Annotated in this window: 53 protein-coding genes and 1 riboswitch (2 of these 54 cut by a window edge); of the genes, 38 read left to right on the forward strand and 15 right to left on the reverse strand. The window is 44.2% G+C overall.

Going from position 1 to position 57,671, the window contains the following annotated elements; translation table 11 throughout:
• On the forward strand, positions 1 to 1,502 hold the 3' portion of the coding sequence (locus tag DWW91_RS08600) for an alpha-galactosidase (protein WP_122327473.1). The gene continues 655 nt to the left of window position 1, outside the view; 1,502 of the gene's 2,157 nt are visible here — the last part of the coding sequence; the start codon falls outside the window, past its left edge; it ends in the stop codon at positions 1,500 to 1,502.
• Positions 1,503 to 1,587: 85 nt separating this feature from the next.
• On the opposite strand, the gene DWW91_RS08605 is transcribed toward DWW91_RS08600, so the two are convergent.
• Positions 1,588 to 2,769, reverse strand: a complete 1,182-nt coding sequence (locus DWW91_RS08605; RefSeq protein ID WP_010803088.1) for an MFS transporter — start codon at positions 2,767 to 2,769, stop codon at positions 1,588 to 1,590.
• 139 nt (positions 2,770 to 2,908) lie between these two features.
• Here DWW91_RS08605 and DWW91_RS08610 point away from each other — a divergent pair, with 139 nt between their 5' ends.
• A complete protein-coding gene (locus DWW91_RS08610; protein ID WP_007656826.1) occupies positions 2,909 to 3,613 on the forward strand; it encodes an MgtC/SapB family protein in 705 nt (234 codons plus the stop codon).
• 4 nt (positions 3,614 to 3,617) lie between these two features.
• Here DWW91_RS08610 and DWW91_RS08615 read toward each other — a convergent pair whose 3' ends face one another.
• Genes DWW91_RS08615 through serB form a run of 3 tightly spaced genes read right to left on the reverse strand, consistent with a single transcriptional unit; the run spans position 3,618 to position 5,652 of the window.
• Complete coding sequence (locus DWW91_RS08615) at positions 3,618 to 4,091, reverse strand: C-GCAxxG-C-C family protein (protein WP_122327474.1); 474 nt, start codon at positions 4,089 to 4,091, stop codon at positions 3,618 to 3,620.
• A 16-nt stretch (positions 4,092 to 4,107) separates the two neighbouring features.
• Positions 4,108 to 4,410 (reverse strand): Dabb family protein, encoded by a 303-nt coding sequence (locus DWW91_RS08620; protein WP_007656822.1) that lies wholly within the window; start codon positions 4,408 to 4,410, stop codon positions 4,108 to 4,110.
• 15 nt (positions 4,411 to 4,425) lie between these two features.
• A complete protein-coding gene (gene serB, locus DWW91_RS08625; RefSeq protein ID WP_044246285.1) occupies positions 4,426 to 5,652 on the reverse strand; it encodes a phosphoserine phosphatase SerB in 1,227 nt (408 codons plus the stop codon).
• Positions 5,653 to 5,807: 155 nt separating this feature from the next.
• Between serB and DWW91_RS08630 the strand changes: the two genes are divergently transcribed.
• Positions 5,808 to 6,329, forward strand: coding sequence for a hypothetical protein (locus tag DWW91_RS08630; RefSeq protein ID WP_007656815.1), 522 nt, complete (start codon positions 5,808 to 5,810; stop codon positions 6,327 to 6,329).
• Between the two features lie 420 nt (positions 6,330 to 6,749).
• Complete coding sequence (locus tag DWW91_RS08635; RefSeq protein WP_007656814.1) at positions 6,750 to 7,250, forward strand: thioredoxin-like domain-containing protein; 501 nt, start codon at positions 6,750 to 6,752, stop codon at positions 7,248 to 7,250.
• Between the two features lie 61 nt (positions 7,251 to 7,311).
• Here DWW91_RS08635 and DWW91_RS08640 read toward each other — a convergent pair whose 3' ends face one another.
• A complete protein-coding gene (locus DWW91_RS08640) occupies positions 7,312 to 8,610 on the reverse strand; it encodes a 6-bladed beta-propeller (protein WP_122327475.1) in 1,299 nt (432 codons plus the stop codon).
• A 190-nt stretch (positions 8,611 to 8,800) separates the two neighbouring features.
• Here DWW91_RS08640 and DWW91_RS08645 point away from each other — a divergent pair, with 190 nt between their 5' ends.
• Positions 8,801 to 11,104 (forward strand): family 20 glycosylhydrolase, encoded by a 2,304-nt coding sequence (locus DWW91_RS08645; RefSeq protein WP_122327476.1) that lies wholly within the window; start codon positions 8,801 to 8,803, stop codon positions 11,102 to 11,104.
• Between the two features lie 86 nt (positions 11,105 to 11,190).
• Here the strand turns inward: DWW91_RS08645 and DWW91_RS08650 are convergent, their stop codons facing one another.
• Positions 11,191 to 12,564 (reverse strand): aminopeptidase P family protein, encoded by a 1,374-nt coding sequence (locus tag DWW91_RS08650; RefSeq protein ID WP_007656811.1) that lies wholly within the window; start codon positions 12,562 to 12,564, stop codon positions 11,191 to 11,193.
• Between the two features lie 196 nt (positions 12,565 to 12,760).
• On the opposite strand from DWW91_RS08650, the gene DWW91_RS08655 reads away from it, so the two are divergent.
• From DWW91_RS08655 to DWW91_RS08680, 6 genes are all read left to right on the forward strand, one after another.
• On the forward strand, positions 12,761 to 13,105 hold the full coding sequence (locus DWW91_RS08655) for a hypothetical protein (RefSeq protein WP_007656807.1): 345 nt from the start codon (positions 12,761 to 12,763) through the stop codon (positions 13,103 to 13,105).
• A 14-nt stretch (positions 13,106 to 13,119) separates the two neighbouring features.
• Positions 13,120 to 13,542, forward strand: coding sequence for an anti-sigma regulatory factor (locus DWW91_RS08660; protein ID WP_007656804.1), 423 nt, complete (start codon positions 13,120 to 13,122; stop codon positions 13,540 to 13,542).
• A gap of 6 nt (positions 13,543 to 13,548) precedes the next feature.
• Entirely contained in the window at positions 13,549 to 14,928 is a 1,380-nt protein-coding gene (locus DWW91_RS08665; RefSeq protein ID WP_048315698.1) for a [Fe-Fe] hydrogenase large subunit C-terminal domain-containing protein, read from the forward strand.
• Entirely contained in the window at positions 14,915 to 15,253 is a 339-nt protein-coding gene (locus tag DWW91_RS08670) for a DRTGG domain-containing protein (protein WP_007656800.1), read from the forward strand. Before DWW91_RS08665 ends, DWW91_RS08670 begins: the two co-directional genes overlap by 14 nt.
• Positions 15,250 to 15,993 carry a PHP domain-containing protein gene (locus DWW91_RS08675; RefSeq protein ID WP_122327477.1) on the forward strand — a complete coding sequence of 248 codons (744 nt, stop codon included), beginning with the start codon at positions 15,250 to 15,252 and terminating at the stop codon, positions 15,991 to 15,993. Before DWW91_RS08670 ends, DWW91_RS08675 begins: the two co-directional genes overlap by 4 nt.
• Positions 15,994 to 16,143: 150 nt before the next feature.
• Entirely contained in the window at positions 16,144 to 16,668 is a 525-nt protein-coding gene (locus DWW91_RS08680; RefSeq protein ID WP_122327478.1) for a HAMP domain-containing sensor histidine kinase, read from the forward strand.
• Between the two features lies 1 nt (position 16,669).
• On the opposite strand, the gene DWW91_RS08685 is transcribed toward DWW91_RS08680, so the two are convergent.
• Positions 16,670 to 18,064, reverse strand: coding sequence for a transglycosylase SLT domain-containing protein (locus DWW91_RS08685; protein ID WP_122327479.1), 1,395 nt, complete (start codon positions 18,062 to 18,064; stop codon positions 16,670 to 16,672).
• An 11-nt stretch (positions 18,065 to 18,075) separates the two neighbouring features.
• The gene (rlmD, locus tag DWW91_RS08690) at positions 18,076 to 19,491 is read right to left on the reverse strand and encodes a 23S rRNA (uracil(1939)-C(5))-methyltransferase RlmD (RefSeq protein ID WP_122327480.1); all 1,416 of its coding nucleotides are present in this window, start codon (positions 19,489 to 19,491) and stop codon (positions 18,076 to 18,078) included.
• 193 nt (positions 19,492 to 19,684) lie between these two features.
• Here rlmD and ppdK point away from each other — a divergent pair, with 193 nt between their 5' ends.
• The 16 genes from ppdK (at position 19,685) to DWW91_RS08770 (ending at position 37,542) form a co-directional block, all read left to right on the forward strand.
• Positions 19,685 to 22,405, forward strand: a complete 2,721-nt coding sequence (gene ppdK, locus DWW91_RS08695) for a pyruvate, phosphate dikinase (RefSeq protein WP_122327481.1) — start codon at positions 19,685 to 19,687, stop codon at positions 22,403 to 22,405.
• A gap of 167 nt (positions 22,406 to 22,572) precedes the next feature.
• On the forward strand, positions 22,573 to 22,797 hold the full coding sequence (locus tag DWW91_RS08700) for a hypothetical protein (protein WP_007656790.1): 225 nt from the start codon (positions 22,573 to 22,575) through the stop codon (positions 22,795 to 22,797).
• Between the two features lie 157 nt (positions 22,798 to 22,954).
• On the forward strand, positions 22,955 to 23,911 hold the full coding sequence (locus DWW91_RS08705; protein WP_122327482.1) for a fimbrillin family protein: 957 nt from the start codon (positions 22,955 to 22,957) through the stop codon (positions 23,909 to 23,911).
• A gap of 214 nt (positions 23,912 to 24,125) precedes the next feature.
• The gene (locus DWW91_RS08710; protein ID WP_007656787.1) at positions 24,126 to 24,524 is read left to right on the forward strand and encodes a LytTR family DNA-binding domain-containing protein; all 399 of its coding nucleotides are present in this window, start codon (positions 24,126 to 24,128) and stop codon (positions 24,522 to 24,524) included.
• Entirely contained in the window at positions 24,514 to 25,167 is a 654-nt protein-coding gene (locus tag DWW91_RS08715; protein ID WP_122327483.1) for an FHA domain-containing protein, read from the forward strand. Before DWW91_RS08710 ends, DWW91_RS08715 begins: the two co-directional genes overlap by 11 nt.
• 137 nt (positions 25,168 to 25,304) lie before the next feature.
• The gene (locus DWW91_RS08720) at positions 25,305 to 25,547 is read left to right on the forward strand and encodes a hypothetical protein (RefSeq protein WP_007656785.1); all 243 of its coding nucleotides are present in this window, start codon (positions 25,305 to 25,307) and stop codon (positions 25,545 to 25,547) included.
• Positions 25,544 to 26,059: an FHA domain-containing protein gene (locus DWW91_RS08725; RefSeq protein WP_122327484.1), complete on the forward strand. Its 516-nt coding sequence runs from the start codon at positions 25,544 to 25,546 to the stop codon at positions 26,057 to 26,059. Before DWW91_RS08720 ends, DWW91_RS08725 begins: the two co-directional genes overlap by 4 nt.
• Before the next feature lie 14 nt (positions 26,060 to 26,073).
• A complete protein-coding gene (locus DWW91_RS08730; protein ID WP_007656780.1) occupies positions 26,074 to 26,877 on the forward strand; it encodes a PP2C family serine/threonine-protein phosphatase in 804 nt (267 codons plus the stop codon).
• 44 nt (positions 26,878 to 26,921) lie between these two features.
• Complete coding sequence (locus DWW91_RS08735; protein WP_122327485.1) at positions 26,922 to 28,823, forward strand: serine/threonine-protein kinase; 1,902 nt, start codon at positions 26,922 to 26,924, stop codon at positions 28,821 to 28,823.
• A gap of 8 nt (positions 28,824 to 28,831) precedes the next feature.
• The gene (locus DWW91_RS08740; RefSeq protein ID WP_122327486.1) at positions 28,832 to 29,776 is read left to right on the forward strand and encodes a hypothetical protein; all 945 of its coding nucleotides are present in this window, start codon (positions 28,832 to 28,834) and stop codon (positions 29,774 to 29,776) included.
• An 11-nt stretch (positions 29,777 to 29,787) separates the two neighbouring features.
• Complete coding sequence (locus tag DWW91_RS08745) at positions 29,788 to 32,007, forward strand: hypothetical protein (RefSeq protein ID WP_122327487.1); 2,220 nt, start codon at positions 29,788 to 29,790, stop codon at positions 32,005 to 32,007.
• A gap of 7 nt (positions 32,008 to 32,014) precedes the next feature.
• The gene (locus DWW91_RS08750; RefSeq protein WP_010803101.1) at positions 32,015 to 32,902 is read left to right on the forward strand and encodes a serine O-acetyltransferase; all 888 of its coding nucleotides are present in this window, start codon (positions 32,015 to 32,017) and stop codon (positions 32,900 to 32,902) included.
• 101 nt (positions 32,903 to 33,003) lie between these two features.
• A complete protein-coding gene (locus tag DWW91_RS08755; RefSeq protein WP_007656771.1) occupies positions 33,004 to 33,402 on the forward strand; it encodes a ferredoxin in 399 nt (132 codons plus the stop codon).
• Between the two features lie 24 nt (positions 33,403 to 33,426).
• Positions 33,427 to 35,220, forward strand: a complete 1,794-nt coding sequence (locus DWW91_RS08760; protein ID WP_122327488.1) for an NADH-ubiquinone oxidoreductase-F iron-sulfur binding region domain-containing protein — start codon at positions 33,427 to 33,429, stop codon at positions 35,218 to 35,220.
• Between the two features lie 39 nt (positions 35,221 to 35,259).
• Positions 35,260 to 37,050 carry an NADH-dependent [FeFe] hydrogenase, group A6 gene (locus tag DWW91_RS08765; RefSeq protein ID WP_010803103.1) on the forward strand — a complete coding sequence of 597 codons (1,791 nt, stop codon included), beginning with the start codon at positions 35,260 to 35,262 and terminating at the stop codon, positions 37,048 to 37,050.
• Between the two features lie 3 nt (positions 37,051 to 37,053).
• On the forward strand, positions 37,054 to 37,542 hold the full coding sequence (locus tag DWW91_RS08770) for an NAD(P)H-dependent oxidoreductase subunit E (protein WP_007656762.1): 489 nt from the start codon (positions 37,054 to 37,056) through the stop codon (positions 37,540 to 37,542).
• Between the two features lie 495 nt (positions 37,543 to 38,037).
• Here the strand turns inward: DWW91_RS08770 and DWW91_RS08775 are convergent, their stop codons facing one another.
• Together DWW91_RS08775 and DWW91_RS08780 are read right to left on the reverse strand one after the other, a co-directional pair.
• Positions 38,038 to 39,033, reverse strand: coding sequence for a TPM domain-containing protein (locus DWW91_RS08775; protein ID WP_122327489.1), 996 nt, complete (start codon positions 39,031 to 39,033; stop codon positions 38,038 to 38,040).
• A 21-nt stretch (positions 39,034 to 39,054) separates the two neighbouring features.
• Positions 39,055 to 39,654 (reverse strand): LemA family protein, encoded by a 600-nt coding sequence (locus DWW91_RS08780; RefSeq protein WP_010803106.1) that lies wholly within the window; start codon positions 39,652 to 39,654, stop codon positions 39,055 to 39,057.
• Between the two features lie 251 nt (positions 39,655 to 39,905).
• Between DWW91_RS08780 and DWW91_RS08785 the strand changes: the two genes are divergently transcribed.
• From DWW91_RS08785 to DWW91_RS08815, 7 genes are all read left to right on the forward strand, one after another.
• Positions 39,906 to 41,279, forward strand: coding sequence for a cytochrome c peroxidase (locus DWW91_RS08785; protein WP_046147103.1), 1,374 nt, complete (start codon positions 39,906 to 39,908; stop codon positions 41,277 to 41,279).
• Between the two features lie 23 nt (positions 41,280 to 41,302).
• On the forward strand, positions 41,303 to 41,767 hold the full coding sequence (locus DWW91_RS08790; protein ID WP_010803108.1) for a septal ring lytic transglycosylase RlpA family protein: 465 nt from the start codon (positions 41,303 to 41,305) through the stop codon (positions 41,765 to 41,767).
• A 107-nt stretch (positions 41,768 to 41,874) separates the two neighbouring features.
• Positions 41,875 to 43,143 carry a TolC family protein gene (locus DWW91_RS08795; protein ID WP_010803109.1) on the forward strand — a complete coding sequence of 423 codons (1,269 nt, stop codon included), beginning with the start codon at positions 41,875 to 41,877 and terminating at the stop codon, positions 43,141 to 43,143.
• A 39-nt stretch (positions 43,144 to 43,182) separates the two neighbouring features.
• Entirely contained in the window at positions 43,183 to 44,268 is a 1,086-nt protein-coding gene (locus DWW91_RS08800) for an efflux RND transporter periplasmic adaptor subunit (RefSeq protein ID WP_370449567.1), read from the forward strand.
• Between the two features lie 10 nt (positions 44,269 to 44,278).
• Entirely contained in the window at positions 44,279 to 47,404 is a 3,126-nt protein-coding gene (locus DWW91_RS08805) for an efflux RND transporter permease subunit (RefSeq protein ID WP_122327490.1), read from the forward strand.
• Between the two features lie 41 nt (positions 47,405 to 47,445).
• Positions 47,446 to 48,123, forward strand: coding sequence for a response regulator transcription factor (locus tag DWW91_RS08810; RefSeq protein ID WP_048317258.1), 678 nt, complete (start codon positions 47,446 to 47,448; stop codon positions 48,121 to 48,123).
• Positions 48,120 to 49,298 (forward strand): HAMP domain-containing sensor histidine kinase, encoded by a 1,179-nt coding sequence (locus DWW91_RS08815; protein WP_007656742.1) that lies wholly within the window; start codon positions 48,120 to 48,122, stop codon positions 49,296 to 49,298. Before DWW91_RS08810 ends, DWW91_RS08815 begins: the two co-directional genes overlap by 4 nt.
• 188 nt (positions 49,299 to 49,486) lie before the next feature.
• Here DWW91_RS08815 and DWW91_RS08820 read toward each other — a convergent pair whose 3' ends face one another.
• Positions 49,487 to 49,729: a hypothetical protein gene (locus DWW91_RS08820; RefSeq protein ID WP_010803114.1), complete on the reverse strand. Its 243-nt coding sequence runs from the start codon at positions 49,727 to 49,729 to the stop codon at positions 49,487 to 49,489.
• An 85-nt stretch (positions 49,730 to 49,814) separates the two neighbouring features.
• Here DWW91_RS08820 and DWW91_RS08825 point away from each other — a divergent pair, with 85 nt between their 5' ends.
• Both DWW91_RS08825 and DWW91_RS08830 read left to right on the forward strand, forming a co-directional pair.
• Positions 49,815 to 50,813: a 2-hydroxyacid dehydrogenase gene (locus tag DWW91_RS08825; protein WP_122327491.1), complete on the forward strand. Its 999-nt coding sequence runs from the start codon at positions 49,815 to 49,817 to the stop codon at positions 50,811 to 50,813.
• 88 nt (positions 50,814 to 50,901) lie between these two features.
• On the forward strand, positions 50,902 to 51,756 hold the full coding sequence (locus tag DWW91_RS08830; protein WP_007656737.1) for a patatin family protein: 855 nt from the start codon (positions 50,902 to 50,904) through the stop codon (positions 51,754 to 51,756).
• Between the two features lie 5 nt (positions 51,757 to 51,761).
• Here the strand turns inward: DWW91_RS08830 and thiC are convergent, their stop codons facing one another.
• Genes thiC through thiD form a run of 4 tightly spaced genes read right to left on the reverse strand, consistent with a single transcriptional unit; the run spans position 51,762 to position 55,614 of the window.
• A complete protein-coding gene (gene thiC, locus DWW91_RS08835; protein ID WP_122327492.1) occupies positions 51,762 to 53,465 on the reverse strand; it encodes a phosphomethylpyrimidine synthase ThiC in 1,704 nt (567 codons plus the stop codon).
• 10 nt (positions 53,466 to 53,475) lie between these two features.
• Positions 53,476 to 54,180: a thiamine phosphate synthase gene (locus DWW91_RS08840; RefSeq protein ID WP_122327493.1), complete on the reverse strand. Its 705-nt coding sequence runs from the start codon at positions 54,178 to 54,180 to the stop codon at positions 53,476 to 53,478.
• Positions 54,171 to 54,767 (reverse strand): thiamine phosphate synthase, encoded by a 597-nt coding sequence (locus DWW91_RS08845; protein ID WP_007656733.1) that lies wholly within the window; start codon positions 54,765 to 54,767, stop codon positions 54,171 to 54,173. Before DWW91_RS08845 ends, DWW91_RS08840 begins: the two co-directional genes overlap by 10 nt.
• Position 54,768: 1 nt before the next feature.
• Positions 54,769 to 55,614: a bifunctional hydroxymethylpyrimidine kinase/phosphomethylpyrimidine kinase gene (gene thiD / locus DWW91_RS08850; protein ID WP_122327494.1), complete on the reverse strand. Its 846-nt coding sequence runs from the start codon at positions 55,612 to 55,614 to the stop codon at positions 54,769 to 54,771.
• Positions 55,615 to 55,634: 20 nt separating this feature from the next.
• Positions 55,635 to 55,732, reverse strand: a riboswitch (TPP riboswitch).
• A 169-nt stretch (positions 55,733 to 55,901) separates the two neighbouring features.
• Between thiD and DWW91_RS08855 the strand changes: the two genes are divergently transcribed.
• Entirely contained in the window at positions 55,902 to 56,450 is a 549-nt protein-coding gene (locus tag DWW91_RS08855) for an AAA family ATPase (RefSeq protein WP_007656730.1), read from the forward strand.
• 127 nt (positions 56,451 to 56,577) lie between these two features.
• Positions 56,578 to 57,671, forward strand: partial view of a DUF5686 family protein gene (locus DWW91_RS08860; RefSeq protein WP_122327495.1) — the start only. 1,459 nt of this gene lie beyond the right edge of the window; the window shows 1,094 of its 2,553 coding nt (coding positions 1-1,094); it begins with the start codon at positions 56,578 to 56,580; its stop codon lies beyond the right edge, outside the window.

A 57,671-nucleotide genomic window follows, 5' to 3' on the forward strand; every position in this document is an offset into this window, starting at 1 on the left:
AGGAATCAAAGGAAAATGAAGGAGAAGTCCTTTTCGGAACCATTGGTTGGACGGGGAATTTCCGTTTTACTTTTGAGGTGGATAATTTGAATAATTTGCGTATCCTTTCCGGCATAAACAACTATGCTTCAGAATATTCGTTGAAGCCACAGGATATATTCCGGACTCCTGAGTTTATCTTTACTTTCAGTGCGGAAGGGAAAGGAAAAGCAAGCCGCGACTTCCATAAATGGGCCCGTAAATATCAGGTAAAAGACGGCGATAAACCGCGTATGACTTTGCTGAATAACTGGGAAGCCACTTATTTCGATTTTAATGAAGACAAGCTGGTCGATATTATGGACGAAGCCAAATCGCTGGGAGTTGATATGTTCCTGTTGGACGACGGATGGTTTGCCAATAAATATCCCCGTAGCAGTGACCGTCAGGGCTTGGGTGACTGGGATGAAACAGTGACGAAGTTGCCGAACGGCATCGGTAAACTGGTGAAAGAGGCAACCGACAAAGGTATAAAATTCGGATTATGGATTGAGCCGGAGATGGTGAATCCTAAAAGCGAACTCTATGAAAAACATAAGGATTGGGTAATTCATCTGCCGAACAGAGATGAATATTACTTCAGAAATCAAATGGTATTGGACCTTAGTAATCCGAAAGTTCAGGATTATGTATTTGGAATTGTAGACAATCTGATGACGAAATATCCGGGTATCGCTTATTTTAAATGGGATTGCAACAGTCCGATTACCAATATTTATTCTCCTTATCTGAAAGATCAGCAGTCTCATTTATATATTGAACATGTAAAAGGATTGTATAATGTTTTGGAACGTGTAAAAGCCAAATATCCGAACCTGCCGATGATGCTTTGCTCCGGTGGCGGCGGACGTTCTGATTATGAAGCGTTGAAATACTTCACCGAGTTTTGGCCAAGCGATAATACGGATCCGATAGAACGTATCTTCATCCAGTGGGGGTATTCTCATTTCTTCCCTTCCAAGACAATGGCTGCCCATGTGACAAGCTGGAATAAGAATGCAAGCGTGAAATTCCGTACGGATGTTGCGATGATGGGTAAATTGGGTTTTGATATCCGTATTCATGATATGACTCCGGCAGAACAGGAATATTGCAAAGGGGCGGTGAAGAATTTCAATCGTTTGGGTAGCGCTATTCTGGATGGCGACCTGTATCGTCTAGTGTCTCCTTACGAAGGAAATCATTCTGCTGTGATGTATGTGAATGAAGCGACGGATAAGGCTGTTCTTTTCGCTTTTGATATCCATCCCCGATATGCGGAAACGTTACAACCTGTACGTTTGCAAGGGTTGGCTCCAGAAGCTCAGTATGAGATAAAAGAGATCAATTTGCTTCCGGATACCAAATCTATATTAAAATGTAACGGAAAGACGTATTCCGGTGAATATCTGATGAAAGTCGGTATTCCGGTATTTTCCGGTAGGCAATTAGCTAGCCGGGTGATTGAAATATCGAAAAAATAAAAGGATATATTCATTAATAGAAAACGGAGAGGCTTGATAAATAAGTCTCTCCGTTTTTTATTATTGGATATGGATAAGCGTATTTTTATATCTTCTTTGCGGATAATAAAGTAACCAATAGAGAAGCACAGCAAAGAAAGACTCCTACACCGGCAGTCCCGGCCCAGCCAAACAACTGCCAGGCGGTTCCGGAAAGAAAAGTACCCAACGAACCTCCGACAAAATAGGTTGTCATAAATATGGTATTGACCCGGTTGGAGGCGGCCGGGCATAATTCGAAAATACTGGATTGATTACTTAACTGGATGCATTGCATGCCAATATCTATAATAATTATGCCGGCTATGATAGAGGTATAAAAGTTTCCTCCGAAATAAAGTAATAACCAGGCTAGCAGTATCAAACCACATCCCCAGAAATTAAAAGCTCTGACTCCCACTTTCCTGACATATTTTCCAACCAACGAGGCCGACATGGCCCCGGCTACGCCGCAAAGTCCCAACATACCAACCACATCGCTGTTTGCAAAGAAAGGTGCTTGTCCCATTTTGAATGCCAGACACGACCACATAGCCAGAAAAGAGCCGAAAGCCAATCCTGACCGGACTGCATAAATCCGTAAAGCCGGATAATCCTTTACTAAGGATAGAAGAGATTTCATGAGGTCGGCGTATTTCCCTTTAAAAGTAGGGCGTATATCCGGCAAAACGGTAACCACTACGATGCTGCACACAACCATCAGCACGGCAGCAATATAATACATTTCACGCCAGCCGAACAATTCTCCGACCACTCCGCTAATGACCCGTGAAACCAATATTCCGGATAGTAATCCTGAAACGACCAGCCCTACGTTACGTCCTTTGTTTTCCGGTTTTGAATAAATGGCGGCGATGGGTATGAATATCTGTGGTATTACCGAACAAATGCCTGTAAATAATGAAGCAGTCAGGATTATATGAATGTTGGGCGCTGTGGCAATGCATAAAAGTGAAAGTACCAAAAGAGCAAAATTGGTGACGATTATCTTTTTACGTTTATACATATCGGCCAGTGGCACAACGAATAACAATCCTAAAGCATAACCAATCTGTGTAACCATAGCGATCAGGTTGGTCGTAAATTCAGATACGTCGAGATCATGCCGTATCATATTTAAAAGAGGCTGGTTGTAATATAGATTGGCGACCGAAATACCGGCAACAATGGATAATGTCCAGAGGATCAAAGGTGGAAGTCCACCGTTTTCTTTCAATGTTTGTTTCATAAGCTGTCTTTTAAGCCGGCAAATTTACCCTAAATAATTGAAACGATAAAGCCTTTTTCTAAAGGGATACAGCTTGTGAAAAGTATATAGGGATATTCAAATAAATAGTTATATTTGCCAATAAATAAAGAAGAAAAATATGATTGACCAAATTAATGATATATTACAGAATACAACTATAACTCCGACTACTGCGGCTGTGAAATTATTAGTCAGTTTCTTTTTAGGTGCGATTATTGGTGTGGAGCGCCAGTTTCGCCGTCGGGAAGCCGGAATGCGAACCTTTACATTGATCTGTATGGGATCGGCAGCAGCCATGCTGATATCTATCTGGATACCGCAATGTTATCCTAACTTCCTGAACGGTGATCCCGGACGTATTGCTGCCCAGGTACTTACCGGTATCGGTTTTTTAGGTGCCGGGGCTATTATGCAAAGCCATGGGAGTATTCATGGATTGACAACAGCGGCTTGTATCTGGGTTGTTGCCGTAATCGGTCTGGCCGTGGGAGCGGGGATGTATGTTCCGGCATTGATTGGGACAGGCCTTACATTAGTTATATTGGTTAGCCTTGAAAGACTTGAAAAAAGAATGTTCCTGAATGGGGTAAATAAGATCCTGACGATTATTTGTACGACCGCAACTCCTGATTTGAAAGCTGTCCGCAAAATTCTTGAATCAAAGAACATTTATATTGTAAGTGTTTCCTTTGAATCTATTTATGAACAGAACAAGTCTATCATAACCTATAAAGTGAATGTGAAAGCCCAGTCGTCTTATATGAATTTATTCAGTGAGATCAGGACATTGGGATATGTTTCTCAAATAAGATTGATGGCCTGAGCCATCAATCCAATTCGTTTTTCAGCATTCGGCCTGCTATACGGGCTGCATCTTCCACATATTTACTACAAGGACGTTTTGCATAATATTCAGCCGTTCTTGCAGAAGGTTCCGGAGCAGTCTGGCTGGCTTCTGCGGCAGGCAAAAGGCTGCGGCAAATGATCGTACCATGCTTTTCCTTGAACAGGTCGGACATCTTTTGAACCATTGCATAGTTCTTTGCCCGGGCTTCCTGATCCTGTTGGTCCAATACCGGATATTTGAATCCGGCCAGCATAGCCATGGCACTGACCGTTCCGCATATCTCCCGCATCCGGCCAACGCCACCGCCAAAAGATACGGACATCTTTTTTGCCATATCCAGGTTCAGTTCAAAAACATCCGAATAAGCCAGGAATACCGACTGCGCACAGTTGTATCCCGACTCAAAATTTTGAACGGCAATTTTTACACGTTCTTCAATATCAAACTCCTTCATAAAAGAGAAGTGTTATTTAGAATTCATAATCAACACACGCTCTGTCGGCTTTTACCGGGCCGATAATCCCTTTTGAAACAGCTACGTGTTCAGGGTGGTTGGCATATGTCTTTACATCTTCGAGCGAATCGAGTTCTGTAGTCAGGATAACATCCCAGGTTTCTTCGGGGTTAATATTGAAATCGACACGGATCAAACGTAAAACATCGATCTTGTCGATCAACGCTTCCAGACCTGTTTTGATTTCCTGCATTTTTGCCAGTTTATCGGCAGGAGTTGCAAACTCCGTCAGCTTAAACATTACAATGTGTCTTACCATAAACGCTTTAATTAATTACATTTGTTCGTCCAAATAGGAATCTTTGTATCCCAGGAAATATAAAATACCATCCAGACCGATCGTGGAGATGGACTGCTTGGCTGTTTCTTTTACTTTTGGTTTGGCATGGAAAGCGATACCTAACCCGGCAATGCTGATCATAGGCAGGTCGTTTGCCCCGTCACCAACAGCTACGGTCTGACGGATATCGACGTTCTCAACTTGAGCGATCAGGCGGAGTAGTTCTGCTTTCCGCTTGCCATCTACGATATCTCCGACATAACGTCCTGTCAGCTTTCCGTCTTCAACTTCAAGCTCATTTGCATATACATAATCAATATTGTATTTCTGTTTCAAGTAGTTGCCGAAATAAGTGAATCCACCGGAGAGGATAGCGATCTTGAAACCTACCTTTTTAAGGATACGCATCAAACGGTCGACACCTTCCGTAATGGGCAAGTTTTCGGCAATCTCTTGCATAACAGAGACATCCAATCCTTTTAATAAGGCACAACGTTGGCGGAAGCTCTCGCTGAAATCAATTTCTCCCCGCATGGCGGATTCGGTAATCGCTTTGACCTGATCGCCGACACCGGCACGAACAGCCAACTCATCGATTACTTCAGTTTCAATAAGAGTTGAGTCCATATCGAAACAGATAAGGCGACGCATACGGCGATACATGCTGTCTTCCTGAAAAGAAATATCCATTACCTGTTCGGCCGAGAGCTTCATGAACTCTGCCTTCATCAACTCTTTGTCGCGAGGAGTTCCACGCACAGAGAATTCGACGCTGGCTTTGGGGGTACGGGCATCTTCATCCAAAGGAATACGGCCGGTCAGACGTTTGATGTCGTCTATATTCATTCCCTGTTCGGCAACGACACGGGTTACGCCCGCTATCTGTCTGGCAGTTAACTTTCTTCCCAGAATAGTGATGATATAACGGTTCTTTCCCTGCATATCAACCCATTTCCTGTATTTTTGCTCCGTGATCGGATTAAAACGGATATTTACATCCAGTTCATAGCTTTTAAAAAGTAACTCTTTCAGGATATCTCCGGAATTGCCTTCGCAACTCTGGAAAAGAATTCCCAGTGATAAGTTGTCATGGATATCAGCCTGGCCGATATCGAGAATCACCGCATTATTCTTTGCCAGTATCTCTGTCAGGGCGGCAGTAACCCCCGGACGGTCGGCTCCGTTTATATTTATCAGTATAATTTCGTCTTTTTGTCCCATGTTTTTTGTTTTATAAGGCAAAGGTAAATAAGTTATATGCAAATAATGGCATTTAGATAAACAAAAATTCAAATGGAATTGTTATTTTTACAGAGACGTTATATTTAATTTAGAACCTGGCAACCTTAATAAGTCCTGACTGGCAGGCAAATGAGATGAAGATTCAGTTTGAAATTAAGGAAAAGCTGCCTGAGATTATTGCCGAAGTACGGCATTCAGACAAATGGCAAACAACAGTAGTGGAAAAAACGCATGGACTGGAGAGGGTTACTATCAAAGACCCTAATTATGATTCAGAAGCTTGTATCGAGATCTGGGAACATGAGATTCACGTCCGTACGGCATGGTCAAATTACACCTACCGTGTTTTTAAACGGGGTGATTCTTGCTGGTGCGAGTATATCGGAGCCTACAGAGGACTGCTGGAGCAGACCTTACTCCCTACATTGACTCCTAAAATGAACATTCTTGATTCGGTAGTTATTGAAAGTTCGTTGACAGGTAATAAAAAAGAAACATTGCGAACCTACAGTTCGGAAAACCTCAAACTGAAGAACTTCCGTCGCGATAATTTCAAAGAAGAGTATAACAGAACATCATTACAGGACCATCCAACAATTGTTTATGATGAATATATCAAGGAAGGGATGCCGATGCCTTCGCCGTATGATGATTAGTAAAATAAAAAAGCCCGGTTTCAAGCCGGGTTTATTATTTTCGGATTCTCTTTACCGGAAAGCGGCTGAATTAGGTTTAATTTGAAGAAAAGTGAAAGATTATTCGTATTTATCCTTGTGCCTAATCCTAAATTTATGTTATAAAGCAACCATTTTAGTGGATTTTCATGCGATAAAACATATAAAAAATCTTGCTTTTTAGTCGATTTATGTTATATCGTTTGGAGGTAAAGGTATTTTGCGCTTATCTTTGCCAGCGTTAAGAACAAGAAAGTAGCTCCTTAGCGAAGGAGAAACGCTTGTTTACTTCCTGAAAATCAGGAGTCGGACATAAAGGATGGCAGACGAAAACCGCCCGCAGACCGGTAAGTAAGCTGTAGAAGAGTATCGTCCGATTAAGTTTAACGTAAATAATAAATTATGAAGGTAAGAGCTTATGTTCTCATTGTAACGGTTGCGTTGGCAACAATGTCATCCGGTACAAAAGAAGCAAGACCTACCGTGGGTACTAATCCTGGTGATCTGGCTCCGAGAATAGAGTCTTTGGGAGGCGAAAGTGATTTCAGTTTCCAAAATCATTCCGGACGTTACACATTGCTGAATTTCTGGGCAGCTTACGATGCTGAATCGCGGGTCCGTAACGTTCAATTATGGAATGAAGTAAACAAACTAAGTTCAGACAAAATTGCCATGTATTCTGTTTCTCTCGACGAGAAAGAATCAATCTTTACCGAGACGGTAAAGGCAGATAGGCTTAGCGGCACAAAGCAATTTCATGAAGGACTTGGAAAAAAGTCAGCGTTGTATGGAAAGTTTAACCTACAGAAAGGTTTGAAGAACTTCCTGATTGACGACAAAGGAGTTATTATTGCAGCAAATGTTACTCCGGATAAACTGACTGACATTTTGAATAGAATTTAATCAGTAGATTATTATTTTAAAAAAGAGTTGTTCCGCCCAACGAGGAACAGCTCTTTTTTTGTTATTTCAAGTGGGCTATCATAAAGATCGGGTTATCTTCATCATCTACTTTTCCGGATAAATCGAGTAATGCTTGGTCTACTTTATTACCAGCCGCCTGTTTTTCCTCTATGTACTCATGTAATTCGTATGGCCAGAAATAGGCAAACAATTGATTATCGTAAACTCCGAAACGAGGGAAGAATGTTTCTTTATGATGAATATCATCAATAAAACCTCGACCTTTTACTGCAACGGTTTCGCCTGTTCGTTTATCGTAATAAGCGATTTGTGGGTAAGCTTGATCTTCCATATCCCGGAGAACCGGACTGACAATATTCTCATTCCAGATAATGAATATATAATGATCTGTGTCATAAACAGCATTGATCCATTTTTTCCCTTTTGTCAGGCGGGTAAGTTCGCAATTATCGAGATAGCTTTTAAGAGCAGCTTTTCGGTCTACGCTATTTCTGGTTTTGTGGACAGACATCATCAACTCGTCGAAAAGTTCGTTTTGCCGCGTCAGTGAAATTTCATTCGGTATTTTATATTCTCCTAAATCAATGATCCATCGGGGAGACAGACCGTTTTCTTTTACCCTGTAAATGGTATCATTATAATAGTTGTAAAAAAGAGCACTGTCCGAGTTGCAGGTGTAAGCTCGTTTAATACCTGAATAACTGACATTATTAAGTCTTATTTTAGGTATGGAAGAAGGGATGACACGTTCTGCATGTATGATTTTGAAGTTATGATCTACAGTGTAGACTGTGTCCGGAAGATTGTATATTGAAAGAGAGTTTCCTGCCGGAGCCCAATCGTTGATCCATCCAATTCTACCTAATTGTCCAGGTGCTTCAAATTCTGATTTTGTATTCGATAATAACTGTATTTCATTGCCGGTAAATTTACCGTTTTCATCATACTCGATCAGTTTATGACCGTAAGAATAGAAATGGCCTTTTGTAAAAAGCGATCCCATATAGAGAGCGGGATCTTCTCCGGGACCTTGCCCGATACGACCTATGGTCCGGACAAATTTTCCATTCAAATCAAAAACAGTGCGGCTACATATAATATACGGAGGAGAATAATTGAACCAACTTGTATTTCTAAGCAAACATTCTTTCCGGGTTTCAAGTGGGAGGTAAGTAATACTATCTACCAATTCCGATAAATTAACTTCGCGTATCTGATTAATAGCATCTCCCAAACGGATGATATTGTCGATTGTTTTCTCTTCTGTCGCAGTTTGTTTCGTTTCTCCGGAACAGGAAAATAAAATACTGGCTAACAGGATATAGGTTAATTTTTTCATGGCTTATCTATTATGGAGTGACTAATAACAAAGTATGAACAAAGATACAATATTCTACGAACGATTCGTAATATTGGCGTTAAACTGTCTTAATAAAACAAGTCTGCATTCTCTTAAAAATGGACTGTAAACCGGATTTTTATTGTATTTTTGTTTCCTAATTTATTACCAAACAAATAAACACATTAAAATGTACAAACAGTTTATCGCAGCATGTTCCCTGACCGGAGCTTTAATGCTGAGTTCATGTTCACCCACGACCCCTGTGGCACATGATGTTTCTATTATTCCTATTCCCAAAGAGATTAAGAATGCCAATGGGCAGTTTACTTTGAAAGATGGCATGACAATCGGTGTTGCCGATAAGCAGTTATTGCCGGCTGCAAACTATCTTTCCGGCCTTTTATCCCGTTCAACCGGCTATATATATAATGTACGCGAGGGAGACGGTGATATATCTTTGGCTGTAAGTGATATTGCCGGTCAAAATGAAGGTGCCTATTCTTTAGACGTTACTTCCGGTAAAGTTCAGATCAAGGGAAATACCTATGGCGGTGTTATTTCCGGTATTGAATCCCTTCGCCAGCTTTTGCCGGCAGAGATAGAGTCGCCAGCGATGGTAAAGGATATTAATTGGAGTGTTCCGGCTGTTCAGATCACTGATGCACCCCGTTTCGGTTGGAGAGGGTTGATGTTGGATGTTTCCCGTCATTTCTCTACTAAAGAAGAAGTGAAGGAACTGTTGGATATGATGGCTCTTTACAAACTGAACAAATTCCACTGGCATCTGACCGACGACCAGGGATGGCGTATCGAAATAAAGAAATACCCGTTGCTGACAGAGAAAGGGGCTTGGCGTACCTTTAACAATCATGACCGGGAGTGTATGAGATTAACAAAAGAGCAGGATAATCCCGATTATGAAATTCCGGCTGAAAAGTTACGTATCACTCAGGGCGATACTTTGTATGGTGGTTTCTATACCCAGCAAGATATTAAAGAAATCGTTGAATATGCCGGTGTACGTGGTATCGATGTCGTTCCGGAAATAGACATGCCGGGACATATGCTGGCGGCGGTAAGTAATTATTCAGGTGTTTCTTGTTTTAATCAGACAGGGTGGGGAACGACTTTTTCTTCTCCGGTTTGTCCGGGTAAAGACTCGGCTCTTGAGTTTTGTAAGAATGTTTATAGCGAAATCATTCCGCTTTTCCCTTATAAATATATCCATCTGGGAGCCGATGAAGTAGAAAAAACGAACTGGAAGAAATGTCCGGATTGCCAGAAGCGAATGAAAGATAACGGGCTGAAGACAGAAGAAGAGTTGCAGTCCTGGTTTGTTCATAACATGGAGAAGTTCTTTAATGATAACGGAAAAGAAATGATCGGCTGGGATGAAATCCTGGAAGGCGGTTTGTCTCCGACGGCAACAATCATGTGGTGGCGTACCTGGAGTCCGAACGCAGTTCCTGACGCAACGGCACAAGGCAACCATGCAATCATGACTCCGAATGCTAATTTCTATTTTGACTATCAGCAGGATAAAAATTCATTGTCCGGTGTATACAATTACAATCCGATGCTTGAATCGTTGAATGATGCACAGAAAGCATTGATTTTGGGTATGCAGGCAAATCTCTGGTGTGAATATATCCCATCTCGCGAACGGATACAATATATGATTATGCCCCGTATGATGGCATTGGCAGAACTGGCCTGGAGCGATCCTTCCGTAAAAAGCTGGGATGGATTTAAAGAAAGACTGGTAAAGCAATTCCCGCGTTTGAATATCATGAATGTAAATTACCGTATGCCGGACCTGGAAGGATTCAACAACACAAATGCATTTATCGGTGAAGGTACAGTGGCAATTACTTGTCTTGATCCAAGTGTTGAAATCCATTATACAACGGATGGCAGCATCCCGACTTTGGAATCGCCTCAGTATAACGGTCCGATCAAGGTTACGGAAACGACAGACTTCACTTTCCGCTCTTTCCGTCCGAACGGTAAGAAAGGTGATATCGTGAAGACGCGTTACGTTAAGAGCGAATATGCTCCGGCTGCGGATGCTACACCTTCCAAGAAAGGTTTGCAGGCTGTATGGCATGAGTTTAAAGGTAACAAATGTGCCGATATTGATAATGCTCCGGTAAACGGTACGTATGAAATATCTGAAGTGACTATCCCGAAAGAAGTGAAAGGTAATATCGGTTTGGTCGTTACAGGATATTTCAATGCTCCGGAAGATGGTATTTATACTTTCAACCTGTTGTCTGACGATGGCAGTACATTGAAGATTAACGGAGAATTGGTTGTTGACAATGACGGTCCTCATTCACCCCGTGAAGTAACCGGACAGAAAGCATTGGCAAAGGGACTTCATCCGATTGAAGTTAAGTATTTCGACCATAATGGCGGTATGCTTCAGCTAAAGGTTTTGACGGCTGATGGCAAAGAACTGCCGGTTAATGCAGATATGTTTGCTTATTGATCAGGTAACGACTAGAAATATAAACGCCCCGTAAAGCATCTCTAATCTTTACGGGGCGTTTTGTTTTATATTCAACTATTTCTTATTTACCGCAGTGCTTCCACTTCTTCCGTGTGTAAAGGAATCTTCTTTCCTAACAGACGGGCACCGTCTTCTGTAATCAGATAATCTTCTTCGTTGCGGATACCGCTGAAGTCTTTGTAAGTTACCAGCTTTTCATAATTGATAAATTCGGTGAACTTATTCTGGCTTCTCCAAAGATCCATCAATTCAGGGATAAAGTAGACACCCGGCTCGATAGTAAGAACGAATCCCGGTTCCAGTTTACGTCCCAGGCGGAGAGACTTACGGCCGAACTCAGTACTCTTCGGTTGTCCGTCGTATCCCACATATACTTCACCCAGGTTTTCCATATCATGTACATCCAATCCCATCATGTGTCCCAGGCCACAAGGCATGAACATTGCATGAGCTCCGGCCTTTACAGCTTCCATCGGATCGCCTTTGACAAAACCAAGATCCTTCAAACCTTCCATAATGACTTTGCAGGATAGTTCGTACACATCGACGAAAGGAATACCTGGACGCAATGCTGCAACAGCCGCTTCGTGAGCCGCTACCTGAATATCATAAATATCTTTCTGGCGAGTCGTGAATTTGGAATCAGCCGGAATGGTAGAAGACATATCACCCGCATATCCCATTTCCGTTTCCGCACCGGCATCGAGCAGCAACATATCGCCACTCTTAATCATATTACTATGATCATGGTTATGCAGCGTCTGCCCGTTGATCGTTGCGATAATGGGGAAGGAGAGTTGATAGTCATTCGCATAAGCCACTTCAGCCACGGCAGCAGCCACCTCACTCTCACGGATTCCCGGACGTACGGTGCGCATGGCAGTCAGATGCATGTCGGCAGTAACCACACAAGCCTTTTCGATTTCGACAATCTCTTCCGCAGTCTTATAATTACGCTGATTTACTACGCCGAAGATGAAAGGCACCGAAGGTTGTTCCGTTCCCGGCACGATACCCAGCCATTGGAACAGTTTGATCTGATGTTCCGCACGGTAAGTCGGCAGGTAATGGATACGCTGGCTTTTCTGTTGTGCTGCTTTCAGATACGATTCAATTTCCTTGAAGGGACGAACTTCGGTGATACCGGCTGCTTCGCTTTTCTCCTTCAGTGTCGGTTGAGTTCCCATCCATACGATTGCATCGATCGTCAGTTCGTCACCGAAAATGATTTCTTTATCATTGTCAATATCAATAATGGCGGACAGACCGGCATAAGGAAGCCCGAAGAAATACAGGAACGTGGAATCCTGGCGGAAGTGATAGGTGTTGTCTGCATAATTCATTCCCGACTCATCGTTTCCGAGGAAAAGCAACAGGCCTGAACCTATTGTCTGTTTTAGTTTGGCCCGGCGGCCCATATAGGTTTCTTTACTAAACATAAGAATAGAATTTTATTTATTGCTACCAAAGATAATGCAAGCTGAGAACAGAATAAAATGAACGAGTTCATTTTTTATGTCGAGGCGCAGCTTATCTTCGTTTTGGAACAAAGATAGTAATTAATATAGACTAACAGACATCTATTAAAAAATATTTCTTACATTGGCATCACGAAATTAAACCTTGCATGCGATTATGAAGATTCAGCAAATACAAGAACTTACCGATGCGACCGTGGCATGTGGAAACGATAAGCTGGGCCATGAAGTACAATGTGCTTTTGCCAGCGACCTGATGAGCGACGTTCTGACATTGTGCTGTGATGAAATGATTCTCATTACTGGACTTTGCAATTTGCAAACGATCCGTACAGCCGAAATGGCCGATGTCGATTGTATCCTTTTCGTCCGTGGCAAGAAAGCTACGCCGGAGATGTTGCAACTTGCGTCCGAGAACAATATGATCTTGCTTGAAACCTGTCATTCCATGTATCATGTGGCTGGCGAGTTGTATTGCAGCGGTCTTGTGCCGGTCTATTAAAGAAAGGAGAGGATATGCAGCTAACGTTTGAATTGGAAGGAGGAAACTTCTCGAAGGCCGGATATGCTTCCAGCCAGATAAAGAAGATACTGAAACAGTTATCGATCGATTCCCGTGTCATCAAGAGAGTGGTCGTGGCGCTCTATGAAGCGGAAGTGAACGTTGTTGCCCATGCCTGGCGCGGGAAAGTGGCGGCAGAACTGGATGCGGATAAGATTACGCTGACATTGAAAGATGAAGGTCCCGGCATTCCGGATATTCCGCAAGCCATGCAGGAAGGCTTTTCCACGGCTTCGCCGGCTGTGCGTGAAATGGGGTTTGGGGCAGGAATGGGATTGCCCAATATGAAAAAGAATGTAGACGAATTAACTATAGAGAGCGAGGTAGGCGTAGGAACAATCGTACGCATGGTTACCTGGTTCAGGAAGAAGGAGTAGAAGACCATGGAAGATACTAAATTTTATCATGCCCTGAAGATTGACAAGGAGCGGTGCATCGGTTGTACACATTGTATGACGAAATGCCCGACCCGTGCAGTCCGTATCCGGGATGGGAAAGCCGTAATCCGCAAAGACTGGTGTGTCGATTGCGGGGAATGTCTGAAAGCATGTCCGACAGAAGCCATTTATGTGGAGCAGGACGACTTCCAGAAGATATTCGACTACGAGTGTCGCGTGGCGCTTGTTCCCACCGTTTTCATCGGACAGTTTTCCAAATATACGACGGAAGAAGAAATATTCAGCGCCTTGTATGAGTTGGGATTCACCCATGTCTACCAGGTTGAGTTTACGGCCGATATGATTCACCGTGAGATGCTCCGACAGATGGAACAGGCCGAAGAAAAGCCGGTGATCAGTTCTTTTTGTCCGGCGATTGTGCGACTGATACAAATTCGCTTCCCGGCTTTGGTCGATAATATCCTGCTGGTGAAAAGTCCGGTGAATGCAACTGCTACCTATTACCATCAGGTACTGACGGAGGAAGGTCATTCCCCGGATCAGATCGGCCTCTTTTATGTCACTCCCTGTGCCGCCAAGATTGCAGCCTTGAAGAGCGCTGACGGATATTCGTCCACCATTAACGGCGTGATCAATATGGATACCCTATATAATAAGGTATACCATATCCTGCAAAACCGACCGAAAGGATATAAGCCGGATTGCGTGCTTCCGCCCGCCCTGACAAAGAAAGAAATGCGATGGAGTCAGACGGGAGGGGAGGCCAAACACTTCTCCGGCCGTTGCCTGGCCATCGACGAAATACATAATGTGATCGATTTCCTGGAACGTATGGAAACGACAACGGAGGTCCGTAATGTGGACTTCCTGGAACTCCGTGCCTGCGACCGCAGTTGTGCCGGAGGCGTATTGGCCGTTGCGAACCGCTTCCTTACGGCCGAACGGATCATGAAGCGTTCGATGAAACGTGATAAGGCACCGCTCATTTATGCCTCTGAACGATTGGGAGCTTTGGCTTATTTGAAGCAGCACATCACAATCCGTCCGCTCCAGCCTAACCCGAAGCTGCTCTACGACGGTTCTATCGAGGAGGTCCTGAAAAAGATGGAACAGGTGCGCCGTCTGATGTGTTATCTGCCGGGAATCGACTGTGGCGCTTGCGGAAACCCTAATTGCCAAAGCCTGGCAGAAGATATCGTCCGTCACGAAGCGCAGTTCAGCGACTGCATTTTCATGCAGCGCAATATGGAGAAGCATGGTAAACTGGATCAGGAGCATGCCTTCCGCCTCGTCGAAAAGACCTGGGGAAAAGATCGTTTAAATAAAGACTGTTATAAGAAAGGAGCTAAATATGAAGGTCAGTGATCTTGTAAAAGAATTGAATCTTACCGTTTTTTGCGGAGAAGAGAATCTGGATACGGTAATCAAAGGTGGCTATACCAGCGACCTGCTGAGTGATGTAATGGGACATATGGAAGAAGGTATGTTGTGGATCACCATGCAAACCCATCAGAACATTGTTGCCGTTTCCACGCTGAAGGATGCTGCCGCCGTCTTGATTGTCAATGGCGCTTCGCCGGATGAAGAAACATTGCAAAAGGGGAAGGACGAGGATATTCCTTTGTTGGGAACATCTCTTTCTGCTTTTGTTATCAGTGGAAAAGTGTATCAACTGTTACAGAACGGATGAATCTCTACCGGGCCGATCTACATATTCATACCTGCCTTTCGCCTTGTGGAAGCCTGGATATGAGTCCCACGGTCATTGTCGAAACGGCACTTGCCCGCGGATTGGATATCATTGCCATAACCGATCATAACACGACTTTGCAATGTCCTGAAATACAATCGTTGGGAGCTGAAGCCGGATTGACTGTCCTTGCCGGAGCCGAAGTCTGTACCCGTGAGGAAGCGCATTGCATTGCCCTTTTCGGAAGTGATGAAGTCCGTGCCGCTTTCCAGCAATATCTGGAGAAACATCTACCGCCTGTTCCCAATGATCCCGACCGTTTTGGTGACCAGGTCTGGGTAAACCGGAAAGATGAGATAATGGGAGAGGCCCCGTACTTATTGCTTTCCGCACTCGACCAGAACGTCAATCAGGTGGCTGCATTTGTAAAGGAACTGGGCGGCCTTTTTGTTGCTGCGCATGTGGAGCGGCCTTCTTTCAGCCTGATCAGCCAGTTGGGATTTATTGATCCGTCATTATCGCTGGATGCAATAGAATATACGGATGCTTCCCGTTTCGCCCGGCTTTTGTCGGAGCAGAAGTATTTATCGAACTACACATCCTATCCGGCTTCCGATGCCCATTATCCGGAACAAATCGGGACTAAGCCCTGTTTGATACGGGCCGCTGCACCTTTATTCGAAAACATCAGGATGGCTTACGCCAAAAGTCAGGAACATTTAGTCTTTTCCTCCGCATAATTAAAATAGGAAGATATACTATACATAAATGTAAGGTATATTCTACATATAAGTAAGGCTATACTTGCCAATATGCAAGGCATGCCTTCCTTTTATAAAATAAAGGAGAAAAAAGTTTAATATTCAGCATATCAGGAAATAAATATCAGGATGAATACACTTACATTTCATATTACGGATATAGCATCAAACAGTGTTCGTGCCGGTGCGACTCGTATCTTATTGGAAATTGCTATAAATGAGGAGAATACAACCATCCGTATTGCAGACAACGGTTGTGGAATGGATGCAGAGACGATTACCCGGGTAACGGATCCGTTCTATACGACCCGTACGACCCGAAAGGTAGGTCTGGGAATCCCTTTCCTGATACAAAATGCGGAACAGACCGGAGGTTTTGTCAAGATAAGTTCCCAACCGGGGGTGGGGACGGAGGTTACAGCTTGTTTTATAACCGCTAACATTGATTGTCCTCCCTGGGGAGACCTTCCCGGAACAGTCGCCATGTTGATAAGCGGCAATCCGGAAATCAATGTTTGTTTTTCATATAAAAAGGGAGAACAGCTTTTTGAAGTGAGTACGGAAGAGTTGCGGACTGTCTTTGAAGACATACCGCTAAGTCATCCGAAGGTAATACTTGCCATAAAGGAGATGATTGCAGAGAATCTGGCGTGATTCAACTATGCTTAGTCTTACTCTTGTAGTAATTGTAACGTTCCATCACTTCACGCACATAATTGAATGTCTCCGAACCGCGGAGATATCCATGTTTGCAGACAGGGTCGTTATAGTATTCGGGATCGCTTTTCAGGCGGATATACTCGGCAACATTATCTTCCCAGACATTCGGGTTCTTTCCATACTTTTCGGTCAGGCGTTGAGCGTCATAGACATGTCCGATGCCGGCATTGTAGGAGGCTAATGTAAACTTTATCTTTTCCTGCGGGTCAGTAATCTCGGAAAAGCCCTGGCGGAATTTACGCAGGCAATCTACACCCGTACGGATTCCGATATCCGGGTCTTTCAGTTCGTGGGGAGTAACACCAAGTGCTTTTGCCGTGTTCGGCATGATGCCCATCAGACCTTCGGCTCCTGCCCAGGATACGACGGATGGGTTGAAATGGGATTCCTGATAGGAAATGGAGGCAAGCAGCTGCCAATCCCATCCGATGTTTTTGGCATGCCGACGGAACAAATCGTCATAAGGAGAAATATGCCCGTTCTTTACCGGGGGAAGATCTGCCGTTAACGGCTGCTTACCTAGCTCGAAATAACGTTTCACTACTGCCCGGTAGACGTGCGAGCCAGATTTATCCGAGGCCCATGCATTGATCGCTTCGGCCAGTTGCGGACTACTCTTACGAACCAGCCAGGAAGAACGCTGCATGAAGCTGACTTTCAGTGAGACATTGATATTCCAGAAGTAGGTCTTGTTCAGACGAGCGATATTATCGTCACTGATGGTATAAGGAATTTCACCTTGCGAGACCATCGCTATCAGGTCTTCGGTTGTTACCGTGTCTTTCTTTATGTCTTTTATATGGATGCCGCCGCCTAATTCTTTATCCAGGTTTTTAAGGCGTTCGTAATACTTTGTATCGGGTTTCACATATACGTCTTTCCCGATTAGTTGGGTGACATCTTTAAGAATCGTATCGCCTTTGTTGGCACGCTGAACCAATACCTGGCTGGTGAGTTCTTCCCGTCCGCAGTAGAGATAATTTTCTTTCAGGTTATTGCTTACCTGGATGGGATAGGCAATAACGTCGGCTTCTCCGGCTTCGAGCATTTCGATCAGGCGGGTGGCATTTTCGGCCACTTTGATATTCAGCTTCAGTCCTTCGGAACGGGCAAAGTCTTTTATCAGGTCGTATTCGTAACCCATCGGCTCCATTTTATACTGGAAATAAGACGTGGAACTGTAGAGTGTGACAGCTGTGATTTCGCCCTGTGCCTTCAACTGGGGGAGGTCCATAGACACAAAATCGTCTTCCTTCTGCTCTTGCTTCTTGCCGGAACAGCTACTTAAAAGCAAAGTGATACACAAAAGGGAGACGATTTTCCTATACATTATTATATATGTTACTTTTTCTTCTCTAATAAAACGACATTCTCCACATGATGTGTATGTGGGAACATATCGACCGGACGAACCTTCTTCACGTCGTACTTCACGCTAAGCAGGCTCAGATCGCGGGCCTGTGTTGCCGGGTTACAACTTACATAAACGATACGCCCCGGTTCGGCGAAAAGGATGGTGTTGATTACATCATCGTGCATCCCGGCACGTGGAGGATCAGTAATAATAACATCCGGACGGCCATGTTGGTTTATGAAATCTGCCGTCAGGATATCTTTCATGTCTCCGGCGTAGAACAGCGTATTGTCAATCTTATTCAAAGCCGAATTAACTTTGGCATCTTCGATTGCTTCCGGAACGTATTCGATACCGATTACTTTTTTAGCCTGGCGGGAAACGAAGTTGGCTATCGTTCCGGTACCGGTATAAAGGTCGTAAACCATTTCATTACCGGTTAGTCCGGCAAACTCGCGGGCTACTTTATATAAGTTATAAGCCTGTTCACTGTTCGTCTGATAGAACGATTTCGGACCAACCTTGAACTGAAGGCCTTCCATCTCTTCAATGATATGGTCTTTACCACGGAACACCAGCACTTCCTGGTCGGTGATCGTGTCGTTGCACTTTTCGTTTATGACATATAATAAGGAAGTGATTTCCGGGAATTGTTCTGCCACATGAGACAGCAGGGCTTCGCGGTGTTCCTTATCTTCATGGTAGAATACGACAACCACCATCAGGTCGCCCGTCGATGCCGTACGTATCATTAATGTACGGATAAAACCTTCCTGGTTCCGCAGGTCGAAGAAAGGATATCCTTCGTGTGACAGGCAATATTCTTTGATGTAAAGGCGGATACGGTTGGAAATATCATTCTGCAACCAGCATTTGTGTATATCCAGCACTTTGTCGAACATGCCGGGAATATGGAAACCGACCCCGTTCATGCAATCGAAAGTGGCTCCGGATTTTACTTCTTCTTCTGTCAGCCATTTCTTGTTGGAGAATGTGAATTCGAGTTTATTCCGGTAGAAGGTGGTGCGTTCGGAACCCAATATAGGCAAAATCTCTTCCATTTCTATCTTTCCGATACGGGTGAGATTGTCTATAACCTGCTTATGTTTGTACTTCAACTGCGCTTCGTAGGGCAGATGTTGCCATTTGCAACCGCCGCAAACACCGAAATGTTCGCAAAAAGGAACGGCACGTTCCGGAGAATATTCGTGGAAGTACACTGCTTTACCTTCGGCATAACTGTTCTTTTTACGGGTGAGCTGGATGTCTACTACGTCGCCGGGAGCAACAAAAGGAACAAACACTACTTTCTCATTTACTCGTGCAATCGCCTTACCTTCAGCGGCTACGTCTGTAATTGTTACCTTTTCCAACAAGGGTAACTGCTTCTTATTTCTTGCCAATTTTATCTGAGTTTTAAATTTTTCCCACGCAAATGTACATATTTAGGTAATACGAATAATAAGGAATAGCTATAAAACACATAAAATTGTTTAACTTTCTATATCCTTCATACTCTGAAATAGCATATATTTGCAGCATTGCAATGTAGAGATAGCAAAACTGAAATCTAATAAACATAATACTGTCTGACACATGGAAAGAAAAAGAGTCTACACATTCGGAAATGGAAAAGCCGAAGGAAAAGCAGATATGAGAAATCTGCTGGGTGGTAAAGGTGCAAACCTTGCCGAAATGAATTTGATTGGGGTTCCGGTTCCTCCGGGATTCACTATCACAACAGAAGTTTGCTCGGAATATTATGAACTGGGCCAGGACAAAGTCGTAGAACTACTGAAGTCGGACGTTGAAAAAGCTATTGCTAATGTAGAAACGTTGATGAACTCCAAGTTCGGAGATGTAGAAAACCCGTTGTTGGTTTCTGTCCGTTCCGGAGCACGCGCTTCTATGCCGGGTATGATGGATACTATCCTGAACCTGGGATTGAACGACGAAGTAGTAGAAGGGTTGACACGTAAAACCGGTAACGCTCGTTTTGCATGGGACTCTTATCGCCGTTTTGTACAAATGTACGGTGATGTGGTTCTGGGTATGAAACCGACCAGCAAGGAAGACATCGATCCATTCGAAGCAATCATCGAAGAGGTGAAAGAAGCCAAAGGGGTGAAGCTGGACAACGAACTGACTGTCGACGACTTAAAGACATTGGTTACAAAGTTTAAAGCCGCAGTAAAGAAACAAACAGGAAGCGACTTCCCGACTTGTGCTTACGAACAGTTGTGGGGTGCTGTTTGTGCCGTATTTAACTCATGGATGAACGAACGTGCTATCCTGTACCGCCAGATGGAAGGTATTCCGGCAGAGTGGGGAACAGCCGTAACTGTTCAGGCTATGGTATTCGGTAATATGGGTGAAACTTCCGCTACCGGTGTATGTTTCTCTCGTGACGCCGGTAACGGTGAAGACTTGTTCAACGGTGAATACCTGATTAATGCACAGGGTGAAGACGTTGTGGCCGGTATCCGTACTCCGCAGCAGATCACTAAAATCGGTTCACAGCGCTGGGCTGAACGCGCCGGTATTCCTGAAGAAGAAAGAGCTGCCAACTATCCTTCAATGGAAGAGGCTATGCCTGAGATCTATAAGGAACTGGATGCTTTGCAGACGAAACTGGAAAATCATTACCGCGACATGCAGGATATGGAATTTACCGTACAGGAAGGTAAACTGTGGTTCCTTCAGACTCGTAACGGTAAACGTACCGGTGCTGCTATGGTAAAGATTGCTATGGATCTGTTGCATCAGGGAATGATTGACGAAAAGACAGCCCTGGCACGTATCGAACCGAATAAACTGGATGAATTGCTTCACCCGGTATTTAATAAGGCTGCGCTGAAGAAGGCTAAAGTATTGGTAAAAGGTTTACCTGCATCTCCGGGTGCTGCTACCGGCCAGATTGTATTCTTTGCCGACGACGCTGCTGAATGGCATGCTGCCGGAAAACAGGTTGTTCTTGTGCGTATCGAAACATCTCCGGAAGACTTGGCCGGTATGGCTGTAGCCGAAGGTATCCTGACAGCTCGTGGAGGTATGACTTCTCATGCAGCCGTTGTTGCCCGTGGTATGGGTAAATGCTGCGTATCGGGAGCCGGTGGTTTGAATATCGACTATAAGAAAAAAACAATCGAAGTAGGAGGTATCACGCTGAAAGAAGGTGACTTCCTGTCTATCAACGGTTCTACCGGAGAAATCTTTGAAGGACAAATTGAAACGCAGGCTGCTGAATTGTCGGATGATTTCGCTGAATTAATGAAGCTGGCCGATAAATATACCAAACTTCAGGTTCGCACAAATGCAGATACTCCTCATGATGCCGAGATTGCCCGTGCATTCGGAGCAAGCGGTATCGGATTATGCCGTACGGAACACATGTTCTTCGAAGGCGAAAAGATCAAAGCAATGCGTGAAATGATCCTGGCGGAAGATGCCGAAGGACGTAAGAATGCATTGAAGAAGATTCTGCCTTATCAGCAAGCAGACTTCAAGGGTATCTTCAAGGCTATGCATGATCTGCCTGTTACCGTTCGTCTGCTCGATCCTCCTTTGCACGAATTTGTTCCTCACGATCAGAAAGGTCAGGAAGAAATGGCTGAAGCAATGGGTATCTCCGTAAAAGAAATTCAGCAGCGTGTTGAATCGCTTTGCGAACATAACCCGATGTTGGGCCACCGTGGTTGCCGTCTGGGTAACACATATCCTGAAATCACTGAAATGCAGACACGCGCTATTTTAGGTGCTGCGTTGGAATTGAAGAAAGAAGGTATTGTGGCTAAACCGGAAATTATGGTTCCGCTGACCGGTATTCTGTATGAATTTAAAGAACAGGAAAAGGTAATCCGTGCTGCTGCTGAAAAGTTATTTGCCGAAGTAGGAGACCGTATTGACTTTAAAGTAGGTACAATGATCGAAATTCCTCGTGCAGCCTTGACTGCCGACCGTATCGCTTCTTCTGCCGAATTCTTCTCATTCGGAACAAACGACTTGACTCAGATGACATTCGGTTATTCCCGTGACGACATCGCTTCCTTCCTGCCGATTTATCTGGAAAAGAAGATCCTGAAGGTAGACCCGTTCCAGGTATTAGACCAGAATGGAGTAGGTCAGCTGGTAAGAATGGCTACGGAAAAAGGACGTGCTATCCGTCCGGATCTGAAATGTGGTATTTGTGGTGAACATGGTGGCGAACCGTCTTCTGTTAAGTTCTGCCACAAAGTAGGTTTGAATTATGTATCATGTTCTCCGTTCCGTGTGCCTATTGCTCGTATTGCCGCAGCACAGGCCGCTATTGAGGATTGATCTGAAAAAATAATAAATAATGCGATTAAGAAGGGTATTTTTTTTGAATATCCTTCTTAATTCGTTTTAAAATGTACGTATTATTGGTTATTTATTTCTTTATTTTCAAATAATAATTACTTTTGTACTAATGATTTTATATTATCCATTAATGTATAAAGAATTATATGGCACGTACAGTAAATTATTCAAAGAAGATTGGGAAAATTAAAGCTCAGTTGGATGAGCTAGTTAAGGACATTGAAAATGGTTCTAAGAAAGGAGAAGAAGTTGTAGAACAGAAAACAAAGACTAAGATTTCTGATATCGATTTCGAAACTGAGGACCTGGCTACCTTAATGAAAATTCAGACGCGTTTAGTGCGCGCAATTAATGCAAAAATGAAGAATTAAATCGAATGCAGGTTTTATACCTTCGATAAAAGAGGGATATTCCATCCAATGGAGTATCTCTCTTTTTTTATTAAATAAGATCATATCCGCCACTCATTTGAACCAAAAGAGGTTTTAAAATGTATTATATAGACGAATAATTATAAAATGGCTGGTTATGGAAACTAAATTACTCAAAACAACACAATTGCTGGTATTTATCTATGTGATTTTCTTCTTTGCCGGATGTTCCAAAAACACAATAATCCTGGAGGTCGGTGATGAGAATAAACCTTCGGGAGGGAATAATACGGAAGGAACGAACCTGGTGACCTTCAATGCTTCAATTGAAGGTCGTAATTTGATGACACGTGCAATGTCACCCATGAATCAGGGAATAAAAAGCAAAGTACTAGTATTCGAACCCTCTACCCAAAACGGGACAAAAGGAACTCCTTCGGCACAGGGATTATACATCACTTCTGCTCCCGGAGTATTAACCGGAGTGGATGGATATAAAATGTATCTGGGAAATGGTATTTTTGACTTTTATGCAGTATCGGATAATTTTTCTACTATACCGCCTACATTCTCGGCCGGAAAATCGGAACCTTTATTCAATGGGATCGATTACCTTTGGTGGCATAATCCGAATCTGGATGTGGCAAGTTCACAGATCAATATACCGATTGTCTATTTGCATGCAGCGACACAAGTGGTTATTGAAATATCGGAAGGAGAAAGTATTCGATTAAACAAATTAATTTCAGCAACGATCACTCCGCCGGAACCGGGAGCAAGCATGGATTTGGCAACGGGAACCATACCTCCGGCAACTACATTCGACAGACCGGACAAAATGGGTATAAATGGTTTTCTGGCTCAGTATATCATGCTCCCGCTGGAAACATCCGAACCGATGTCTTTGACTTTGGAGGTAATGGCAAACGGAGAAAGTGCATCACGAATTTACACCGTTGATGTTCCTGTTCCCGACGGTACATTAAAAGCCGGTAATTCATACTTATTTAGTGCAATAATCGATGGAAACACCGTTACATTTTCAAGTGTGAATGTAAAAAACTGGACTGAAGTTGATGAAACAGGCAATCCTCTTTATCCTACTTTGGAGTGAGATTAGTTTCCTGTTTTAAATTATACCTGCAAAAGCATTGAAATTTAACATAAACTTATTCCAGGCAAAATGCTTAGTATTTAGGAATGAAAGAGGAATATTTGTGAAAAATATTCCTCTTCCCATTTATATTTCTTTATAAAATATAGCCGGGGTAAAGATAAAATGCCGTATATTTGTTACTTGATGAAAATTAAAAAAACAATATCAACGTATGGAGCGGTATTTAATAATTAAGACGAGGGATGAATTGTTACGGATAAAGATAGGGCAGATACTCTACTTTGAAGCTGATAGAAATTATACTAAATTACTATTATCCAATGGAATCCAGTTTACGTTTGCGATTAATATCGGTAAGATAGAAGAGATACTGGAGAAGCAGGTAGAGGGATGCAACAAGATATTAATGAGAGTAGGAAAAAGTCACATCATCAATAAAAATCATATCCTGCAAATCAATTTACCCAAGCAAAAACTGTTATTATTGACAGAAGAAGGCAAGCCCAGGGAACTTATAATATCCAAAGATCCTTTAAAAGTACTAAAAGAATCGCTGGAAAAGGAAATGGGTAAACCGGAAGAACCAAAGGAAGTGAAAGATGAAGATTAAAATCGGTAAAGCTGAAGATAATGATTTTATAGTGAATGATCCTCATGTTAGCAGACATCATGCTTGTCTGGTTCGTGAGGATCATGGCTGTTGGTTGTTGGAAGATCTCGGCTCTACTAACGGAACTTTCGTCAATGGTTCACAGATCGTCAAGAAACGTATTACACCAACGGACAAGATTATTCTTGGTACCGGGTATGTGCTGAACTTGACTGAAGCGCTTAAATATAATAATGATTATAGTGAAGAGTTTGCTGCACTGAAGAAAGTGTATGACGATTATGTTCAAGAAAAAGTTAAGATACAGTCGGCTAACCAGCTTAAAACCAGATTATTCCAGTCCCTTCCTTTTGCGCTGCCCGGTGTGATAGGCGTTGTGATCGGATTTCTGGGCAAAGGAAGTCCGGAGTTCTTGGCTATAAGTTTGTTTATAACTATCTGTGCCCCGACGATAGGCATTTACCTGGGTGCAAAGCAGGCATCCAAGACTCCTCAACAGCTTCAGGATATTGCAAACCGGTTTAAAATAGACTATGTATGTCCTAAATGCGGTACTTTTCTGGGGGAAATTCCCTGGGAATCTCTGAGGAACAGGAAACAATGTCCTGTTTCTTCCTGTAAAGCAAAGTGGGTCAGTGAATAAGTTGTTTCGTATCTCAAAAGCGGACAGTTTGTACATAAAACCCAAACCTTTGATTATAAGAGAATATTAGATGTTAATTTAATCCATTACTTTTCCTACTTTTGTTTCCAGAAAGAATAATTTTAATTCAAACCAGTATGCAAGAGGAGGAATACACATTTGTTACACTAGACAGTGACGACTCCGTATTTAGTGATGCGGTAGTTGTAGATGTGGATGGGGAAAACGATTTATCTGGTATCGTAATGATTGATGACGATAATATGGATGTTTCAGATTTTATTACATTATCTGACGACACAATATTCTTGTCGGATGCAGACGTGCATGATACTTTCTCAACTGATATCGACGGAGCAGATTTATCATTTATGCTATGATTTCAGTTAAATGTCCACATTGTCACGTAGGATTAAAGGTAGACGAGGGGAAACTTCCCCTCGATCTGACCTCCTTTAAATGTCCGAAGTGTAAACAACCGATTCCTGTCTCTTTGCTTCAACTGGGAAAACAAGGATTTGATGCGGATCAGGATACAATTCTTGTCAATCCGGTTTCGAATGGTACGGGACAGCTTACAGTTGTTGGAGATTCGGCTACACCGGAACAAATTTTCCCTCTCAATGAAGGTATTGCAATCATCGGTCGTAAATCTAACGCTTCGAACGCTACAATAGGAATTGCAACGGCTGATAAGTCGATGAGCAGGGAGCATATACGAATAGAAGTTAAAAAAGACCCGAAAGGAGGGTATAAACATTTTCTTTCTGACAATAATAGTAAAAACCATACGTTATATAATAGCAATTACCTTGAAAATGGAGAGGTCGTAGTGCTTAAGAACAATGACGAGATCATTATCGGCCATACGGTTCTCCGCTTTAATGAATAAAATCTGTTCGTGCTATGAATATAACGATTGGCAAGCCTTGGGCCGTTTGTGAAAAAGGCGGTAGACAAAACAACGAGGATTCTATTTACCCCTTACCGGAAAGGGTAAACTCCAATCAGAAATTATTTCTGGTCTGCGATGGTGTCGGCGGCTCAGAAAAAGGAGAGATTGCAAGCTCATTAGCGTGTGAATCTTTTCAGACATTCTTTTCCACCTTCTTAGAGGATGAACCTACCGAAGAGTTTGTTAATAAAGCTGTCGGTTACACGGAGGTACGCTTTGACGATTATGTGAAAAATCATCCGGAAGCAAAGGGTATGGCTACCACATTAACGATGGTTTCAGTCGGAGCTTCGGGAATAACACTGGCACATATTGGGGATAGCCGTATTTACCAGTTCCGCCAGGGAGAAATTATTTATCAGACAGAAGACCATTCGCTGGTTAATTCGCTTGTCAAACTGGGGAAAATAAGCAAAGAAGAAGCATTGACCCACCCGCAAAAAAACGTAATAATTCGTGCCATACAGGGATCGGAGCATCCGACAGAAGCCGATGTAGTCCTTTTAAAGGATATACAAGCGGGCGATTATTTCTTTATGTGTACCGACGGTGTGTTGGAAAGACTTAAAAACGAAGATCTTTCTTCTATTTTCTCTACTTATAACAATCCGGAAGACATCAAAGACGGTATTATGGCTGCCTGTTGCGGAAAGACCAGAGATAACTTTTCTTTTTACATTTTACCAGTTCAAAATGTAGGTGAATCTATCGGAATAAAACAAAATATTCTCTCTTTCCTTTATTCTTTTATATAAATAACGTAATTTTGGCAGATTAAAAAGAATAGCGCGAGAAAGTTATGAATTTGCCAAACGGATATCCTCTTCAAAACGGAAAGTATCGACTTACTCATGTAGTTGGTCAGGGCGGCTTTGGTATAACTTACAAAGGCGTTTGGTATACAGAAGTTAAGGGACCGCTAGGAACGATCAAAACGGAAGTTCCTATATGTGTAAAAGAATATTTTTTTAAAGATTACTGTTACAGAGATCCTGACTCTTTCGCTGTCAAGGTTCATTCTGAAACGGGCAGGGCTCTTTTTGAGAAGTTTAAAGAGAAACTGATCAAAGAAGCTAAAATCCTGTCTGATGTTCATCATCCCCATATTGTGAATGTATTGGAAGTGTTTGAAGAAAATGACACGGCCTATATTGCTATGGAGTATATTTCAGGTAATAGTCTGAAATATAAGATGGATAAGGAGGGCATAATGCCTGAAGCGAGAGTTCTCAGATATATGCGTCAGATAGGAGAGGCCCTTCAGTTTGTCCATGAGAAGAATATTCTTCATCTGGATATCAAACCTAGCAATATATTGATTGATCAGGCTGGGAAAGCGCGTCTAATTGATTTTGGTGTGAGTAAACGGTATGATATCGAGCAGCAGGAAACGAGTACCACGATGTTAACTTTATCGAAAGGGTTTGCATCTATTGAACAGTATGATAATGAAGGTACGCAAAGTTTTTCCCCTTGCCCGGATATTTATTCGTTGGGAGCAACCATGTATAATCTGCTGACGGGGAAGATTCCTACAGAATCCATTCTTCGTGCAGCACGTCCGTTGCCTTCCCCCCGGGATTTGAATCCCTCCATTTCTGCAAAAACGGAAGCGGCTATTATCAAAGCGATGGAGATTGTTCCGGCTGACCGTTTCCAGTCAATGTCGGAAATGCTGGCTGCATTGGATTTTCCCGAAGTTGAAGAAGAGGAGATAAAGAAAGATATTTCTTCCCCCGAATATTTCGAAGAAGATGAGACAACGATTCTGTTTACGACCCGTTTGCCTCAATCCGGAAAGGATGAAGGGGATGAGACTGTACTGAATAACGTCGATATACCAGCAGTACCTAAAAAGAAAAAAAGAAAAGTAACGTTAATCTCTTTACTAATTATTATATTTGCAAGTATAGGTTCAGCGGTGGCTCTTTTGGTGCAGCGCAGTAAAGCTGTTCCTCCTGTTGCTGAAGTTTTGAATTCTGTTCCGGAAGGGAATAATAATCCTGTATCAGAATCGACTGTTCCTGTTGTTATTGACGAAAACAAGACTTCGGGAGTTGTTGAAGCAGAACCTGAATCTGAATCAAAGAAAGAGAATGCCAGCGTTCGACCGGACTCACAGGAAAAGAAGATTGTTAAACCGGAAACGACTCCGAAACAGACCGATCCTGTAAAGCAGAAAGTCGAACCTGTCGTTAACGATATAAAGCAGCCGGTAACAGCACCATCAGTTCCTACTGAAGCAGAGATGAATGCAGAGTTTGAAGCATTGATCGCTTCCGGTAAAAATAAAATGGCAGCATCGGATGCATCCAGTAATGCGGCTGATTTTATAAAAGCAACAGAGGAGATTGCCGATGCCGGTACTGATTTCAGTAAGGCTGCCAAGATCAAGATGACAGATGAATTGATTAGTCTGATTGAAAAACGTAAAGTCAAAGAAGAAGAGATACTTTTGGCTGGCAGAAAAGCACTGTATGATGAAGTGAAGCCTTTTGGGGAACTCATGATCGTTCAGAAAAAGGAGACACAAAAGTTTGGAGCTATCGATGCCAATGCGAGAGAACGTATCAAATGTAAGTATTTGGCTGCCTATCAAACCCAGCAAGGGTATAGGGCGTTTCTTAGAGAGGATGATCTGTTCGATATTTATAATGCAGAAGGTATAATGATTAGTGAACGTTTACCGGATTATTATTAATTGTATTTATGAAAAGACTTTGGATATTTATCTTATTTGTTGCAGTGTTGCCGGGATATATGATGGCACAGCAACAAACTGAATATAACAGAAAAGGCGACGAGGCAATGAGGCGTCAGGATTACAGGATGGCGACAATGTGGTATGAAGAGGGTGTCATACAATGTGATTCGTATAGCATTGATCAGTTGACAACTATATGGAAAAACAATAAAAAGATGCGTTCGTCTATGCGTGGTCTGATGAGTCGATGTTTTGATTGCCTGAGAGACAAAGCGACAATAGAGAGTGATACTACAGCTATATCACAATTGGTCCATTATTATACGGAAGGCATCGGGACGCAGGCTAATGAGGAACGTGCCAGAAGTTGGAGTAATCGTCTGGAAGAACTTCGCCGGCCGATGGAGCTGATCTCTTATATACCCCAAAAAGAAAAAAAGCCGAGAGAACCCATGAAGTTCTTTGTCGGTTATGCTTTTTCAATTGAAGCTCCTTATGGGTTAACCGTTGGAGGTGTCGGGGAAAGGTTCGGTTGGTATGCTCGTTTTAAAACCAATATGTCATTTGATAACTACACCTATGAATGCCGGGGAACGGATGAATTTGTAAGTTATCCGGATAATACATCCTTGAGATTTACAAACGAAAAGAAAGTGAACAGTTTAGCAGCCTCTGCCGGTCTTGTCGTTAAATGTACTCCCTGGCTATATACTTCTGTCGGTTTGGGATATGGTAAACGGGAATTGTTATGTGAATATCAAACGACCAGTTGGGATGATGTTAGTATACAGAAAAACGACTGGGCTAAAAATACAGATTACTCTCACGAAGGAGTTGTTGTAGACTTGGACTTTATGGTAAAATTCGGTTCTGTGTTTGTTAGTGCCGGATGTAATACTTTGAACTTTAAATATGTAGATTTGAATGCAGGTGTTGGTGTATTCTTTTAATTGATAGGCTTATGAAACAATTATACTTTATAATAACTATATTGTCTTTACTATTATTTGGTTGTTTGGAAGATCCGGAGATGAATACCGGATTGCAAAATGCATTGAAACCAGAGTTTGAAAAGTTTAGTGGAGATGACATTACAAAGACGGCGACAACGATTCTTGCTAAAGCTACCATAAAGAAGGAAAATGGCTCTCCGGTTACTGAACGCGGATTTCAGTATTGGGAAGAAAAAAGTTCCAGCACCCGAAAAGTTACTGATGAAGAAAAAGAGGGTAAAGGAACATATAGCTTAACGATAAGTCAACTGACGGATGGTGAAACTTACATGATATGTCCTTATGCGATTAATGGAGTTGGCACCAGCTATGGAGATACGATTAAAGTCAATACAAATCCCGGTACCGGTAGGGTTAAGACATCGGTTATTGATGATGAATCTGTTGATGCTACTTCGGTAGATGTAAAAGGTATTATTGCGGAGAAAGGAGAAGGCGATTATGAAGACTATGGTTTTCGTTTGTTTAATGCGGAAAAAGACACGACATTCAATAAGGAGAGAGGTGTAGAACTTCGGGATGATAGTGTTTTAGTATATACTATTAAAGGATTGGAACCCAATACGGAGTATTTTGTAGAAGCCTATGTGAAGAATAAATTTGGAACATTCAGTTCTGATGGTAAAGTAAAATTTACAACAAAAGACGGCCTTCCTAAATTAGGCAGTATTAGTATCAAGGGAGAAGCTGCATATGATTATGTAGATTTAAGAGCACAACTGATTAGTGAAGGTGATTCTGCTGTTAAAGAGTTCGGTTTCTGCTGGGGAACAGATATTAAAACGCCAGGAAGACCGAATATTGAGGAAGATAGTACAGTTCAAGCCCTTTCCTTGGGGGATGATAACTTCTTTGAAGCTCGGATAGAGAACTTGAAAGCGGCAACAAATTACTATGTTATTGCTTATGCAACAAATGCTTTCGGAACACGATACAGTAATGATACGATCAGAGTTGTAACGAAGAGAGATCTCCCGACTATATTTCTCAATGACCCTTCAACTTATGTTATAGATACAGGAGTTGTTACTATTGGTGGAGAATTGCAAAGTGAAGGGAAAACACCTGTGACTAAATTAGCTATTTATTATTCTTCTACCTCTGCCCCTGGTCCGAAAAATTATGAAGGGAAAAAAGAGTTTACCACTGCTGATCTTGATGAAGATAAGAAATTTAATATTTCTATTGAAGGAATAAAGGGAGGTAAGAATTATTATCTCAGGGCATATGCAACCAACGAATCAGGTGATACCCCAAGTAATGAGGTCAAGTTTACTACTCCTTCAATATTTGGAAATGATCTGGCTACTTTCCCAGGAACCGGACGTGTTGAGTTTGCTACATTCTGTGCGAATAATCAGATATATGTTTTGGGAGGATCTTCTGGTACCGGGTATGTTAAAGATCTTTACGGTTATAGTCCGAGTGAAAATAAATGGGCCGCTTTGGCTTCTTATAAAGAGAGTGCGTATGGTGTTTCAGTCTGTACACAGGATGATAATGTTTACGCTGTAGCTGGTATTACAAGTGCCAGGTGGTATACTGAATTGTATACTTATAGTAGTAATACTTGGACTCAGTTTGCTTCATTGGAAAGTGATAAGAAGATGGAATGTATCTTTCCGACAAGTTTTGTTTATAAAGATTCAATCATCTTAATCGGAGGAGAAAGTCTTGGTGAAAGCAATCTGGCTGTGCGGGATACCATATATCGGTATGATATGATCAATCAGGAATGGGCCGGTTGTGGAAATTTCCCGGTTTCTATAAAGGCTGGCGTTTCTATTACTTCTGGTGATAGTGTATTCGTCGGACTCGGCAATAAACCGGAAGATGGTCCGGATGAACGGGGATTGTGGATTAATACTTCTGGTAATTGGAGTAACTGGACTCGGTTAACAGAGACTCCGCCTGAGATGAAAAATGTTTGTTCAGGTGTTTTGTTCAAAGATTGCTTATACTATATAGACAATGGTGGTGTTATTTGGCGTTTTAATTTGACAACGAAGGACTGGTCCAAAATGTCCAGTTTCCCTAAAAAGTTGACTAATACGCCTGTCGATTATAGGATATTCTTGTTGAATGATACCATATACATTTTCTTAATCAATTATTATTCTTCTTATTTGAAAACGTACGATCCTTTATGGGATGTACCGCAAAAATAGAATCGACATGAACAGGACTGACATCTTAAACCAGATACAAAAAAACGTAGAACGTTTGTCGGCTTCCGATCTGCCGGAGTATAAATATATTCCGTTGCATCAGAAGCCATCACCTTCAGTTCTTTCGCTTCGGGAAGTTATGTTGTTGCTTCGGAAAGTTATCTTTCCGGGGTTCTTCGGTTCCGAGCAGGAGGCACAGGTTGATTCTATTCAATATTATACAGGGGTATATCTGGAACAAATTTATGATTTGCTCCACGAACAGATATATAATGGTTTGTGCTTTGAAGTAGACCGTTGCTGCGATTCAAAGGACCGGGCATCCCGGATTGCGATAGACTTTATAAATAAGATACCTCATATTAAATATCTGCTTTCAACAGATGTCAAAGCTATTCTGGATGGTGACCCGGCAGCAAAGAGCCTTAGCGAAATAATCTTCTGTTATCCGGCTGTACATGCTATTCTTCATCAACGGGTTGCCCATGAATTATTAAAGCTAGGTGTCCCTGTGTTGCCCCGTATTATCACGGAGATGGCCCATTCCGAGACTGGTATCGATATTCATCCGGGGGCGCAGATTGGAGAATATTTCAGTATAGATCACGGTACCGGTATCGTGGTGGGACAAACAGCCATTATAGGTAATCACGTCCGTTTGTACCAGGGAGTTACTCTGGGAGCTAAAAACTTTACACTGGATGAAGAAGGATTACCTATCGACGTTCCCCGCCACCCGATCATTGAAGATTATGTGACTATTTACTCCAATGCATCTATCCTGGGACGTATTACGATTGGAAAAGGTTCAGTGATAGGCGGTAACATTTGGCTAACCCACAGTGTGCCGCCAAACTCCAAAGTCCTTCAAACCCGAGCGGTGGAAGACAAGTAAATCTTTTTTATTTTTAGGATAAAACACAGTCGTAATTTAAACAGAAATACGTATGTTTGCGTCATACCCATGTGGTAATAATGCCTTAAATGTGTACGATGATGAACAAAGTAAAAACGTTAGATGACCTTCGGAAGATGCGCGAATCTTTACGCGCTTCCCTTGATTTACGCGAGAAAAGTAACAATCCCGAGCAAATGGTTCAGATAAAGGTTGCCATGGCAACCTGCGGCATTGCAGCCGGAGCCAAAGAAGTTATGAGTTATTTTATTGAAGCTCTCGACCGGGAACGTGTAGATGCCCTGGTCACTCAAACCGGGTGTATGGGCTATTGCTATGCAGAACCGACAGTGGAGATTACTGTTCCCGGCAAAGAACCGATCGTATTTGGCCGTGTCAACAAAGCCAAAGTTGACGAGATTATAACCTGTTATATCAAACAGGGAATTTTGCTGGATGACATCATACCGGTCAACTATAACGCGGTCGGACCTGAATAACAAACCAATACAAATACTTACATAATGGCACAATATAGCAACTATATTCTGGTGTGCGGCGGTACAGGCTGCCGTGCATCACAAAGCGAACTCATACTTCAAAATCTGAAAGAGGCTGTCAGGGAGAACGGATTGCAGGAGAGTGTGCAGGTAATCCGTACCGGTTGTTTCGGCTTTTGCGAGAAAGGTCCGGTAGTGAAACTGATTCCGGATAATACATTTTATGTGGAGGTTACTCCCGAAGATGCAAACGATATTGTAAACGAACATCTGATAAAAGGACGTAAAGTAGAGCGGCTGCTTTATGTAAACCCCGAAACGAACGAACAGATACTCGACTCCAAACACATCAACTTCTATAAAAAACAATTGCGCATAGCCTTGCGTAACTGTGGTTTTATCAATCCCGAAAACATAGATGAATACATTGCCCGCGACGGTTATATAGCTTTAGGAAAAGCTCTGACCGAGATGACGCCCGATGAAGTGATTAAAGAGATTCTGGATAGCGGATTGCGGGGCCGAGGCGGCGGTGGTTTCCCTACCGGACTCAAATGGCAGATTACCCGCAAGGTGCAGGCTCCGCAGAAATATGTAGTCTGCAACGCCGATGAAGGCGACCCGGGAGCGTTCATGGACCGTTCTATCCTGGAAGGCGACCCGCATTCCATTGTGGAAGCGATGGCTATCAACGGATACTGTACCGGTGCCAGTAAAGGACTTGTCTATATCCGGGCCGAATATCCGCTGGCCGTAGAACGTTTAAAGATAGCGATACAACAAGCAAAGGAATATGGCTTCTTAGGAGAAAACATATTTGGTACTGACTTCTCTTTCGATATCCAGATACGTTATGGTGCCGGTGCTTTTGTTTGCGGAGAAGAAACAGCCCTGATACATAGTATGGAAGGGTTACGCGGTGAAGCTACAGTTAAACCGCCATTCCCCAGTGAACATGGATATAAAGGTTGTCCGACTAATGTAAATAATGTGGAGACCTACGCCAATATCCCCGTTATCCTGCTGAAAGGAGCCGGATGGTTCAGCAGTATAGGAACGGAGAAGAGTAAAGGAACCAAGGTCTTTGCCCTAGCGGGAAAAGTAAACAACGTCGGTCTGATTGAAGTCCCGATGGGAACGACGCTTCGTGAGGTGATATTCGGTATCGGCGGGGGAATAAAAGACGGAAAGAAATTTAAAGCCGTACAGACCGGAGGCCCTTCCGGCGGATGTCTTACAGAAAAGCATCTGGACTTGCCAATCGACTACGACAACCTGATAGCGGCCGGTTCCATGATGGGGTCGGGCGGTATGATTGTGATGGATGAAGACGATTGTATGGTGGCGATGGCTAAGTTCTATCTGGATTTCACCGTTGAAGAATCCTGCGGCAAATGCGCCCCTTGCCGGATTGGAAACAAACGGCTGCATGAGATACTCCAAAAGATTACATCGGGCAGAGGAACTATCGAAGACCTCGATAAGCTGCATAACCTAGCCATGGTTATAAAGGATACCGCTCTCTGCGGACTGGGACAGACCTCTCCGAACCCTGTCCTTTCCACCATGGATAACTTCTATGACGAATACCTGGCACATGTCGATGAACAACGTTGTCCTTCCCACCAGTGCCGCGAACTTACCCAGTACTTTATCAATCCGGAGAAATGCAAAGGCTGTACGATGTGTGCCCGAATCTGTCCGGTACATGCCATTACCGGCAGCCGGAAGGTTCCCCATACTATCGACTCGGATGTTTGTATCCGTTGCGGATCATGTATAGAGAAATGTAAGTTCGACGCTATTTACGTACATTAAATAGTTGACAGTGAATAATTGACAGTTGACAGAAAAGATATGGAAAACATAAAACTAACAATAGATAACAGAGAAGTGGAAGTCCCGAAAGGTACTACCATCCTCGACGCAGCAAAGAGCATGGGAATCCGTATCCCGACACTTTGCCATATGAAACTCGAAGATTTGCATTACGAGAACAATCCCGGCGCCTGCCGTATCTGTGTAGTGGAAATTGAAGGCCGCCGTAACCTGGCTCCGTCTTGTAAGATGGAATGTACGGAAGGAATGGTTGTAAGGACCCATACTCCCCGGGTAATGAATGCCCGGAAGACAGTGATGGAACTGATTCTGTCCAACCATCCGGCCGGTTGCCTTACCTGTAGCAGCAACGGATATTGCGAACTGCAAACAATAGCCCACGACTTGGGTATCCGTGAAATACGGTATCAAGGAGAACAATCCACCTTTGAGATAGATCGTTCTCCTTCCATCGTCCGTAACATGAATAAATGTATCATGTGCCGCCGTTGCGAAACGATGTGTAACAATATTCAGACAGTAGGAGCATTGACGGCCGTCAACCGTGGTTTCAACGCAGCCGTGTCTACAGCCTTTGAGCGTGATATCGCCGGAAGTACCTGTTCTTATTGCGGACAATGTGTTTCCGTCTGTCCGGTAAATGCCCTGAGCGGCCGTAATACCCAGCAGCCAGTATTGGATGCATTAGCTAATCCGGCTAAGATTGTGATAGCCCAGACTGCTCCGGCTGTACGCACCGCCCTCGGACGTGACTTCGGCTGTGAGCCGGGCACATTGGTTACCGGAAAGATGGTATCGGCTCTTCGCCAGTTAGGTTTTGACTATGTCTTTGATACTGACTTTGCAGCCGACCTGACCATTATGGAAGAGGGAACGGAACTTCTTCAGCGTCTCAGCAAATATCTTTCAGGGGATGAAGAAGTGAAAATACCGATGATGACCAGTTGCTGTCCCGGTTGGGTCAGCTTTGTCGAGCAGCACTTCCCGGAGTTGCGCGAACATCTGTCTACAGCCAAAAGCCCGCAACAGATGTTCGGAGCCATAGCCAAAAGTTATTTTGCAGAAAAGCTGGGAGTAGACCGTAAAGATATAGTTGTTGTCTCCATCATGCCTTGCCTGGCAAAGAAATATGAAGCCAGCCGTCCGGAGTTTGCCGTAGAAGGAAATCCGGATGTAGATATCTCCATCTATACCCGTGAACTGGCCCGTCTGATTCGTTATGCCAATATAAACTTCAACGAACTTCCCGACAGCGACTTCGACCATCCTCTCGGTGAATCGACCGGTGCCGGAGTTATCTTCGGAACTACCGGGGGAGTTATAGAAGCCGCCTGCCGTACAGCTTATGAACTGTATACGAAGAAGCCGCTCGAACGAATCGAGTTTAAGGAATTGCGCGGACTGGAAGGTATCCGTAGCGGAACGATTAACTTTGACGGCGTTCCCGTGAAGATAGGTATCGCCCACGGTCTCGGTAATGCCCGTAAACTGGTTGAAGAAGTAAAAAGCGGAAAGTCTCCTTATCATGTTATCGAGATAATGGCCTGCCCCGGTGGTTGCATCGGAGGTGGCGGCCAACCGTTCCATCAGGGAAGGATGGATGTTTTGCGTAAACGTGCCGCCGCCCTTTACAGCGAAGACGAAAGCAAGCCGCTCCGCAAAAGCCATGAGAATCCGTATATTCAGCAGTTATATAAAGAATACCTGGGCGAACCCTGCGGACCAAAGGCGCATGAATTACTGCATACTCATTACTTCGACCGCAAAGAAGTAGTCAATATGTTTTTGGAAACCGATAAAGACGAATAAGCCATGGAAAAGATACATTTGCCCCAACCGAAAGTAAACGAACTGCATGCCATCTGCAAAGAGCATGACAACGACCCCGGCGAGCTAATCAATATTCTGCACGCAGCACAGGAAATCTTCGGTTACCTTCCCCGCGAAGTGCAGGAAATGGTAGCGGCCGAATTGCATATTCCCGTATCCCGTGTGTATGGTGTAGTCACCTTTTATTCGTTCTTTACCATGACTCCGAAAGGGAAATACCCGATTTCCGTCTGTTTGGGAACCGCCTGTTATGTGCGGGGAGCCGAGAAAGTACTGGACGAATTTCAGCGTCAACTGGAAATCAAGATAGGAGAGACCACCCCCGACGGTCTGTTTTCTCTGGACTGCCTGCGTTGTGTCGGGGCTTGCGGACTGGCTCCCGTAGTGACAATAGGAGGTAAAGTCTACGGAAGAATTACACCGGAAAAGGTACGGGATATCCTGTCGGAATACTATATCCGCGAAGAATAAGAGTTTTTCGTTTAAAAGCCTTTGCTGGTTCACTTGTATGCATGAGCGCTTTATTATCAACAGATGGCAAGGCAGAAGTAGTTGTAGGAATAAGCCTTCACCGGATGACAGATGACAGACGATATTGCAAATAGAACTTTTATTTGCAATGCTGTAAGTGATTTATAGACAGTTGTATACAAGTGAATATGACAGATGGCAGATAAAATCCGGAAACTTTTGTGTAGAGAGAAATTTTTACTTATATAAAAGGGAAATGAGTAGTTAACAACTAGCTCGTTTCCCTTTATTTTTTATCTCAAAGAAGCATAGAAACTAATTGAAAAGTAGTAACAACGTAAAATTACCCTGTACACCTTACCCCGGTAGGCTGTACAGGGTAGTTAGCCAGGGTGTACACCATAATCGATTATCCTGTACACCCTGGTATTAGTGAGTCCTGACCTTTATATTAGTTTGTCCAGACCTATGCCTTAGAAGTTAGGGACTTTTCGTTTAAAAACGGCTGATGGAACCGCCACCTCCCGAGCGTCCTCCGCCCCAGGAACCGCCACCACCACCGCCAAAGCCACCGAAACCACCTCCGAAGCCTCCGCCTCGTCCGCCACCACCAATAATGATAGGACCAGTGCTACGTCTTAGCCGGCTGATGTTCCGGTTTTTCTTTTCGGTATAACCGCAATTCTTGCAACGGTACGTATCTTCTGCCAGTCCTTCCGACTGGTAAGTAGCCCGCTGTATAACTTGTTGGCCGACATATACCAACGTCTTTTGTCCGCAACGGGGGCAGATACGGGGACGATATTTGAGGAAGGAGACAAGAATAAAGATTCCGGCAGGAAATACAATCATCATAATCATGAATAACCACAGGAAAAGATTATCGTCTTCCGACTGCCTGCTAGTGTTTCCTCCCGTCATGGCGGCACGCTCATAATCGCTTGCCATCAGGTATTGCTTTACGGCAGCTACGCCTTTCAACATACCGGCGCTATACTCACCCGCTTTCAGGTCCGGAATCATATATCTCTGTTGCAGACGATAGCAGATTGCATCCGGGAGCACTCCTTCTATGCCGTAACCCGTCTCGAAAACGACGGAGCGTTGCGTAGGTTCGGTAACAAGTTGTATCAGGAGTCCGTTGTCTTTGTCCTTTTTTCCCAATCCCCAATGTTGGAACAGGTCGGTGGCAAACATACGGGCATCGTTATCGCCGATACTTTCAACGGCAACGACGGCAACTTCTATTCCCAGGCTGTCTTCTACAATCTGCAACAGGCGGTTGATGCGGTCGACATCCTGAGGCTGTATGATTCCGTCGGGGTTGCTCACGTGATTATTCCGGTCGGAAAGACGTACGTTAGGTATCGTTTCGACTGTATAATTTTTTGCTGCAGAAAGCTGTAACGGGAAAAGGGATACGAGCAGCAAGACTGCCAGCCATAGAACCGGCAGACGTTTACCCGTTAGTATTCTATTCAGATTTCTCATCCTTTACCTGAACTTATCGGATTAGAATTCAACTTTCGGAGCTTTCTCCGCACCGCTCTCCGCACTGAAATAGGCTTTCGGCTGGAAACCGAACATACCGGCCAGGATATTGGTCGGGAAACTGCGGATATAGGTATTATAAGACTGCGCCGTTTCGTTGAAACGCTTGCGTTCTACCGAGATACGGTTTTCTGTGCCTTCCAGCTGTGCCTGCAATTCGGAGAAGTTCTGATTGGCTTTCAGGTCCGGATAACGTTCGATAACGAGCATCAGGCGGGAGAGGGCACTGCTCAGTTCCCCTTGCGCAGCCTGGAATTTCTTCATCGACTCTTCGTTCAGGTTGGATGGGTCGATGGTTGTTTTGGTCGCCTCGGCGCGGGCGCTTACCACACCTTCCAGAGTCTCCTTTTCATGCGTTGCATATCCCTTGACTGTATTTACCAGGTTAGGAATAAGGTCCATACGGCGCTGGTATTGGTTCTCCACCTGGCTCCAGGCAGTTTTTACTCCTTCATCTTGTGTAACCATTGTGTTGTAAGTGCCTTTTACCCAGGAGTAACCGGCAAATAAAAGTACCACGATAATGGCAATTGTGATCCACAAAGCTTTGTTCTTAAACATTTTCTTTTTGCTTTAATTGTTATACATAGTGTTGCAAAGCTATATAAAAAACAGGAGAGGAGAAGAAACTGTTTTGCACAATTATCGTTTAGGACGAAATTTATCCGTATTGTACCAATGGGAGAATCATTGCAGACAAAATAATATAGACACAGCCTATCTCGCCATAAATAAAACTTATCAATCTTGTGAAGATATCTTAATAAATATATCTACTTTTGCAGGAAACAAATCTCAAACAACCAATAATTATGCGTAACACTAGTTTTAGTAAGATGGCGGTACTTCCTGCCGGACTGCTTACGTTGGCTTTGACAATGCCTTCGTGCTCATCCAATGAGTACAAGAAACATGAGGGCGACAAGGCAAAACAGGTAGCTTCGATTATCCGTAACAACGGATGTATGGAATGTCACTCGGCCACCGCAAATGTTCCTTTTTATGGAAAGTTGCCGGTTATCGGTCCGGTTGTGCAGGCTGATATGAAAGAAGGTACACATTATCTGGACCTTACAGCGATGTTAACAGCACTGGATAACGGACAGCCTGTGTCGGAAGTCGATTTGGCGAAAGTGGAGAACACTGCCCTGAGCGGTTCGATGCCCCCAGCCAAATATTACACAGTGCACTGGGGAACCAGCCTGAATGACGACGAAAAAGCGGTCATTATCGCTTGGGCGAAAGATGTCCGTAAGAACAATTATGTATCGCCTACCGTAGCAGAAGAGTTTGCCAATGAACCGGTTCAACCGTTGATGGCTGCTATCCCGACCGATTCGGCTAAGGTTGCTTTAGGATTTGATTTGTATCACGACACACGCCTGTCGGGTGATAACACGGTTTCGTGTGCCACTTGTCACGGATTGAATACGGCCGGAGTAGACCGCAAGCAGTTCTCGGAAGGTATCCATGGCCAGTTCGGCGGAGTGAATGCACCGACCGTTTATAATGCGGCACTCAACTTCGTGCAGTTCTGGGACGGACGCGCTGCCGACCTGAAAGAGCAGGCTGCCGGACCTCCTTTGAACCCGGTGGAAATGGGTAGCGCTTCATTCGACGAAATCTGTGCCAAGCTGGCTGAAGACAAGGAGTTGAGCAAACGCTTCCTTGAAGTATTCCCTGAAGGATTTACGCAGTCGACGGTAACGGAGGCTATCGCTGAGTTTGAAAAGACGTTGCTTACACCGAGCCGTTTCGACAAATACCTGCAAGGAGACAAGAATGCCCTAACAGCCGAGGAACTGGAAGGTTACCAGTTGTTTAAAGACAATAAGTGCGCGACTTGCCACGTCGGTATGAACTTGGGCGGACAGTCGTATGAATATATGGGTATCAAGGATAATTATTTCGATTACCGCGGCACTGGCTTGACGGATGGTGACAACGGACGCTGGGCAGTAACCAAGAACGAGGCTGACCGTCATAAATTCAAGACACCTACACTGCGTAATGTAATGCTAACAACGCCTTATATGCACGACGGTTCGATAACCACAATAGAGGATGCTATCCAGGTGATGCATGAGTTCCAGATTGGAAAACGTATCTCGGATGCCGAAACGGCGAAGATTGTGGCGTTCCTCGGTACGTTGACCGGCGAGTATAACGGAGAGTTGCTTCAATAATACAAATTAGTTATATAATGCACATGCCCTTCCGCTTGTTCCATATCGTTCTTCTGCTGATTGCTTTGCAAAGCACAGGGGGCGTATGGGGACAGGAGGAGGGGCTTGCTTCTTATTACCATGAACGTTTTCACGGTCGGAAATCTTCGAGCGGCCGTATCCATGATAAGGACGAGATGGTTGCCGCCCACCGCACTCATCCTTTCGGTACTTATCTGCGTGTCACTAACCTTGAGAATATGAAAAGCGTGATAGTCTGCGTCACCGACCGCGGTCCACACCGTAAGGGGCGGATTATCGACGTATCCTCGGGCGCTGCAAAGCTACTGGGATTTAAGAAGAAAGGGCTTGCCCGTGTACGGGTGGAAGAAGTCCCCGGCCCTATAGATTTGCGCTGGCTGGAACTTATCTATCCTAAATTTCCTCCGACACTTACCACGGAGGATATGATGCCTAAACCTCCATACCGCATGATAATAAATGATTGAAGCGGTTCTAATCAAATTCTAATTTCAACTAAGAGGATTCTAATCGGATACGTAGGGACGTAAAATGCCCCGCCCTATACCTTTGCGCTCAAAAAAAAGAGATGCACATGGGTAAACGATTCATTCTTTTATTACTTGTCTTACCGGTATTCTGCTATGTCACCAGGGCAGAAGGCCAATCCGTCAAACTTACTTTACAGGAAGCTGGGCAGCGCTTTGCCACCTGCAATCTCGAACTGATTGCGGAGCGTTATAATATCGACATTGCCGAGGCTGGAGTTATCCAGGCCAGGTTGTTTGAAAACCCGGTCATTTCGCTGGAACAGAATGTTTACAACCGTCTGAACGGGAAGTATTTCGACGTCGGGAAGGAAGGCGAAGCTGTGATAGAGATTGAACAGCTAATCTATATTGCAGGACAACGCAACAAGCGGGTGCGGGTAGAGAAGCTAAATAAGGAGATGGCGGTCTACCAGTTTGAAGAGGTGTTGCGCACGTTGCGTAGCGAGTTGAACAGCAAATTCATTGAGATTTATTATACCCGGAAATCACTCTCGGTCTATGACAAGGAGATAGATTACCTGGAACGACTGCTGGAAGCGATGAAGGAGCAGAATGAGAAAGGAAATATCTCCCTGCTCGAAAAGTCGAGGATACAGGCACTTTTGCTTTCTCTGCAACAGGAGAGGAATGATGCGTTGAACCGGCTTATCGCCTTGCAAGGGGATATGCGGTTGCTGCTGGGGTTGGAGGCAGACGAGACGTTTGAGCCGGTCTTCGATGCGTCGGTACTGAAACAGATGGATACCGGGGCAGTCCCTTTTGCGGAACTGTCGGAGCGGCTTGCCGGGCGACCGGATATGAAGATGGCGCGGACGAATATACAGGTGTCACGTGCCAATGTGAGCTTACAAAAGTCGCTGGCCTTTCCCGAAGTAAGCCTGAAAGGGTCTTATGACAGGGCGGGTAACTTCTGTGATAATTACTTTGCCGTAGGACTGAGCATCTCGGTTCCTGTCTTCAACCGCAATCAGGGGAATATCAAATCTGCCCGCCTTGCCGTACTGCAAAACACGAATCGGGAAGAACTTGCCCGCCGGCAGGCGGAAACGGAGCTTTTCACCAGCTATGCACGACTGGAGAAGGCGGTCAAACTGTATCGTTCTTCCAACTTTGAACTGGAACGCGACTTCGGGACTATCATCGAGGGGGTAAACAGCAACTACCAAAAGCGTAATATCAGCCTGCTGGAGTTTATCGACTATTACCAGGCGTATAAAGAAACCTGCCTGCAACTTTACCAGACGGAGAAAGATGTGTTCCTCGCCATGGAGGAAGTCAATACCGTGACGGGCAGCGACGTGTTCAGCTATTAATGACTAATGAATATTGAATATAAGGATATGAGAAATAGAATGAAAAAGAATTGTATTGTATGGATGCTGTTGTTGCCGTTACTGATAGGGTGCGGTAGGAAAACAGGCGGGCAGGAGGAAGCGCCGGCACCTTTGATGTTGACCGACAGTTTGCAGAAAGTGGTTTCGGTCGAGACTGTGCATGAGATGCCCCTGAGCAATGAGTTGCTGTTGAATGGGCGTGTCGGTTTCAATCCGGAACAACTGGCGCGTGTCTATCCCATCTTCGGAGGAAATATCACGGAGGTGAATGTCGAGATGGGCGACTATGTAAAGAAAGGAGATATACTCGCCATTATCCATAGCAGCGAAGTGGCTGATTACGAGAAGCAGCGCAAGGAGGCGGGGCAGCAGATTATACTTGCCGACCGCAATCTGGAAGCTACACGGGATATGTTCAACAGCGGAATGGCTTCCGAACGTGATGTCCTTCAGGCAGAGCAGGAAGCGGTAAATGCCCGGGCCGAGCAGAAGCGGATTGACGAAGTGTATGCCATCTACCATATTACGGGTAATTCTACTTACGAGATACAATCGCCTGTCTCCGGTTTCGTTATCGGGAAGAATGTAAGCCGCAATATGCAGATACGTTCAGACCAGACGGAGGAGTTGTTCACGATTTCGGGATTGGATAACGTCTGGGTGATGGCCGATGTTTACGAGAGCGATATCAGCAGGGTTGGCGAAGGAGCGGCAGTCCGCATAACGACACTGGCTTACCGGGACAGGGAGTTTACCGGAACGGTTGACAAGGTCTATAATATGCTGGATAGCGAGAGCAAAACAATGAGCATACGGGTTAAGTTGAAGAATGAAGATTACCTGCTGAAACCTGGCATGTTCACCAATGTCTATGTGCAGACTGATGCGAACGGGAAGGTGATGCCCCGTGTGGAGGCCCGTGCCGTCATATTTGAGAACGGTCGTCATTTTGTTGTGGGGATAGGCAGCGACAATGTGTTGCAGACTCGTGAAGTGACGGTATTCAAACAGACCGATAAGTACTGTTTCCTGGAAACCGGGCTGAAAGAGGGCGACCGGATTATCGACCGGAATGCTCTTTTGGTTTATAACGCTTTAAAGTAAACGAGGAACGATGCATACATTTATAGATAACATAATAGCTTTCTCGCTGAAGAATAAGTTCTTTATCTTTTTCTGTACCGCCATAGCCGTGATAGCGGGAGCGGTGAGCTTTATCCATACGCCTGTCGACGCCTTTCCCGATGTGACGAATACGAAGGTGACAATCATTACCCAATGGCCGGGACGCAGTGCGGAAGAGATAGAGAAGTTTATCACTATCCCCATCGAAATAGCGATGAATCCGGTACAAAAGAAAACGGATATCCGCAGCACGACGCTGTTCGGCCTCTCGGTCATCAATGTGATGTTCGACGATGACGCGGATGACTTCTATGCCCGCCAGCAAGTATATAACCTGTTGAACGATGCCGACCTGCCGGAGGGGGTTACGCCGGAGGTACAGCCTCAGTACGGACCGACGGGGGAGATTTTCCGTTATACGCTGCGGAGCGACAAACGGACAGTGCGCGAACTGAAGACGTTCCAGGACTGGGTAATCGAGCGTAAGCTGCGGGCAGTACCGGGAGTGGCGGATATCGTCAGCTTCGGTGGCGAGGTGAAGACGTTTGAAGTGAGTGTTAACCCGAACCAGCTAATTAACTATAACGTGACGTCTCTGGAACTGTTCGACGCGATTGCAAAGAGTAATATTAATGTAGGGGGCGATGTGATAACCAAAAGTTCGCAGGCTTATGTGGTACGCGGCATCGGACTGATCAACGATACGAAGGAGATTGAGAATATCGTCGTCAAGAACATCAACGGCACGCCTATCCTGGTGAAACATCTGGCAAACGTCCACGAATCGAGTTTGCCCCGGTTGGGACAGGTGGGACGCATGGAAGAAGACGATGTCGTGCAGGGAATTGTTGTCATGCGGAAAGGAGAGAATCCGGGCGAAGTGATTGCCGCCCTGAAAGAAAAGATAGCGGACATACAGGAAAATGCGTTGCCGGAAGATGTGCGGATTGTGTCCTTCTACGACCGCGAGGACCTGGTAGACCTGGCGGTACGGACGGTGACGCATAACCTGGCCGAAGGTATTTTGCTGGTAACTTTCATTGTGTTGATTTTTATGGCAGACTGGCGTACAACGGTGATTGTATCCATTATTATCCCGTTGGCGCTGCTCTTCGCCTTTATCTGTCTCCGGGCGATGGGAATGAGTGCAAACCTGCTTTCGATGGGGGCGATCGACTTCGGTATCATTATCGACGGGGCGGTCGTGATGGTGGAAGGGTTGTTTGTGGCTCTCGACCGGAAGGCGCGTGAGGTGGGAATGCCTGCCTTCAATGTGATGAGCAAGATGGGACTGATTCGCCAGACGGCCAAAGACAGGGCGAAGGCGGTGTTCTTCTCCAAGCTAATCATTATTACGGCACTGGTTCCGATATTCGCTTTTCAGAAGGTGGAAGGGAAGATGTTCAGTCCGCTGGCATATACGCTCGGGTTTGCCTTGTTGGGGGCTTTGATATTTACGTTGACATTAGTCCCGGTGCTTTCTTCGATGCTGTTGAAAAGGAATGTGCGTGAAAGGCATAATCCGTTTCTGGCGTGGATAAACCGGGTATCCGTTTCTATATTTGACCGTTGCCATGCACATAAGAAGACTACTATCGGCATTGCCTCGCTGGTGGCTGCCGTTGGTTTGTGGTGTTTTACTTTGCTGGGGACTGAGTTTCTTCCGCAGCTGAACGAAGGTTCTATTTATATCCGTGCCACCTTGCCGCAGAGTATTTCCCTGGATGAGTCCGTTAAGCTGGCAAACCGGATGCGCTGCGAACTGGCGTCGTATCCCGAAGTACGGCAGGTGCTTTCGCAAACGGGCCGTCCCAACGACGGAACGGATGCGACAGGCTTCTACAATATCGAGTTTCATGTAGACATTTATCCTGAAAAGGAGTGGACCAGCAAATTGACTAAGGCGGGATTGATTGAGAAGATGGAGGACGACCTCGCTATCTATCCGGGCGTAGACTTCAACTTCTCCCAACCTATCACCGATAATGTGGAAGAAGCTGCCAGTGGCGTGAAAGGTTCGATTGCAGTGAAAGTGTTCGGTAAAGACTTGTACGAGTCGGAAAAGAAAGCCGTCGAAGTCTTTAAAGTCCTGGAAACCGTCGAAGGCATCGAAGACCTGGGAGTCATACGCAATATCGGGCAACCGGAACTGCGTATCGAACTCGACGAATCGCGTCTGGCCCGTTACGGAGTGGCAAAAGAAGATGTGCAGTCCATTATCGAGATGGCGATAGGGGGCAAGAGCGCCTCGTTGCTTTACGAAGACGAACGGAAATTTAATATCATGGTGCGCTACGAATCAGCCTTCCGCCGGAGCGAGGACGAGATAGGAAAAATATTGGTTCCGGCCCGCGACGGGACGATGGTGCCCATCAAAGAGTTAGCCGACATCCATACGATAACCGGCCCGCTGATTATCTATCGCGATAACCATGCCCGTTTCTGTGCCGTTAAATTCTCCGTCCGTGGCCGCGATATGGGTACGGCAGTAGCCGAAGCACAGCAAAAAGTCGACTGGCAGGTGAAGCTACCGGAAGGTTATACCCTGAAATGGACGGGGGATTTTGAGAACCAGCAGCGTGCTACGAAACGACTGGCACAGGTGGTTCCGGTGAGTATTGCCATCATCTTCGTTATCCTGTTCGTGCTGTTCGGCAATGCCCGCGATGCCGGATTAGTGCTGTTGAATGTACCCTATGCGGCTGTGGGAGGGATTGTCGCTCTCCTGCTTACCCGCTTCAACTTTTCGATTTCGGCAGGTATCGGTTTTATTGCACTGTTTGGTATCTGTATCCAGAACGGGGTTATCATGATTTCCGATATAAAAGGTAACTTGAAAAATCGTACACCTTTGCCGTTGGCTGTAAAACAAAGTGTGAAAGACCGTGTCCGCTCCGTGCTCATGACGGCTTCGATGGCAGCTATCGGACTGATGCCTGCCGCCCTCAGCCACGGTATCGGCTCGGAAAGCCAACGCCCGTTAGCCATCGTCATCATCGGCGGACTGATAGGGGCTACTTTCTTCACGCTCTTTGTCTTCCCGCTTATGGTGGAAGCCTTTTACAGCCGGATGCTGTATGATAAAGATGGAAAGTTACTACAGCGTAGATTGTAAATCGTATATTTGTAATCTGAACGACATAAATGGCAAATCAGATGGCTAAGATATTATTGGTAGAAGATGAAGTGAATATCGCCTCTTTCATAGAGAGGGGGTTGCAGGAGTTCGGTCATGAAGTAAGCGTGGCTTATGACGGTATGGCGGGTTGGGAGTTGTTGCAGAAAGAGAACTTCCAGCTTTTGATACTGGATATAATCATGCCCCGGATGAACGGGTTGCAATTGTGCCGTCAATACCGTCAGTTGTACGGATACCAGTCGCCTGTGGTTATGTTGACGGCGTTGGGTACGACAGACGATATTGTTAACGGTCTCGATGCCGGTGCAGACGATTACCTGGTCAAACCTTTTAGCTTTCAGGAACTGGAAGCACGTATCAAAGCTCTTCTGCGGCGGATTGGAACGGAGACTGCCACGGCTTCCTTGCGCTGTGGCGACCTGAGTCTCGACCCGACCAGCCACCGGGCGTTTCGTAACGGTACGCCGATAGACCTCACGGTCAAGGAATACCGCTTGCTGGAATATTTCATACTGAATCAGGGTACGGCCTTGAATCGCCTCACCCTTTTGAAGCATGTATGGGATAAAGATTTCGATACTAATACAAATGTAGTCGATGTCTATGTGAATTACCTTCGCAGTAAGATAGACAAGGACTTCGACCATAAGCTGATTCGTACCGTTGTAGGTATCGGTTATATGATGGAAGCATGAAAACAGGGAATAAGATAGCCTTCTTCTATACGGCGATGACGGTGGGTATCATTGCGCTTGTCACGGTTGCCTTTTATTTTATTGCGACAAACTATATCAGCCGCCTCTATTATTCTTATCTGACGGAAAAGGCCTATGCAACAGCCGAAAAACATTGGGAGAAGGATGAAGTGGACGAGGAAAGTTATGCCCGGATACAAAAACGGTATGAAGAGACTTTACCCGTTGCCACCGAGATATTACTGAATGCGGACAGTGTGGCGGAGACGCATGTAACGTTGGTCCGTTATATGACGGAAAAAGAGATTGAACGGTTATATAAGGGCGAGGTAATCACTTTCCATGAAAAGGAGAAGGTGGGAGCAGCACTTTATTATCCGGATAACGAGGGTAATTTTATTGTCCTTGTTATCTCCAACAACCAGTATGGCGGAGATATCCAGCAGCGTATCGGTTGGTTGCTGCTGGCTTTGATTGTTATAAGTGCGGTACTGATTTATTTTGTCGGAAAGCTCTATGCAATCCGCATGGTCGACCGTATCGATGCTGCTTATCAAAGTGAGAAGGCGTTTATCAGTAATGCCTCGCATGAACTGAACAATCCGCTTACTGCTATACAGGGAGAGTGTGAGATTAGTTTGCTAAAGGAACGTACTCCGGCAGAATACCAGTCCGCATTGAAACGTATCGCTTCGGAAAATAAGCGTATCATACAATTGATGAAGCATTTACTCTTCCTCTCGCACGGGGATAAAGAGATACTTAAAAATGCGACCGAGACTATTATGCTGGCCGATTTCCTGATGCAGTTTGTCGGTAACCGTATCAAGTTCACGACAGATACTTTTGCCTTCTGCCTGACGGCAAACCCTCATTTATTAAAGATAGCCATCAGTAATATACTGAATAATGCCTGTAAATATTCAGGGGAAGAATCGGTCGAGATGCGTTTGATGGGGTCGGTCCTCGAAATAAAAGATACGGGAATTGGCATCCCGGTGGAAGAATTGGAGCGTGTCTACCAGCCTTTCTACCGTGCCTCCAATACCCGAGAGTTTTCCGGACATGGCATCGGGCTTAGTTTGTCATTGCGTATACTGACGACCTATGGGGCTAAAGTTACGATTGATTCGGAACTGAATAAAGGGACAAATGTTATCATAGACTTTGGATAATAAAGAAAAGGAGAATTAATTATGAATATATATGTATATATCACAGCGTTAGGGATGGTTCTCATTGGCCTGTATTTTGTTTGGCGGGAGAATAAAAGAGAGCGTAAAGCCGAACAAAAAAAGCAAGAGTGTAATAAGCAACAACCTGAAGAATAAGAAACGCGAAGAAAATAAAGACATTAAGAAGGCTATAGAGGCTTTTCATCCGGGCCGGCTAAGTAATATTTAGCCGGCCCTGTTATTTTCAGGTCTTCGGGACGTACTCCTTCCGCTTCTTCGGGAGTTATCAGTCCGCGGTCGATGAGACGATTTATAATTACGTTATAAAATTCAGTATAATATGGTTTTAACTGTAATCCGTCAAAGCAATACCGGACATGTTTCGGTTTGGGGATTATGCTGGCAAGGAAGATACATTCTCCCAAAATCAATGCCGAAGGTTCTTTAGCAAAGTAGAAATAATGCTTTTTCTCAACATTCGATATGTTTAATCTGTTTTAATAAAAAACAAATAATATGTCATACAAGATTGCATTTTTTGGAGCTAAACCATACGATATAGCTTCTTTCGATAAAGTAAATGAAAAGTATAATTACGATATCAAGTACTTTAAGGGGCACCTTAATCCGAATAACGTTGTCCTGACGCAGGGTGCCGATGCTGTCTGCATCTTTGTGAATGATACGGCCGATGCGGCTGTTATAGATGCGATGGCCGATAATGGGGTCAAACTGTTGACTTTACGGTGTGCCGGTTTTAATAATGTAGACCTGGAAGCGGCTAAAGGTAAACTTCCGGTTGTCCGTGTGCCGGCTTATTCTCCTTACGCCGTAGCCGAATATTCGTTGGCTCTGATGCTTTCGTTAAACAGGAAAATCCATCGTGCTTATTGGCGGACACGTGATGGTAATTTCTCGTTGAACGGCTTGATGGGATTCGACATGCACGGCAAGACTGTCGGTATTATCGGTACCGGAAAGATTGCCAAGATATTGATACGGATATTGAAAGGACTGGGTATGCATATCCTTGCTTACGATGTTTATCCGGATTATAAATTCGCAGAAGAGGAAGGAATTACTTATACGACGCTGGATGAATTATATAAAAGTTCGGACATTATCTCGCTTCACTGCCCGCTGACGGAGCAGACCCGTTATATCATTAACGATGATTCAATCGCTAAGATGAAAGACGGCGTAATGATTATCAATACCGGCCGTGGGCAGTTAATTCATACGAATGCCCTGATTGAAGGATTGAAAGAAAAGAAGATTGCGGCAGCCGGACTGGATGTGTATGAAGAGGAAGGAGATTACTTCTATGAAGATAAATCCGACAAAATTATTGACGACGATGTGCTGGCGCGTCTATTGTCTTTCAATAATGTGATTGTCACCTCTCATCAAGCCTTCTTTACCAAGGAGGCAATGCATAATATTGCGGAAACGACCTTGCAGAACATCGAGGATTTCCGTCAAAACCGTCCTTTAGTGAACGAAGTTATTCTGTAAACAGACTATTTTTTTATCGCTGATTTATTATATTTTTGTGGCCATTGTCCGGTGTGAGCCAGGCAATGGCTTTTTAAATTTAATAATTATGATAATAGATAATCAGACAGGACTTGTATTGGAAGGCGGAGGGATGCGTGCCACGTTTACGGTCGGAGTATTGGACTGTTTTATGGACCACAATATCTGGTTCCCTTATACGATAGGGGTATCGGCTGGTGCCAGTAACGGCATATCTTATGCGTCCCGGCAGAGAGGACGTTCGCGTTTCGGCAATATAGATTTATTGAAAAAGTATAATTATATCGGTCTCCGCCATTTCCTGCGCGGCAAGGGATATATCGATATGGAATATTTATTCTATGTTTATCCTGATAAATACTATCCGCTGGATTACGATACTTATTTTAAATCGAAAGAACGTTTCGTGATGGTTACCAGTAACTGTTTGACCGGGAAGGCGGAATATTTCGAAGAGAAGAAAGATAAAAACAGGCTGGTAGATATTTGTTGTGCCTCCTGCACATTGCCGGTTCTTTGTCCGGTTGCCTATGTGGACGGCGTCCCGATGGTCGATGGCGGAGTTTGTGATGCCATTCCTATCCAGAGGGCTATTGATGACGGTTTCCGGAAGAATGTGATAATCCTCACAAGAAATAAAGGATACCGTAAAAAGGATAAAAACTTTTATCTGCCGGGATTCATCTATAAAAAATATCCGGCCATACGGGAACAGCTCAAACTGAGGTATAAACGTTATAATGAAGTACTCGATTATATCGACCAACTGGAAGCCGAAGGTAAAGCATTCGTGATTCGTCCTGAAAACAAAATAGAGGTGACGCGAACAGAAAATAATCTGGAAAAGCTGGAAGCGTTATATAATGAAGGATATGCTTTGGCTGAAAGGTTAATAGGGACGGCCCTGACAGCCGCCCTATAACAGTTTTATTCTTTACATTCCTTATGCAGGTCTTTGCTTAAACGCATGGCGCAGAAGTTCGGACCGCACATCGTACAATATTCCCCGTCGGTAACAGCGCTTTCCTTATAATATTGCAAAGCCCGTTCCGGGTCGAGTGACAGGTTGAACTGGTCTTTCCAACGGAAATCAAAACGTGCCTTACTTAATGCGTTGTCACGGACCTGTGCTCCGGGATGTCCTTTTGCCAGGTCGGCGGCATGGGCGGCTATCTTATAGGCAACCACTCCGTTGCGTACATCTTCTTTGTTTGGCAATCCCAGGTGTTCTTTCGGGGTTACATAGCAAATCATAGCTGTGCCATACCAGGCAATTTGTGCGGCACCGATAGCCGATGTGATATGGTCGTATCCCGGGGCGATATCCGTTGTCAACGGGCCTAATGTATAGAACGGGGCACCGTGGCAGGCATATTGCTGTTCTTTCATGTTCTCATGAATCTTGTTCATCGGGACATGACCCGGACCTTCGATAATAACCTGAACGAATTTCTCCCAGGCAATCTTTGTCAATACGCCCATCGCATGCAGTTCGGCAAACTGCGCTGCATCGTTGGCATCATAGATGGAACCGGGACGAAGACCGTCGCCGATAGACACAGCAACGTCATATCTGCTCAGGATATCGCATATTTCTGCAAAATGGGTATACAGGAAGTTTTCTTCATTATGCAGCTGCATCCATTTAGCCATAATGGAACCACCACGCGAAACAATACCTGATAAGCGGGGCGCTGTCAAATCGATATGTTTTTTCAATAGTCCGGCATGAATGGTGAAATAGTCCACACCCTGTTCAGCCTGTTCAATCAATGTATCGCGATATACTTCCCAGTTCAAATCTTCCACATTTCCGTTCACTTTCTCCAAAGCCTGGTAAATAGGAACTGTCCCCATCGGAACCGGACAGTTACGGATAATCCATTCACGTGTCTCGTGAATATTGTCACCCGTCGAAAGGTCCATCAGGGTATCGCCACCCCATTTACAACTCCACACCGCTTTTTCAATCTCTTCACTGATGCCGGAAGACAAGGCCGAATTACCGATATTGGTATTTATTTTCACCAGAAACTTCTTACCGATAATCATCGGTTCCGCTTCCGGATGGTTGATGTTGGACGGTATGATGGCACGTCCGGCAGCAATTTCTTTACGGACAAAGTCGGGAGTGATATAAGATTTCAGTCCCAATGCTTCGATTTGCTGGTTTTCACGTATGGCCACATATTCCATTTCCGGAGTTATGATACGTCGTTTGGCATAATACATCTGGGTGATATTCTTACCTTCTTTGGCACGGTAGGGAAGGTGACGCTTCGGAAAACGTATCTCATCCAGACTTTTATCTTCCAGACGGGCACGGCCATACTCGGAAGACAACTCGCTCAGTTGTTCGATATCCTTACGTTTCGAACACCATTCTTCGCGGATACGGGGAATACCGGCATTTATGTCTATATTTATTTTAGGGTCTGAAAAAGGACCGCTTGTGTCATAGACAATCACCGGATTGTTTTTCTTGAAAACTTGCTCTCCGTTTTCGTCGATAGTGACGGTATCCAGAAGTTTGATTTTACGCATACCCACTTTTATCTTGTTGATTTCGCCCGGGATATATATCTTTTCCGATGCGGGATAGGTAATACGCATGTTTTTCTTGCTTGCCATTACAGTATGTTTAATATTTATTTATCTCATTAATAAAACGATGGGTCTCTTCTACGGGGTCTTCTGCATGGATAATCGCTCCCGATACGGCTATTCCGGTAATTCCGGTCTCCATTAACGGGGTAACATCTTCCAGGCAGATTCCTCCGATTGCAAATATCGGAATTTTATAGCCAGCCTCCTTACATTGCTGCACTATTTTTCTGTATCCTTCCAGACCGAGAACGGGACTGAGTTTCTTTTTCGTTTCTGTATAACGGAATGGTCCAAGGCCGATATAGGAAGCTCCTTGTCCGACAGCACGCTCGATATCTTCAAAGGTATTGGCGGTGGCGCCGATATAGAAGGTTTCGTCCGGAAATAACTGCTCTTTTGCCATTTCCCATGCGGCGGATACTGATATATCTTCTTTCCCCAGGTGAACAGCGTTCGCCCCGCATCTCAAAGCAATCCGTGCATTATCGTTTATACAATAGATGCATTTGTTTGTATGCTCATTGATTAGTTGCCCGATTTCCCTGGCTGTAAAAATATTCATGTTTCCTTTCATCCGTAGCTGTACCCATGAACAACCGCCGTCAAGAACCATTTTGACTTCTTCCCGTTCCGTGTATTTAGAAGTACCGTGGGTTATAAACATCAGGCGTTCACCACTGCCCTGTGGAATAAATTGTCCTTTATCTTCGTGCTTGCGCAAATGATATTCTATTGCCATATATCCAGTTGTTTGTATCGTTTTATTATAGATGTCTCGTTTATTACAGAAGGGGCCTTGCCCCACAAAGCTCCCAGAATGGCAGCTCCACCGAAATGTAAGGAGGCAATCAGCGGAATGTTCTTTTCTTCTATTCCACCCAGGGCAATTACCTTTTCGTTGATTATGCCCGAAGCAGCCGCCTCCCGTAATCTCTCCATCGGAAAGCCGTTTCCGTATCCCTCTTTGGATATACTTTGAAAGATGGGGCTCAGAAATACATAATCCAACTGTTTGTTATCCTGCACTTCCTGCAAGGAATGGCATGAACGGCTTATGCTTCCGGCAAAACCTTCCGGCAGGGTATTATTCCGGCTGTTCAAATGGATTCCGGCCAACCGGTATCCGGTTGTGAGTTCGAAATGCTCGTGCAACACAATCCGTGAATGATATTCGGCAGGGATAGCATCCAGTAAGAGACGAAACCTGTCGATGTCGCTTTGGGGTTTGCGCAGATGTAAACGCTGCATTCCTTCCCTGAACAAATGGGTTATTATCCGGCTTTCCCCTTCAAAAAAGAAAGGAGTTGTGATTACGAACAGCTTCATACTATCCTTTTATCTCTGTTTTTACTAAAGGAACCGGAGCGAAGAAATGGTTCAGGGGACCATGCCCGTGTCCTGTCCGTACATCTTTCCCTTCAGTAATCGCTTTTGTTATATACTCTTTAGCCAGTCTGACGGCATCCGGCAGGCTCTTACCCAAAGCCTGGTAAGCGGCAATAGCAGAAGACAACGTACAACCGGTGCCGTGGCCGTTGGTCGTAATTACAGTTTCCGCCGAAAGCCGGAGAGGGGATGCCTCCGATACATATAATATATCAGTCATCTCTTTTCCTTTTAAATGCCCTCCCTTCATTAATACGGCACGGCAACCTAAAGACAGCAACTTCTCTGCCGCCAGGCACATCTCTTTTTCGGAAGTTATCTTCATTCCGGACAGGAATTCAGCTTCGTCGATGTTGGGAGTGACCAGCGATGTCCGTTTGAACAGTTCCCGGACAATGATGTCTATGGCATCATCCTGCAATAATTTATTACCGCTGGTCGAAATCATCACCGGGTCCAGGATAATACGCGACGGTGAATAAGTATCGATTGCATTTACGACGATTTCTGCCGCCGTTTTATTATGCAGCATTCCTATTTTGACAGCATCGATGGTAATATCTTCAAAAACCGCATCCAACTGGCCTTTCAAGACTTCCGGAGAGATGGCTTGTATGCCTCTGACACCTTGTGTGTTTTGGGCCGTAATGGAGGTGATTACGGAAGCTCCGTAAACTCCCAATGCAGAGAATGTTTTAATATCTGCCTGTATCCCGGCTCCTCCGCCGCTGTCGGAACCAGCAATGGTTAACGCAGTCGGATAACGATATAATGTATCTGTTTTCATATTTACACACGAAAGGAGGGAAAAGCCTTGTCTGTCTTTCCTACGGCGGCATTACCCGCATCAGGTTCACAGGGTATAATCTCAGCCCGTTTACAGTATGGCACCCCTTTTCGTGTACAAAGGTAGAAAGATTGATAAGAGAAAACAAAAGTGAAATGTTAAATTTAAGAGTGAATTGATAGGTTTAAAAAAATAATCCAGTATATTTGCATCTACAATTCCGGTTATAACAGCTTTTCTTCCGGGTTGTATTTCCTTTTGGCATAATAGTCATAAAAAGACAAATCATGTTGATAAAAACAGGCTTGTATGTTATTACCGGTGGACCAGGAACGGGTAAAACATCATTAATTGAAGAACTTAAAATAGTTGGATATCAAACAGTAAAAGAAGTAGCACGGGATATTATCAAAGAACAACAGCAACAGGGTGGAGACGCATTGCCCTGGAAAGATACCGTTTTATATACCAGTATGATGCTGGAACGTTCTGTTGAATCATATCTGGCTCATAAAGAAAATGAAGGCATATTATTTTTTGACAGAGGAATCCCTGATACACTGGCATATGCAAGGTTGATTGGGTTAACCGACCGGAAAGAAATAGAATTGGCAGTCGATAAATACAGGTATAACAGGCAGGTATTCATACTTCCTCCCTGGGAAAATATATATCATACGGATAAAGAACGTAAACAATCATTTAATGAAGCGATAGATACATATTATGTAATGAAAGATGTCTACAAAGATGCAGGATATACATTGATTGAAGTCCCGAAACTTCCCGTTACGGAAAGAAGGAATTTTGTTATTAGTAGTATAAATTCATTTTAAAACATCTATTTTGGGTCTTTTAAGTGAGATTTGTTGTCAATTGGAATATAATCGGTTCAATTTGGAACATTCATAAAAAAGAATCTGTTATAATTTTGCGGAGTTTAACGAGGGAGTTAATAAAATAATGGGGAAAAAGATTGTTTTTATTCTGGCACTTGTTTTGGTTGCATTTGCATCAAAAGCCCAGAACACTATAATAAGTGGAATAGTAACGGACTCTATTACAGGAGAAACGTTACCATATGTTTCAGTTATACTGAAAGGTACAACTATCGGGACAACGACTGATGATGACGGTAAGTTTACGTTGACTACCTCGTCCAATGCACGGACTCTGTCCGTTTCATATCTGGGATATACCGAAAAAGAACTGAAAGTGGCTATAGGTAAAAAGAATTATTTTAAAATACCTTTGGCCCCTTCCAGTATTGATTTGGGTGAAGTCATTGTAAAGCCGAAGAAAGAGAAGTATAGCAAGAAAGAAAATCCAGCCGTGGCTTTTGTCAAGAAGGTTATCGAATCTCGCGAAAGTAATGATCCCCGTAATCATGATTATTTCAGTTACAGCCAATATGAAAAGATGGTTTTCGCGATGAACGATTATCAGCCGAAACCTAAAAAAGAGAATGGTAAGGGCGGGAAATTCGATTTTCTGATCGATTATATCGATACGCTGGATGTCGGAAAGACCATTTTGCCAGTGTCGGAGAAAGAAAAGGTGGAAGGCATTTTCTATCGGAAAGATCCTAAAGTAGAAAAAAGAGTCGTGCTGGGAGCAAAGGCGGCCGGTGTAGATGAAATATTTTCACGGGATGGTATGCAGCAGTTTCTGGGAGAGGTGTTCCGTGAGGTGGATATCTTCAAGAATGATATTCCTCTTTTCCTGCAACGTTTTGTAAGCCCGTTGTCTAGCATGGGGCCGAACTTTTATAAGTATTATTTACTTGACACCCTGGATGTGAACGGACAGAAATGTGTAGACCTGGGATTCGTTCCTTTCGTTTCTGAAGGTTTCGGATTTACCGGACATCTTTTCGTTACGCTCGATTCGACTTATTTCGTTAAGAAAGCAATCCTGAATGTTCCTAAAAACATCAACCTGAACTTCGTCAGCGGAATGACTATTGAGCAGACATTCGAAAAGACGGAAGATGGTACACGTATTATTACCAAAGATGATATAAATGTCGATTTCAAGCTGACGGAAAAATCGAAGGG

Origin of the sequence: Parabacteroides sp. AF17-3, assembly GCF_003635445.1 — a bacterium.
In the GTDB taxonomy this organism is placed as follows: Bacteria; Bacteroidota; Bacteroidia; order Bacteroidales; family Tannerellaceae; genus Parabacteroides; species Parabacteroides goldsteinii.

Coding starts and splice junctions, on each gene's coding strand:
- DWW91_RS08655 (WP_007656807.1), top strand. CDS start 12,761: ATGAAGATTCAGCAAATACAAGAACTTACCGATGCGACCGTGGCATGT.
- DWW91_RS08610 (WP_007656826.1), top strand. CDS start 2,909: ATGATTGACCAAATTAATGATATATTACAGAATACAACTATAACTCCG.
- DWW91_RS08830 (WP_007656737.1), top strand. CDS start 50,902: ATGATAATAGATAATCAGACAGGACTTGTATTGGAAGGCGGAGGGATG.
- DWW91_RS08765 (WP_010803103.1), top strand. CDS start 35,260: ATGGAAAACATAAAACTAACAATAGATAACAGAGAAGTGGAAGTCCCG.
- DWW91_RS08715 (WP_122327483.1), top strand. CDS start 24,514: ATGAAGATTAAAATCGGTAAAGCTGAAGATAATGATTTTATAGTGAAT.
- DWW91_RS08630 (WP_007656815.1), top strand. CDS start 5,808: ATGAAGATTCAGTTTGAAATTAAGGAAAAGCTGCCTGAGATTATTGCC.
- DWW91_RS08750 (WP_010803101.1), top strand. CDS start 32,015: ATGAACAGGACTGACATCTTAAACCAGATACAAAAAAACGTAGAACGT.
- DWW91_RS08675 (WP_122327477.1), top strand. CDS start 15,250: ATGAATCTCTACCGGGCCGATCTACATATTCATACCTGCCTTTCGCCT.
- DWW91_RS08740 (WP_122327486.1), top strand. CDS start 28,832: ATGAAAAGACTTTGGATATTTATCTTATTTGTTGCAGTGTTGCCGGGA.
- DWW91_RS08720 (WP_007656785.1), top strand. CDS start 25,305: ATGCAAGAGGAGGAATACACATTTGTTACACTAGACAGTGACGACTCC.
- DWW91_RS08810 (WP_048317258.1), top strand. CDS start 47,446: ATGGCTAAGATATTATTGGTAGAAGATGAAGTGAATATCGCCTCTTTC.
- DWW91_RS08605 (WP_010803088.1), bottom strand. CDS start 2,769: ATGAAACAAACATTGAAAGAAAACGGTGGACTTCCACCTTTGATCCTC.
- DWW91_RS08815 (WP_007656742.1), top strand. CDS start 48,120: ATGAAAACAGGGAATAAGATAGCCTTCTTCTATACGGCGATGACGGTG.
- DWW91_RS08770 (WP_007656762.1), top strand. CDS start 37,054: ATGGAAAAGATACATTTGCCCCAACCGAAAGTAAACGAACTGCATGCC.
- DWW91_RS08730 (WP_007656780.1), top strand. CDS start 26,074: ATGAATATAACGATTGGCAAGCCTTGGGCCGTTTGTGAAAAAGGCGGT.
- DWW91_RS08735 (WP_122327485.1), top strand. CDS start 26,922: ATGAATTTGCCAAACGGATATCCTCTTCAAAACGGAAAGTATCGACTT.
- DWW91_RS08635 (WP_007656814.1), top strand. CDS start 6,750: ATGAAGGTAAGAGCTTATGTTCTCATTGTAACGGTTGCGTTGGCAACA.
- ppdK (WP_122327481.1), top strand. CDS start 19,685: ATGGAAAGAAAAAGAGTCTACACATTCGGAAATGGAAAAGCCGAAGGA.
- DWW91_RS08780 (WP_010803106.1), bottom strand. CDS start 39,654: ATGTTTAAGAACAAAGCTTTGTGGATCACAATTGCCATTATCGTGGTA.
- thiC (WP_122327492.1), bottom strand. CDS start 53,465: ATGGCAAGCAAGAAAAACATGCGTATTACCTATCCCGCATCGGAAAAG.
- DWW91_RS08710 (WP_007656787.1), top strand. CDS start 24,126: ATGGAGCGGTATTTAATAATTAAGACGAGGGATGAATTGTTACGGATA.
- DWW91_RS08725 (WP_122327484.1), top strand. CDS start 25,544: ATGATTTCAGTTAAATGTCCACATTGTCACGTAGGATTAAAGGTAGAC.
- DWW91_RS08705 (WP_122327482.1), top strand. CDS start 22,955: ATGGAAACTAAATTACTCAAAACAACACAATTGCTGGTATTTATCTAT.
- DWW91_RS08745 (WP_122327487.1), top strand. CDS start 29,788: ATGAAACAATTATACTTTATAATAACTATATTGTCTTTACTATTATTT.
- DWW91_RS08670 (WP_007656800.1), top strand. CDS start 14,915: ATGAAGGTCAGTGATCTTGTAAAAGAATTGAATCTTACCGTTTTTTGC.
- DWW91_RS08845 (WP_007656733.1), bottom strand. CDS start 54,767: ATGAAGCTGTTCGTAATCACAACTCCTTTCTTTTTTGAAGGGGAAAGC.
- DWW91_RS08665 (WP_048315698.1), top strand. CDS start 13,549: ATGGAAGATACTAAATTTTATCATGCCCTGAAGATTGACAAGGAGCGG.
- DWW91_RS08685 (WP_122327479.1), bottom strand. CDS start 18,064: ATGTATAGGAAAATCGTCTCCCTTTTGTGTATCACTTTGCTTTTAAGT.
- DWW91_RS08795 (WP_010803109.1), top strand. CDS start 41,875: ATGGGTAAACGATTCATTCTTTTATTACTTGTCTTACCGGTATTCTGC.
- DWW91_RS08650 (WP_007656811.1), bottom strand. CDS start 12,564: ATGTTTAGTAAAGAAACCTATATGGGCCGCCGGGCCAAACTAAAACAG.
- DWW91_RS08775 (WP_122327489.1), bottom strand. CDS start 39,033: ATGAGAAATCTGAATAGAATACTAACGGGTAAACGTCTGCCGGTTCTA.
- DWW91_RS08760 (WP_122327488.1), top strand. CDS start 33,427: ATGGCACAATATAGCAACTATATTCTGGTGTGCGGCGGTACAGGCTGC.
- DWW91_RS08825 (WP_122327491.1), top strand. CDS start 49,815: ATGTCATACAAGATTGCATTTTTTGGAGCTAAACCATACGATATAGCT.
- DWW91_RS08790 (WP_010803108.1), top strand. CDS start 41,303: ATGCCCTTCCGCTTGTTCCATATCGTTCTTCTGCTGATTGCTTTGCAA.
- thiD (WP_122327494.1), bottom strand. CDS start 55,614: ATGAAAACAGATACATTATATCGTTATCCGACTGCGTTAACCATTGCT.
- DWW91_RS08680 (WP_122327478.1), top strand. CDS start 16,144: ATGAATACACTTACATTTCATATTACGGATATAGCATCAAACAGTGTT.
- DWW91_RS08700 (WP_007656790.1), top strand. CDS start 22,573: ATGGCACGTACAGTAAATTATTCAAAGAAGATTGGGAAAATTAAAGCT.
- DWW91_RS08640 (WP_122327475.1), bottom strand. CDS start 8,610: ATGAAAAAATTAACCTATATCCTGTTAGCCAGTATTTTATTTTCCTGT.
- DWW91_RS08755 (WP_007656771.1), top strand. CDS start 33,004: ATGAACAAAGTAAAAACGTTAGATGACCTTCGGAAGATGCGCGAATCT.
- DWW91_RS08620 (WP_007656822.1), bottom strand. CDS start 4,410: ATGGTAAGACACATTGTAATGTTTAAGCTGACGGAGTTTGCAACTCCT.
- DWW91_RS08785 (WP_046147103.1), top strand. CDS start 39,906: ATGCGTAACACTAGTTTTAGTAAGATGGCGGTACTTCCTGCCGGACTG.
- serB (WP_044246285.1), bottom strand. CDS start 5,652: ATGGGACAAAAAGACGAAATTATACTGATAAATATAAACGGAGCCGAC.
- DWW91_RS08855 (WP_007656730.1), top strand. CDS start 55,902: ATGTTGATAAAAACAGGCTTGTATGTTATTACCGGTGGACCAGGAACG.
- DWW91_RS08615 (WP_122327474.1), bottom strand. CDS start 4,091: ATGAAGGAGTTTGATATTGAAGAACGTGTAAAAATTGCCGTTCAAAAT.
- DWW91_RS08805 (WP_122327490.1), top strand. CDS start 44,279: ATGCATACATTTATAGATAACATAATAGCTTTCTCGCTGAAGAATAAG.
- DWW91_RS08645 (WP_122327476.1), top strand. CDS start 8,801: ATGTACAAACAGTTTATCGCAGCATGTTCCCTGACCGGAGCTTTAATG.
- DWW91_RS08660 (WP_007656804.1), top strand. CDS start 13,120: ATGCAGCTAACGTTTGAATTGGAAGGAGGAAACTTCTCGAAGGCCGGA.
- DWW91_RS08800 (WP_370449567.1), top strand. CDS start 43,183: ATGAAAAAGAATTGTATTGTATGGATGCTGTTGTTGCCGTTACTGATA.
- DWW91_RS08840 (WP_122327493.1), bottom strand. CDS start 54,180: ATGGCAATAGAATATCATTTGCGCAAGCACGAAGATAAAGGACAATTT.